The following is a 57,012-nucleotide window of genomic DNA, read 5'->3' as shown; positions in this document are numbered from 1 at the left end:
CGCGCCACCACACCGGGCGGCAGTTCGAAGCCGCCGCCGATGGCGGCATCAAAGCCCTGGGCGATCAGGTCGACCTGGCGGTTATCGAAGTGCCAGTCGGGCGATATGGCCGGGTATTTCGCCAGGAACGGCGCCAGCAACGGCGCCATGTAGGCGCGGCCAAAGCCGGTTCCCATGCTGACCTTGAGCACGCCGGCCGGCCGCCGGCGCTGGCCAGGTTGTCGACCGCGGCCTGAATAGCCACCAGACTAACCCGCACCTCATGCAAGAAACTCTCGCCGGCCTCGGTCAGGGCCAGGCTGCGCGTGCTGCGCTGGAACAGGCGCACGCCCAGCCCGGCTTCCAGGCGCGCCACATGACAGCAGGCGGCCGCATCATCAACATCGGCAGCACCAACGCCGACCGCATGCCGTTTGCCGGCGGCGGCCCGTATGCGATGAGCAAATCGGCGCTGGTCGGCCTGACCAAGGGCCTGGCGCGCGACCTCGGTCCGCGCGGCATCACCATCAACAATGTGCAGCCGGGCCCGGTCGATACCGACATGAATCCGGCCAGTGGCGATTTCGCCGAGACGCTGAAGGCCATGATGCCGATCGGCCGTTATGGCAAGGATGAGGAAATCGCCGGCTTTGTGGCCTATCTGGCGAGCCCGGAAGCGGCTTATATCACTGGCGCCAGCTTGAGCATTGACGGTGGATTTTCGGCCTGACATTAGAAAATATCAGGGGCCGGGGAGCGAAAGGCGATTCAGGATTGAACCGTCTTTTTTTTGCGGAAGTGCGTGATATTTCTGCCGCCCGGACCTCTTCTTGACCTTGGATTACGTGGTTTTCCCATGTGTATAATGATAATCTTATTATCATCTCAGCCGGCCTATTCCATGGAATCCAAAACTGCACGACTGACCATCCTGATCGATCCCGTGAAGAAGAAAGCGTTCGACGAGCTATGCCTTGCGCAAGACTTGACGCCATCGCAGGTGATACGGCAAATGATCCGCGAATACCTTGAGCTCCATCATGTCGATTACGCGACCAAAACCACCGTCAAGGCGCCTAAGCTCAATAAAAAGTAAGTCCGTAACCATGTCGTTCGATAGCCGGGCGCGGCAACATGCCACGTCCGTCTGATCTCCCCCGGAAAAACATCCATCAAGCTGCAACCGTCAACTTTACCCAGGTCGCTCGGGCGGTTTCGCACAACATCCTCCTCTTTTCAGCCTGCACCGGTCATATCCATGCAAAACAACACTGCTTTAATTCCGGGCAGATGAGTATGGTATGATGATTTATGATCATTACATGATAATGGTATGGTAATGAATAGAGACACGCAGGTCATCAAGTTCTTCAGGAAACGGATCCCGGCATTTGTCTGTGTCCCGGGATGCCATGACTGTTGCGGCCCGGTGCTGACTTCAACCGTGGAAATGGCCCGGCTGCCGCGCAAGACCGTACAGGAGCAGGAAGCTGCGCTGGAGGCGCTGAGCTGCCCGCATCTGGGCGCCGACGGCTGTCAGGTGTACGAAGAGCGGCCGCTGGTCTGCCGGCTGTTCGGCACCACCCCGAAGCTGGCTTGCCCGAATGGCAAGCGGCCTAGAGTGATGATCGATCCGCTGATAGAAGAACAGATTTTTAGCTTTTTCTCGCAGACGCGCCACGTGCTGGTTTGATACCCGGCTTTCTCCGATGCTATTGAAACGACCACATGCTTCTAGATAATATCTGCGACCTTGCGAAATTTTCCGCTGAAGGCCGTCCCTTCATTTATAAAAATTCGCATTCGATTTCCCTGTTGTTCGACGGCAGCGCAATACAGAGTGAGATGTACCTCAGTGCGCCGGATGAACTCCTGCTCGGGTACACCATTACCATGATGGGATTCCTGCTGTTCAACGACAACCCGAAGTCGATCGCGATGATTGGCCTGGGCGGCGGCTCCATGCTGAAATATTGTTATCGCCATCTGCCGCATGCCGCCATCGTCGTGGCCGAGAACAATCCGGACGTCATTGCCCTCAGAAAACATTTTCACATCCCGGAAGACAGCGACAGGATGCAGATCCGTTGCATGGACGGCGGCAAGCTGGTGCGCGACGCCGATGGCGACTATGACATCCTGTTGGTGGACGGCTTCGACCGCTCCGGCCAACCCCCTCAGTTATGTAGCCAGATGTTCTACGATGACTGCTACCAGGCATTGGCGCAGGAAGGTATGATGATAGTGAACTTGCTCGGTAATAATAAGGATACGGGCGTGTATCTCGACCGCATTCAATGCAGCTTTGACGGCGCAGTGGTGGCCATTGACGCGCGGGAATCCGGCAACCGCATCGTTTTCGCCTGCAAAGGACCGTTGCTCGACACAGCTGAACAGACCTTGAACAAGCGATTAAAAGATTTATCTCCGCGAAATGCCCTGATGCTGCGCCTGACAGCGCAAAACATCATGCAACAGCGCCGGAACGACAGACTTGCCGCAGCGCTCGCCTGAGCGCCTGCCAATTACGCCGAACGCTCCGCTCACCATTGCATGCCATGACCGCAACCAGCCCTTTCGAAGTATTGCTCAAACAAAGCGGCGGGCAGCCGTTCGTGTTTGACAACGACGACACCCGGACACTACATTTCGATCATAAATACGTGCAAAGCGCGATGTCGATTTCAGCGCCAGAAAAGCTGGTGCTGAGCTACACGCGGGCGATGATGGGTTTCCTGTTGTTTCAGACTGAACCCAGACACATCCTGCTGATCGGCCTGGGCGGAGGCTCGCTTGCCAAATACTGCTACCGCCATTTACCAGCCGCTCGCATCACCGTGCTGGAATTGAGCGCCGAGGTGATTGCGTTGCGCGACGAATTCATGATTCCCGCCGACGACGAGCGCTTCCAGGTCATCCATGCCGACGCCGCAGCCTACATGCAGACACCACAAGACAATCTCGCCGATATCATCATGCTGGACGGCTTTTCTGCCGATGGCCCGGCCGATGAACTCAGCACCAGTGATTTCTATGCCGCCTGCTTACGCGCGCTTGCTCCTGGCGGCATCCTGGTCTCCAATTTATGGGACCGCCCTGCCTTCCTGGTCGACGCCATCGCGCAAGCGCTGTCGGCATCCGACTGGCGCATATGGTGGTGCAGGACCAGTGATAGCCACAACTGCATCGCCTTCTTCGTCAGCGGAAACGTCACCGAGACTTTCCGGTCACGGATTCTCAGCCGGGCGAAAAAGCTGGACGCCCACTTTGGACTGCAGCTAGAGGAACTGGTGCCCTCGTTCCAGCTGGTCAGCGATCAGCCGGAAGAGCTCGGGTAAACGCCGCGCCATAAAAAATCCCCGACACTTGCGCATGGGGGAATTTTCGGGACAGAAGGCAGACAGTATTTACTGCGCCCAGATTTCCGCCAGACGCAACAGATTGGTGCTGCCCGGCTGGCCGAACGGCATGCCGGCGGTAATCGCGATCTGGTCGCCGACCTTGGCGAAACCTTCCTTGAACGCCGTCTGGCAAGCCGCGGTCACCATTTCGCTTTCATTATGGATCTGCTCGCTGATGGTGGAATGCACGCCCCACACCAGTGCCAGGCGGCGCGCTGTCGCCAGCTTGGGCGTGATGCTGAGAATCGGCGCCATCGGCCGTTCACGCGCGGCGCGCAAGCTGGTGTGGCCGGAACTGGTATAGGTGACGGTCACCTTGGCGCCAATGATGCGGGTGACATCGCGCAAGGCCGAGCAGATGGCGTCGCCGCGGTTCGGCAACGGCGTTTCGTGCTGCGCGTCCAGCATGTTCTGGTACAGCGGGTCGCGCTCGACTTCGGTGATGATGCGGTCCATGATCGCCACCGCCGGGATCGGGTAGGCGCCGCTGGCCGACTCGGCCGACAGCATCACGGCGTCGGCGCCGTCGTATATGGCGCTGGCGACGTCGGACGCTTCGGCACGGGTCGGCACCGGCGAAGTGATCATCGATTCCAGCATCTGGGTAGCGATCACGATCGGCTTGCCGTGCTGGCGACAGACGCGCAGGATGCGCTTTTGTACGCCCGGCACGCGCTCCGGCGGCAATTCCACGCCGAGATCGCCGCGCGCCACCATGATGGCGTCGGAGACCTGGACGATGGCGTCCAGCTGTTCCAGCGCCGCCGGTTTTTCCAGCTTGGACAAAATGCTGGCGCGGTCGCCGATCAGAGCGCGTGCTTCCAATACATCTTCCGGCCGCTGCACGAAAGACAACGCGATCCAGTCGACCCCCAGTTCCAATGCAAATTTCAGGTCGCGCTTGTCTTTTTCGGTCAGCGCCGGGATCGGCAATACGGCATCCGGGACGTTGACGCCTTTGCGGTCCGACAAGCTGCCGCTGTTGACCACCCGCGTGTGGATGGACTGGCCATCACAAGACAAGACTTCGAGCCGTACCTTGCCGTCATCCAGCAGCAAAGCCTGGCCGCTGGCGATCACTTCAAACAGTTCCGGATGCGGCAGACAGACGCGTTCGCTGCTACCCGGTGTCGGATCGCGGTCGAGGGTGAATTCCTGGCCCGCGTGCAATTCGATCTTGCCATCGGCGAACTGGCCGATGCGCAGCTTCGGGCCTTGCAGGTCGGCCAGGATGGCAATCGGCCGGCCGACAGTTTTTTCCACCGCACGCACGATGTCGTAGCGTTGCTGATGATCGGCATGGCTGCCGTGGCTGAAGTTGAAACGGAAGACGTCGGCGCCTGCTTCAAACAAGGCCTGGATGGTGCTCTGGTCCGCGCTGGCAGGACCGAGCGTGGCGACGATTTTTGCTTTACGTTGGCGGCGCATATTAAATTTTCTTTAAAGGAACAAGCAATGAATAGGGTCTCGAACAATTCCCACTACGTCATTCCCGCGCACGCGGGAATCCATGGGAGCGCCTAGCTGGGGGGCCTAGCTGGGAGTGCTTGGCCTTTCGTACGTAATTTGGATCCCCGCGTTCGCGGGGATGACGGCGGGTTAAGGCGATCACTTGATGAACAAAACGGTTGAACCGTTTTCTTAGAGAATCAGAATAGCTCTGAAATCATTGACGTTGGTGCGGGTCGGCCCGCTGACTACCAGGTCCCCCAGCGCGCTGAAGAAACCGTAGCCGTCGTTGTTGTCCAGCATGGCGCGCGGGCGCAGCCCCAGTTCCGCTGCCCTGCGCATCGAATCCGGCTGGTAGATGGCGCCGGCGTTGTCTTCCGAGCCGTCGATGCCATCGGTATCGCAGGCGATTGCGTGGATATCCGGGAAGCCGTCCAGCGCCGCCGCCAGGCTCAGCAGGAATTCCGCATTGCGGCCGCCGCGCCCTTTGCCACGCACCGTCACGGTGGTTTCACCGCCGGAAATCACTACGCATGGTTTGCTGAACGGTTGGCCGCGACGTGCGATCTGGCGCGCCAGCGCTGCATGCGCCAGGCCGATATCGCGCGCCTCGCCTTCCATTTCGTCGGACAGGATGTAGGGCGTCAGGCCGGCGGCAACCACCGTTTCTGCGGCCGCATCCAAGGCATCCTGCGCAGTCGCAATCACGTAATGCTGATTGCGTTCCAGGCGCGGATCGCCGGGTTTGGCGGTTTCGTCCTTACCGGACTCCAGATGCTTAAGAATGGCTTCAGGCGTTTCGATATGGTATTTGCGCAGCACCGCCAAAGCGTCGGCGCAAGTGGTCGGATCAGCCAGGGTCGGGCCGCTGGCGATGATGCCGGGATCGTCGCCCGGGATATCGGAAATCATCAGCGTCACGACCCGCGCCGGCGCGCAGGCCAGCGCCAGCCGGCCGCCCTTGATGGCCGACAGGTGCTTGCGCACGCAATTCATTTCAAAAATAGTGGCGCCGCTTCTGAGCAGCGCCTTGTTGATTGCTTGTTTCTGTTCCAGCGTAATGCCGGCCGCCGGCAACGCCAGCAAAGCCGAACCGCCGCCGGAAATCAGGCACAGCACCAGGTCGTCGGCAGTCAAACCCTTGACCATTTCCAGCATGCGCGCCGCAGCCTGGCGGCCGGCTTCGTCCGGCACCGGATGTGAAGCCTCCACCACCTCGATGCGCTTGCAGTCCGCCCCGTGGCCGTAACGCGTCACCACCAGACCCGTGATCTCGCCTTGCCAGTGATCTTCCACCGTCTTGGCCATGGCAGCCGCGCCTTTACCAGCGCCGATCACCAGTGTACGACCTTTGCCGGACGGCGCCGGGATCTTGGCCAGGTATGCCGGCAGGCATTTCGAGGCGCTGACGGCGTCGACCGCGGCCTGGTACATGTCGAGAAGGAGCTGGCGGGGCTTGATGCTGTTCGCGGTAGTCATGCTGTGTACCTTGGAGTGTCTCTAAACAGCCTTCTAGGCTGGGATTATTCTATATGACAAACTACTTGCAGGCCGGAACAGCGAAGCGTCATCCGACCTGCGTCTACTATATTACGCTTTGGCGATGTCGTGGTTGGACATGATTTCAATCGCACGGCACAGCGCCGAGTGATCGAGGCCGCTCAAGCCGTGCGCTGCGCAGGAATTCATCAGCTCTTGCGCCGTAGCTGTGTTCGGCAACGATATACCCAAAGCCTTCGCGCCTTGCAAGGCCAGGTTCAGATCCTTCTGGTGCAATTCAATGCGGAAGCCCGGATTGAAAGTACGCTTGACCATGCGTTCGCCATGCACTTCCAGGATACGCGAAGCAGCGAAACCGCCCATCAGCGCCTGACGTACGCGCGCCGGATCGGCGCCTGCCTTGGAAGCAAACAACAACGCTTCGGCCACCGCCTGGATGTTCAGCGCGACAATAATCTGGTTGGCCACCTTGGTAGTCTGGCCATCGCCGTTACCGCCGACCAGCGTGATGTTCTTGCCCATCAGTTCGAACAAAGGCTTGGCGTCGTTGAACGCGCCTTCGGAGCCGCCGACCATGATGGTCAGCGATGCCGCCTTGGCGCCGACTTCGCCGCCGGATACCGGCGCATCCAGGTATTCGCAACCCAGGGCGTTGATCTTCTTGGCGAAACCCTTGGTGGCGATCGGCGAGATCGAGCTCATGTCGATCACGATCTTGCCGGCCGTCAGGCCTTCTGCCACGCCTTTTTCCGCGAACAGTACTGCTTCGACGTGTGGGGTATCCGGCACCATGACGATGATGATGTCGGCGCGCTTGGCGACTTCGGCGCCGGACGTACAGACGGTGGCGCCGCCGTCGATCAGTGCCGCCGGTGGATTCTTCTGGTCATGCAGGTACAGCTTGTGGCCGCCGCGTTGCAGGTTTTCCGCCATGGGCGCGCCCATGATGCCGAGTCCGATAAAGCCAACTTTTGCCATGATATTTCTCCGTAATTTTATGTAAATTTATGCCGGGATTACAGGCCGTGCGCAGCGCGCCAGCCCAGACCGTCTACCGTGCCGGCCTTCGGCTTGTACTCGCAGCCGATCCAGCCGTCGTAGCCGATCTCTTCCAGGAACTTGAACAGATAGTGGTAATTGATTTCGCCTGTGCCCGGCTCGAAGCGGCCCGGGTTATCCGCCAGCTGCACATGCTTGATTTGCGCCAGGTTGGCCTTGATGGTGTTGGCCAGCTCGCCTTCCATTCTTTGCATGTGATAGATGTCGTATTGCACAAACAGGTTGCTCGAACCGGTGGCCTTGATCAGTTCCAGCGCCTGATGCGTGCCGGTCAGGAAGAAGCCAGGAATATCGAAGCTGTTGATCGGTTCGATCAACAGACGGATACCCGCAGCCTGCAGCTTGTCGGCGGTAAATTTCAGGTTGCTGACCACGGTTGCCTGCGCCAGCTCGCTGCTGACGCCGACCGGCACAATGCCGACCAGGCAATTCAGCTGCTTGACGTTCAACACCTTGGCGTAACGGATCGCATCGTCGACGCCCTGCTGGAATTCGCTGACGCGGTCCGGATGGCAAGCGATGCCGCGCTCGCCTGCTTCCCAGTTGCCTGCCGGCAGATTGTGCAAGACCAGTTCCAGGCCGTTGGTGCTCAGCTTGTCAGCCAGCTGGTCGGCGCGGAATGCATACGGGAACAGGAATTCGACTCCTTTGAACCCGGCCTTGGCTGCAGCATCGAAGCGGTCCAGGAACGGCAGCTCGGTGAACAGCATGGTCAGGTTGGCGGCTAATTTTGTCATGTCGTCTCTCCTGAATTCAGTCCAGCAAGGAAACCGCAGTTGGTGCATCCGCGCGGTTCTTGGCGAGTTCTTCGAACTCGTTGATGTTGTCGATTTCGGTACCCATGGAAACGTTGGTGACACGCTCCAGGATGATTTCCACCACCACCGGCACGCGGAACTCCTTCATCCAGCGCTTGGCTTGGGCGAAGGCGTCCTGGATGGCATTCGGATCGGTGACGCGGATCGCCTTGCAACCGAGGCCTTCGACGACTGCGACATGGTCGACGCCGTAGCCGTTGAGTTCCGGCGCGTTGATATTTTCAAACGCCAACTGCACGCAATAATCCATCTCGAAACCGCGCTGCGCCTGACGGATCAGGCCGAGGTAAGAGTTGTTCACCACCACATGCAGGTAAGGCAGGTTGAATTGCGCGCCTACCGCCAATTCTTCGATCATGAACTGGAAGTCGTAGTCGCCCGAAATCGCCACCACTTCGCGCTTCGGATCGGCGACGCACACGCCCAGCGCGGCAGAAATGGTCCAGCCCAAAGGACCGGCCTGGCCACAGTTGATCCAGTGCCGTGCGTGGTACACGTGCAAGAATTGCGCTGCAGCGATCTGCGACAAGCCGATGGTGCTGACGTAGCAGGTGTCGCGGCCGAAGGCTTTGTTCATTTCTTCGTACACGCGTTGCGGCTTGACCGGCACGTTTTCAAAGTGAGTGCGGCGCTGCATGGTGCGCTTGCGCTCCTGGCACTCGGCCAGCCATGCTGAACGGTCTGGCAATTTGCCGGCCGCTTTCAATTCCTTGGCGACTTCGACGAACAGCGTCAACGCCGCTTTCGCGTCCGAGACGATGCCGTAATCCGGACCGAACACGCGGCCGATCTGGGTCGGCTCGATATCAACGTGAACGAACTTGCGGCCCTTGGTGAATACTTCGACCGAACCGGTGTGACGATTGGCCCAACGATTGCCGATGCCAAGCACAAAGTCGGAAGCCAGCATGGTGGCGTTGCCGTAGCGGTGGCTGGTTTGCAAACCGACCATGCCTGCCATTTGCGGATGATCGTCAGGGATCGCGCCCCATGCCATCAAAGTCGGGATCACCGGCACGCCGGTCAATTCGGCAAACTCGACCGCAAGATCGGCTGCGTCAGCATTGATCACGCCACCGCCGATGGTCAGCAATGGGCGCTCTGCTTCATTCAGCATGGTCAGCGCTTTTTCGATCTGCTTGCGCGAAGCGGCCGGCTTGTAGACTGGCAGCGGTTCGTAGGTGTCCGGATCGAATTCGATCTCGGCCATTTGCACGTCGAACGGCATATCGATCAGCACCGGGCCTGGACGGCCGGAGCGCATGATGTGGAAAGCTTGCTGGAATACGCGCGGCAGCAAAGCCGATTCACGCACGGTGACCGCCCATTTGGTTACCGGCTTGGCGATCGATTCAATATCGACGGCCTGGAAGTCTTCCTTGTACAAACGAGCGCGCGGCGCCTGGCCGGTAATGCACAGGATCGGAATCGAATCGGCCTGGGCCGAGTACAAACCGGTGATCATGTCGGTGCCGGCCGGGCCGGAAGTGCCGATACAGATACCGATATTGCCTGGGTTGGCGCGGGTGTAACCCTCTGCCATGTGCGATGCGCCTTCAACGTGGCGCGCCAAGACGTGCTCAATCCCGCCGTGGCGTTTCATTGCCGAGTAGAACGGGTTAATTGCGGCACCCGGCACGCCAAAGGCCTGCACACAGTCCTCTTTCGCCAATACGTGCATTACTGCGTCAACTGCCTTCATCTTTGCCATGTTGTCTCCGGATTACAGAATGTGAAAATCATTGCCACTGCCTGCGGCCAGCTCCGGATTTATGCCGTTTCAAGAGGCGGATGGAGACTGCCGAGTGGATGAAGCACATCCTATAACCAAACATATTGTTTGATAAGAACACAAACAATCGCTTTATTCGATACGTCAAGTATGGAATACTAAGAAAAAACAGTAATATAGATAAATAAGATCAGTCACCAAGCCAGGAGAGACATGGACAAACTAAAACAGATCGAAGCCTTCGTCAGCGTCGTGGAAAAAGGCAGCCTGGCCAGCGCAGCGCTGGAGCAAAACATCACCCCTGTGATGCTGGGGCGGCGCATCGATGCGCTGGAAAAGCGGCTGGGCACCAAGCTGATGCACCGTACCACCCGTCACCTGACCCTGACCGAGCAAGGCACGGTATTCCTCGATCATTGCCGCAAGCTGTTGATCGAACTGGATATCGCCGAAAAGATCATCTCTGAAGGTCGCCACAAGGCCACCGGCCATCTGGTGGTGTCGGCGCCGGCCGCCTTCGGCCGCAAGCACGTGGCGCCGCATGCGCCGGCCTTTATCGCCACCAATCCGGAAGTGCAGATCTCGTTCAATTTGACCGACCGCGTGGTCGACCTGGTGCGCGAGGGTTATGACATCAGCATCCGCATCGGCGGCGCCATCGATCCGAATTTCGTCGCGGTCAAGCTGGCCAGCAACCGCCGCGTGGTGTGCGGCACGCCGGCATATTTTCATCGCAACGGCATTCCCAAGACATTGGAAGACATCGCCGGTCACAACTGCCTGTCCTTCAACCTGCAAGGCGGGCAGCAGCGCGGCTGGTATTTCCAGCAAGGCGGCAAGCCGGTGATCATCAAGACCGCCGGCAACCTCGATTGCAACGACGGCGAACTGCTGCACCGCTGGGTGAGCGAAGGCCTGGGGCTGGGCTGGCGTTCCACCTGGGAAATCGAATCGCAACTGGCCTCGGGCGAGTTGCTGACAGTGCTGGATGAATTTGCCTTGCCGCACTACGACATCATGGCGGTCTATCCGCAGCAGCGGCATTTGCCGGCCAAAGTTCGGTTCTTTATCGACCGTTTGAAATCGATCTACGCGCAGCCCGACTATTGGAGCAAGGGTTAAAGGCAGATGTGTCAATCGGAAACATTTGTAATGATGTGCAAGATTCAGGGCACTTGCGCCTGTGCGGCCCGGTCTGACGGTCAACCAAGCGACTCATAAAATCGTTTTAGTGTGGTGCAGCGCACATATACGCGCCGGTACGAAGTACTACACTGGACACATCAACCCGAATTCTTTACCTATCAACGAGGCACGTCATGACTATCCGCAGATCAACTCAACAAGCCATGCTGGCCACCGTCATCGGCGGCTCACTGCTGCTCGGCGGCTGCGCTGCGCCATACGGCGGACAAGGTTATGGCAACCAGGGCAATCAGGGTTACAACAATCAGGGCTACGCCAGTCCTCCGCCGCAAACCTACCCCGGCTACCAGCAACCTGGCTATCAGCAAAACAATAACCGCAACTACGGCGTGATCGATGCCATCGATGTCGTCAACACACCGAGCCAAGGCATAGGCGGCGCAGTGGTCGGCGGCGTGCTGGGCGGCGTGGTCGGCCATCAGGTCGGTCACGGCAACGGCAACACCCTGGCCACCATCGCCGGCGTGGTTGGCGGTGCGGTGGTCGGCAATCAGCTGGAAGCGCGCAACAGCCCGGGCTCGACTTCCTACAACGTGCGCGTGCGCATGAATGACAATGGCTACCAGACCATCAGCGTCAGCAACCCTGGTGATCTGCGGGTAGGCGACCGGGTGCGCGTGGATAACGGCCAGATTTCCCGTTATTGAACCGTTGATCTGATTAATCCGATTGCTTATTGACCAGGCGGATGCAAGTTTTACACTGCAGTCGTCAGCCTGCCTTCAGCATCTCGCTGAAGGCAGCAATATCAATATAAGGAGGCATCATGAAAATGCTCATCAAACCGTTATCGCTGGCTTTTTTTATCGCCGCGAATGCTTTTGCGCTGCATGTCAACGCTGCTGAAGAAAACGTCCAGTTCAGAGACCCTCCACGCTGGGGTGTGCCGGACCGGACGCCGCAGCAACACTTTGCAACGATGAAGAAAGAAAACACCAATGCCTACGCGCAAGCCATGAACGATTGCCGCGCAATGCGTGGCCGCGAAGCCATGGACTGCAAGCGCGAGGCGCGTGCCAATTTTGACCGGGACATGCAACGCGCCCGTGAGATGACAATGGGCGGCCGTCACTAAGCCGCACCAATCTGTAACAGCCAAAGGCCGCACACGCGGCTTTTTTTATTGCTTGCGGCCGACTGGCGCGACGCCCCGTGCACCCCCGCCGATGCAAAAACCCCGATTTTACATTCTATAAAACAATAGTTAAATATTGTCATTTATTCTATTTCGCGTTGCATTCACGTTAAATATAAAACAATAATGCCAATAAAATAATGAATGATTATTTTGTTATGTAATTTTCGGTATTTGCCGAATCTTGCTGGATGAGAATCCCGAAGCCGGAATTCTCATCCAGCAGTTTTTAACCTAAATGGAGAAAATATGGCTATTCAACAATTATCTGCAAAAGAAATCGACCAGGTCAGCGGCGGCTGCTGCCTGTTCTTCGGCGCATTCCTGTCCTGCTTCCGCAGTTTCTTCAAGAGCTGCGCACCAGTCAAGCCAGGCTGCGGCAAGACCCCGGTGACGCCGACCAAGCCAGGCACAACGCCAAGCACGCCAGTTTCTCCAGCCTAAAAACAGTTCGATTTTCCGACACAAAAAACACGGCAACCGGTTGCCGTGTTTTTTGTCATTTTAAAGACACCATGACTCTATTCCGCGAGCAAGCAGTGGCCGCTCAACAAACCAAATGGCTGGGCGAGATCGTCCTGATACGGCCGCTGTCGTTCACTTTCCTGAGCGCCGGCGCAGCCTTGTTGGCACTGTTGATTTGCGCCTTCCTGGTCTGGGGCAGCTACACCAGGCACAGTACCGTCAGCGGCCAGTTGTTGCCGAGCAGCGGCCTGATCAAAGTGTATGCGCCGCAAAGCGGCATCGTCATCGAACAGCATGTCAAGGAAGGCCAGCCGCTCAAGGCCGGCGACGTCTTGTACGTCTTGTCAAGCGAGCGCCAGAGCAGCACCCAGGGCGCGACCCAGGCCGCCATCAGCAGCCAGGTCGAACAGCGTCAGGCCAGCTTGCGCGATGAATGGCAAAAGACCCGCATGCTGCAACAGGATGAGCGCGTCGGCCTGGGTAACAAGATTGCCGCTCTCGGCAATGAAGTCGCCAAGCTGGACAAGCAGATCGCCGGGCAGCAAGACCGTGTCAAGCTGGCAGAGGACACTCTGCGGCGCTACCAGGGCCTGCTGCAGCAAGACTACATTTCGCATGAACAATTCCAGCAAAAGCAGGAAGACCTGCTCGACCAGAAGAACCGCCAGCAAGCCCTGGAGCGCGACCGTATCAGCGTCGGCCGCGAACTGTCGGCGCAGCAAAGCGAACTGGGCGGCCTGTCGCTGAAGCAGCAGAACCAGCTGGCGCAAATCGACCGCACCCTTGCCAGCACCGGCCAGGAACTGACGGAAAGCGAAGCCAAGCGCCGCATCGTCGTCACTGCGCCGCAAGACGGCATCGCCACCGCCGTGATCGCCGATGCCGGCCAGGCGGTCGATGGCAACCGGCCCCTGGTCAGCATCGTGCCGGCCGGCGCCACCTTGCTGGCCGAACTGTATGCGCCCAGCCGCGCCATCGGTTTCGTGCGGCCCGGCGACCAGGTGCTGATCCGTTACCAGGCCTATCCCTACCAAAAGTTCGGCCACCAGAAAGGCGTGGTCGAATCGGTGGCCCGCACCGCATTGCCAAACAATGAACTGAACGCCATCGGCGTTCCGGCCGGCGCCAACGGCAGCGAGCCGATGTACCGGATCACCGTGCGCCTGGCCTCGCAGCAGGTGCTGGCCTACGGCCGCCAACAGCCGCTACAGGCCGGCATGCTGCTCGACGCCGATGTCCGGCAAGAAAAGCTGCGCCTCTATGAATGGGTGCTGGAACCTCTCTACAGCCTGACCGGCAAACTCTGACCATGTTAAAACGACTTGCCTTCGGCTTCACCCCTACCCTGCCGCTGTTGCTGCAAACCGAGGCCACCGAATGCGGCCTGGCCTGCCTCGGCATGGTGGCCGGCTATCACGGCTACCGCACCGATCTGGCGACCTTGCGGCGCCGTTTCCCGGTTTCGCTCAAGGGTTCCACCTTGCGCGACCTGATCGCCATCGCCGAACAGCTGCAACTGGCATCGCGGCCGCTCAAATTGGAGATGAGCGATCTCGGCCAGCTCAAGCTGCCGTGCATCCTGCACTGGAATTTGAACCACTTCGTGGTGCTGCAAGAAGCCGGCCTGCGCTCCGTCACCATCTATGACCCAGCCTTCGGCATCCGCAAGCTGTCAATGGACGAAGCCGCCAAGGCATTCACCGGCGTGGCCCTGGAGCTGTGGCCCAATCCGGGCTTCAAGCCGGCATCCGTTATACAGAACGTGAAGCTGCGCAGCCTGCTGGGCCGCATCACCGGCCTGTATCGTTCGTTCAGCCAGATCCTGCTGCTGTCGCTGGCGCTGGAGGTGTTTGCGGTAGTCAGCCCGTTCTTCCTGCAATGGGTGATCGACAATGTGCTGGTCTCCGCCGACCGCGATCTGCTGACCACGCTGGCGCTCGGCTTCGGCTTGTTGATGCTGATGCAGCAAGGCGTCGCCGTGGCGCGCAGCTGGGTGCTGATGTACATGAGCACCACCCTCAACGTGCAATGGCAGGCTAATGTATTTACCCATCTGCTGCGCTTGCCGGTGGCGTATTTCGAGAAGCGCCATCTGGGCGACGTGGTGTCGCGCTTCGGTGCGGTCGGTATCATCCAGCACACCCTCACCACCTCTTTCCTGGAAGCGATCCTGGATGGCGTGATGACCATCGTCACGCTGGCGCTGATGTTCATCTACAGCCCGACCCTGGCATGGATTGCGATCGGCGCCATGCTGCTGTATGGCCTCGGGCGCTGGGCCTGGTTTGCGCCGTTGCGGCACGCCACCGAAGAAGAAATCATCCATGCCGCCAAGCAGCAGACGCATTTTCTCGAAACCATCCGCGGGGTCAAGACCATCAAGCTGTTCCAGCGCCAGGACGAGCGCCGCTCGAGCTGGCTGAGCCTGCTGGTGGACCAGATCAACGCCGACCTGCGCACGCAGAAGCTGAGCCTGTTATATAAATCGCTCAACGGCGTGTTGTTCGGCATCGAGAATATCCTGATCATCTGGCTTGGCTCGCGGCTGGTCATGGATGGCAATTTCACGGTCGGCGTGTTGATGGCTTTCAATGCCTACAAGGGCCAGTTCGATGGCCGCGTCAGTTCGCTGATCGACAAATTCGTCGAGCTCAAGATGCTGCAATTGCAGGGAGAACGGCTGGCCGACATCGTGCTGCAGGCGCCGGAAACCACGCATGGCCGCGGCATTGGCGAGGACACTACGGCGCTGTCGCCATCGCTGGAAGTGCGCGGTTTGCGCTTCCGCTATGCCGAGCAGGAGCCTTACGTACTGGACGATGTGTCATTCCGCATCGAAGCCGGTGAATCGGTGGCCATCGTCGGTCCTTCCGGCGGCGGCAAAACCACCCTGGTCAATGTCTTGCTCGGGATACTGACGCCTAGCCAGGGTGACGTGCTGATCGGCGGCCAGCCGGTGCAACAGGTCGGCCTCGATACCTTGCGCCGCATGGTCGGCACCGTGCTGCAGGACGATGTGCTGTTCGCCGGTTCGCTGGCCGACAACATCAGCTTCTTCGATCCGCACGCCGACCAGGCCTGGATCAAAGAATGCGCGCGGCTGGCCGCCATCGAGCAGGATATCGCCGCCATGCCGATGGGTTACAACACGCTGGTCGGCGACATGGGCACCATCCTCTCGGGTGGTCAGAAACAACGGATATTGCTGGCGCGCGCGCTGTACAAGCGGCCGCAGATCCTGTTCCTCGACGAGGCCACCAGCCATCTCGATATCGAACGCGAGCAACTGGTCAACGACGCCATCAAGACCATGTACATCACGCGCGTGATCGTGGCCCACCGGCCAGAAACCATCAACAGCGCCGATCGCGCCATCCTGCTGGCAGGCGGCAAGATCATCGCCCCAGAGACGCTGCAAGTGCAAGAAACGGCTGCGGCATGACCACTCGATTACCTGCCTTGATACTGGCGCTGGCCGGGATGGCGGCGACGCCGCTGCACGCGGAATCGATATGGTCCGACCCGCTACGCACCATGCATGAAGTGTCAGCGACGCCGGCCAAAACCGGATACGCCGCCGGCTGCAGCTTCGATGCGCAACTACCTAGCCCGCTAAGCTTGCTGGATGCCGTCGAACGGGCGCTGTGCCGCAATCCGCAAACCCGCCAGGCATGGGCCAATGTCAAAGTGCAAGCCGCCACCGTCGGCGTCAGCCGCGCCGCCTACCTGCCAACGCTGACCAGCAGCGGCAGCTGGAGCAAAGCCGATAACCGTTATACCTATCCCGATTTCCCCGACAATAATTCCTCGCTCAAGACCCACAGCAGCAGCGCCAACCTGAGTCTGAACTGGGTGCTGTACGACTTCGGCCTGCGCGCCGCCAACCTGGAAAATGCGCGGCAATTGCTGAACGCCGCCAACGCTGCCCAAGACGATATGCTGCAAACGATATTCCTCAGCACTGTGCAAAGTTTCTACGAAGCCCAGGCCGCACAAGCCATGCTGGCGGCCACCGCTGAAGCCGAGCAAGCCGCAGAACAAAGCTTCAAGGCCAGCGCCGCCAAATACCTGGCCGGCGCAGGCGCGCTGGCCGACAAGCTGCAAGCGCAAACCGCCTATGCCCAGGCCAGCCTGAAGCGCGCGCAAGCCGCCGGCGATCTGCAGAATGCGCTCGGCAGCCTGGCTATCGCCATGGGTTGGCGTCCCAATACGCCGCTGATGCTGGCGCCGCTGGCCGACGCCGCCGATGCGCCGCTGATGCAGCAAGCGGTCGGCCAGTTGATCGCCGACGCCGTGCGCAGCCATCCGAAGATCCTGGCGGCGCAGGCGCAATGGAAGGCGGCGCAAGCGCAAGCCGACGCCGCCAACGCCGACGGCCGGCCGACACTATCGCTGTTCGCTACCGGCGACCGCAGCGATACGCCGATCACCCAGGTATCATCCAAGCAAACCATCAGTAGCCGCAGCATCGGCCTGCAAGTCAGCATTCCGCTGTTCGACGGCTTCAGCCGCAACTACAAGACGCGCGGCGCCCGGGCCCAGGCCGAGAGCAAGGAAGCCGAGCTCGCCAATATCGAGCAGCAAGTCACGCTGGAAGTATGGAAAAGCCACCAGGCCTTGCGCACCGAAGCCGAAAACCTGAACAGCACCGACATCCTGCTACGCAGCGCCCGCCAGTCCTTCGACGTGGCGCAGGGGCGCTACAAGGCCGGCGTCGGCACTATCCTGGAATTGCTGAGGGCGCAAAGCGACCTGGCAAGCGCACAGCAACAGCGTATTTTGTCGCTGACCAGCTGGCAGACTGCGAGATTGCGTCTTGCCGCCAGTTTGGGGCGTTTGCGAATTGACGGTATTTAATGGATTGGATTTGCACGCAACGAAAAAAGCCCGCTTGCGCGGGCTTTTTCTGTTTTGGCGTCCCCAGGGGGATTCGCCTACATGCCGCAGGCCGCGGAATCGCTTGCAAGCGATTCCCTTCTCATCCCCCGCGTAAGCCGCGCAGGCGGCTTACTTGTGGTCACCAAAACAAAAAAGCCCGCTTGCGCGGGCTTTTTCTGTTTTGGCGTCCCCAGGGGGATTCGAACCCCCGTACTCACCGTGAAAGGGTGATGTCCTAGGCCTCTAGACGATGGGGACAGTAATCTGTCCGTACTGGCCGTTGCTGCTTATTGCTGCTTGTTGCTACTGATAAAAACAATAAAGGCCGCATCGGGCGGCCTTCTTGATTGTATCGAATACACTCGGTACCGAAAATCTGCGACCAGTTCCTGCTTCGCTTACCTGTCGATACCAGAAGAATTCTGGCGTCCCCAGGGGGATTCGAACCCCCGTACTCACCGTGAAAGGGTGATGTCCTAGGCCTCTAGACGATGGGGACAATATCTGTCCGTACTACGTTTGCTGCCTTGTTACTGCAACTGCATTCATACTAATTCTGCTACCAGATTTGCTGGTGGAGGTAAGCGGGATCGAACCGCTGACCTCTTGCATGCCATGCAAGCGCTCTCCCAGCTGAGCTATACCCCCGTTTGCAGAAGCGAGATTATAGCAAAGTTATTTAGACCTTGTAAATCCCGATTTGCAGATTTATTGCAGATTTACACCAGATAAGGCTGCAAACGCGCAATCACGGCTTCCCGGCCAAACAATTCCAGCACCGCGTCGATCGCCGGCGTTTGCAGCTGGCCGGTAACCATCAGGCGCAAAGGCATGGCGAACTGCGGCATCTTCAAGGTATGCGCGGCCAGCACTTCCTTGATCATCGGCGCCAGGCTTTCCTTATTCCATTCGACCGTGGCGCAACGTTGCGCGAAATCGGCCAGCGCCGGTTTGACCGCATCGGTGAAATGTTGCGTCAGCAAGGCGGCATCCGGCGTCGGCTTGCGATAGAACAGCATGGCGGCAACGCCGATTTCGTTGACGGTATGGGCGCGCTCTTTCAGCAAGCCGATGACTTTCGCCAGATCCGGCGCGCCGTTGAAATCGGCGCCGTCCTGTTCCATCAAAGGCTTGACCATGGTCGCCAGGCGTTCGTTGTCGGCCAGCTTGATGTAGTGGTTATTGATCCACGCCAGTTTTTCCGGATTGAATTGCGCCGGCGATTTCGACAAATGGTCCAGGTTGAACCACTCGCAGAACTGCGCCATGCTGAAAACTTCTTCGTCGCCATGGCTCCAGCCGAGGCGCGCCAGATAGTTCAGCATCGCTTCCGGAAGATAACCTTGCGCCGGATAATCCATCACGCTGACCGCGCCGTGGCGCTTCGACAGTTTTTCGCCGTCGGCGCCGAGGATCATCGGCACGTGGCCGTACAGCGGCAGACTAGCGCCCAAGGCTTTCAGGATATTGATCTGGCGCGGTGTGTTGTTGACGTGATCATCGCCACGGATGACGTGGGTGATCTGCATGTCCCAGTCGTCCACCACAACGCAGAAATTATAGGTCGGCGTGCCGTCCGGGCGAGCGATCACCAGGTCATCCATTTCCTTGTTGGAGATGGTGATGTTGCCCTTGACTACGTCATCCCAGCTGACATCGCCATCCAGCGGATTCTTGAAACGCACCACCGGCTTGCGGTCGGCGGGAACCGGCGGCAAAGTCTTGCCACCTTCCGGACGCCAGGTGCCATCGTAGCGCGGCTTGTCGCCGGCGGCGCGCATGCGTTCACGCATCGCTTCCACTTCTTCCGGCGACGAATAGCAGTGATACGCCGTGCCATCCTTGAGCATCTGCGCGATCACTTCGCGATAGCGGTCCATGCGGCGCATCTGGTAGAACGGACCCTCGTCGTGCTCCAGGCCCAGCCACTGCATGCCGTCGATAATCGCTTGCACGGCTTCCGGCGTCGAACGCTCCAGATCGGTATCTTCGATGCGCAACACGAAAGTGCCGCCGAAATGGCGTGCAAAAGCCCAGGAAAACAATGCTGTACGGGCTCCGCCCAGATGCAGGTAGCCGGTCGGGCTGGGCGCAAAGCGGGTACGCACCTTGCCGGTCGGAGTAGTTGGAGTTGAAGCTGAAGTGCTAGCAGTCATGATAAATAAAAACGGCCTTGGCATGCCAAAGCCGTTATCAAGGAAAAACTCATTTTACCGCGTTGCAGCAGCGGATGGAACCGCCAGGACTCACTTGACTGTCACGTTGATGGTTTTGCTCAGCTCCGGCCCGTAGGACTGGTGTACGCCGTTGGCGAACTGCATGGTCAGCTTGTATTTGCCCGGTGGCAGCGTGACGCTGGTCTCGGTCTGTCCCTTGCCAAAATGCAAATGCTTGTCATCGATCGGAATCGACTGCCCTGCCGGAATACTGTCTTCGTTGATCAGCAAATGGTGATGGCCGGTATTCGGCATCATGTCGCCGGCCGGCTTGACTTCCATACCGCTGACGCCGAACTTGACGGTGAACGGGCTGCTGACGACAGCGCCGTCGGCCGGTTCGATGAATGAGACGGAGGCCGCATGCGCCATTTGTGGCAACAGGCTGGCGCTCAGCAGGGTGGCGGAAAACAGCAGGGAAAAAATACGTGATTTCATTGTCTTGTCCTTTATGTGGAGGAGAGATAATTGCACGCCTCGCCTGACCGGAGGCGCCGGCGCTAGCGGCCGAACAATTTACCGAGTGCAATAACCGGGTGTAATAATACTGCGATGCCGCCGGCTTCGCTTTCAGGAAGGAATTACCATGCAAGTTGCCCACGGCAATCTATTGACCAACCTGCCGCCAGACGGTTCAGCGGAAGTGTTCGAACTGCTGCATGAACGGGACGGCCTGAAAATCGAAAGGATTATTTCCACCGGCCACGCCAGCCCGCCGGGCTTCTGGTACGACAATCCGCAAGAGGAATGGGTCCTGCTGCTCAGCGGCAGCGCCGGCCTGACGCTGGCAGGCACGGCGGAACAACATGTGATGCAAGCAGGCGCCTGGCTGCACATCCCGGCCCGTTGCCGCCACCGCATTGAATGGACCGATACCGCCCAGCCTACCATCTGGCTGGCGGTACATCATGCGGTTGCGGACGGGGTTTAGTCGTTCTTTTAGTCGTTCTTGATCACGATGGTCGGGAACTTGCTGCTCATGTCCTTGGCTTTTTCCGCCACTTTGATCGCCACCTTGCGCGCGATCTCTTTATAGATATGCGCCACCGGGCCGTCCGGTTCCGCCACCACGGTCGGCGTGCCGGAATCGGTCTGCTGGCGGATCGACATGGTCAGAGGCAAGGCGCCAAGGAAATCGACGCCATATTCGCCGCACATCTTGGCGCCGCCGCCTTCGCCGAAAATCGCTTCGGCATGGCCGCAATTGGAGCAGATGTGGGTGCTCATGTTTTCGACGATGCCGAGAATCGGAATGCCGACTTTCTCAAACATCTTCAAGCCTTTGCGGGCATCCAGCAAGGCAATGTCTTGCGGCGTGGTGACGATCACGGCGCCGGTTACCGGTACTTTTTGCGACAAGGTCAACTGGATATCGCCGGTGCCAGGCGGCATATCGACAATCAGGTAATCCAGGTCGCGCCAGTTGGTCTGGTCCAGCAACTGCTGCAAAGCCTGGGTCACGATCGGGCCGCGCCACACCATCGGCTCGTCCGGATCGACCATGAAACCGATGCTCGATACCTGCAGGCCGTGGTTTTCCAGCGGCTCCATGGTCTTGCCGTCCTTGGTTTCCGGACGGCCGCTGATGCCCATCATCATCGGTTGCGACGGCCCGTAGATATCCGCATCCAGGATACCGACCTGCGCGCCTTCCGCCGCCAGCGCCAGCGCCAGGTTGACCGCCGTGGTCGACTTGCCGACGCCGCCCTTGCCGGACGCCACCGCGATGATGTTCTTGATGTTGGACATCAGCTTGATGCCGCGCTGTACTGCGTGGGACTGGATTTTCGAATAGACGTTGGGGCTGACCTGGCCGACGCCGGCCAGCGCGCCGACGGCGGCGGCGGCGGCATCGCGGATCAGCGCAAACTGGCTCTTGGCCGGATAGTCCAGCTCGACATCGAACGCCACATTGGCGCCATCCAGCTGGATATTGCGGGCCGACTTGCTGCTGACCAGGTCTTTACCGGTATTCGGGTCGATGACGCTGGATAACGCTGCCTTGACCGCTTCAATCGTGATGCTCATTACTTTTCCTCTATGCAGTTCTGTATAAGATGCGCCAAGTCTAAACCAAATCGCCGGCTTTCCGCTGAAGCCAGGCGGCGGAAGGGTTTGCGCTCGCCCCTAAATGCAGGTAATCCATCGGTACTAAAGCGAAAACCAGCCTGGCACTGCTAAAATCACTGTTTTATTCCAACCAGCAGCGCTTGACGTTGCAAATTCATTACCAAATGAGCATTACTTTGACTTCAACTCCACGCCAGTTATTCGTTACTACCGCCCTGCCTTACGCCAATGCAGCGTTTCATATCGGCCACATCATGGAATACATCCAGGCTGACATCTGGGTACGGTTCCAGCGAATGCAGGGCCATGAAGTCAATTTCGTCGGCGCTGACGACGCTCACGGCGCACCGATCATGATCGCCGCCGAGAAAGCCGGCATCACGCCGCAGGAATTCGTGGCGCAGATCGCGGCCGGCCGCAAGCAATACCTGGACGGCTTCCACATCGCCTTCGACAACTGGCATTCGACCGACGGCCCGGAAAACCATGAACTGTCGCGCGACATCTATCGCAAGCTGAAAGCGGCGGGCTTCATCTCGACCAAGACCATCGAACAGTTCTACGATCCGGTCAAGAACATGTTCCTGCCGGACCGTTACATCAAGGGCGAATGCCCGAAGTGCGGCGCCAAGGACCAGTACGGCGATTCCTGCGAAGTGTGCAGCTCGGTGTATGCCCCTACCGACCTCAAGAATCCGTACTCGACCCTGACCGGCGCGACGCCGGTGATGAAATCGTCGGAACACTTTTTCTTCCGCCTGTCGGACCCGCAATGCGTGGAATTCCTGCGCGGCTGGGCCTTGGGCAATGTCGACGGTAAGCCACGACTGCAATCGGAAGTCGCCAACAAGGCCAAGGAATGGCTGGAAAGCGACGGCGGCATGGGCGACTGGGATATCAGCCGCGACGCACCCTACTTCGGCATCGAAATTCCGGATGAGCCGGGCAAGTATTTCTACGTCTGGCTGGATGCGCCGGTCGGCTACCTGGCTTCGCTGAAAAATTATTTCGGCAAGACCGGGCGCGACTACGACGCCTTCATGGCCGATCCGAAGACCGAGCAGTATCACTTCATCGGCAAGGACATCACCTATTTCCACACGCTGTTCTGGCCGGCCATGCTGCACTTCTCCGGCCTCAAGGTGCCGAACAATGTGTTCGTGCACGGCTTCCTGACGGTCTCCGGCGAAAAAATGTCGAAGTCGCGCGGCACCGGCATCTCGCCGCTGCGCTACCTGGACTTGGGCATGAATCCGGAATGGATGCGTTACTACATCGCCGCCAAACTGAGCGCCAAGGTGGAAGATCTGGATTTCAACCCGGACGATTTCGTGGCGCGCGTGAATTCCGATTTGATCGGCAAGTATATCAATATCGCCAGCCGCGCCGCCGGCTTCATCGCCAAGAAATTCGACGGCAAGCTGAGCACCGCCTGGGCCACCGACAGCGATCCGTTCCTGGCCAAGCTGCGTGCGGTAGCGACCGACATCCAGGCGCTGTACGACGGCCGCGAATACGGCAAGGCCTTGCGCGCGGTGATGGAACAAGCCGACGTCATCAACGCCTACGTCGACGCCAACAAGCCATGGGAACTGGCCAAGGATCCGAGCAAGGAAGCGCTGCTGCATGAAGTCTGCAGCCGTTTGCTGGAAGCGTTCCGCATCCTGACCTTGTACCTGAAACCGGTGTTGCCGGCGCTGGCGACGCAAGTCGAAACGTTCCTGCAAATCCAGCCGCTGGTGTGGGGCGATGTCGCCAAGCCGCTGGCCGACGGCCATGTCATCAATGCTTATTCTCACTTGATGACACGGGTTGAACCGAAGATGCTGGATGCCTTGTTTGATGCCCCGGAGCCAGCTGCTGCTGCAACACTGGCTGCAGATGCCGCCGCCAGCGACATCGAACCGTTGGCTGCCGAAATCAAGATCGACGATTTCGTCAAAGTCGATTTGCGCATCGCCAAGATCGTCAACTGCGAACACGTGGACGGTTCCGACAAGCTGCTGCGCTTGACGCTGGATGTCGGCGAAGGCCGTTTGCGCAATGTATTTTCCGGTATTAAATCTTCCTACCAGCCGGAAGAACTGGTTGGCAAGCTGACGGTGATGGTGGCCAACCTGGCGCCGCGCAAGATGAAGTTCGGCATCTCGGAAGGCATGGTATTGGCTGCTTCGGCCGCCGATGGCAAAACCAATCCGGGCATCTATGTGCTGACGCCATGGCCGGGCGCCGAGCCAGGCATGCGGGTCAGCTAAGACGGCGATATGAACCTGCAAGTGCGCGAAGCCAGCGCCGGCGATGCCACACTGATCGCCGATCTGACCCGCGCCTGCTGGGCCGAGCGGGTCGCCGTCAGTTCCAGAGGCCATCGCGAACACGCCGAGCAGGTGCAGCAAGACCTGCAACGCGGCGGCGGTTTCATTCTGCTGTTGGATGAAACGCCGGTCGGCTCGTTGCGCTGGCTGCCGTCAGATACTGAAACCGATGTCTGGGAAATCCTGCGCATGGGCGTGCTGCCGGCCCATCGCGGCCAAGGTTTATCGCAGCATCTGATGGAAGCGCTTATCCATCGCGCCCATGGCGCTGATATCAACGAATTGAGACTCGCGGTGCGGGCGGATCAAACCAAGGTGGCCGACCTGTATGCTGTGTTTGAATTCGAACTGGCGCCGGAGTTGGAATACGCCCACACCAACCCTCACGAAGAGCCGCCGGTCATGATGCGGCGCTGGCTCAAGCGTTAATACGCGGTTAGTGTCCGTAGACCTGCGACACCGAAGTCCCTGTCACCAAACCGCTGGTGATATCCATGTGGACATTAAAGAAAGCCTGGCTGGCGTCGCTCTGGATATAGCGCCAGTCCCACACTTCCTCGTTCTTGCGCGTAAACTGCACCACGGTGCGCGGCTTGCCCAGCATCTGCCGCACTTCTTCCTTGCGCATGCCGACCTTGATCCGGGCGAAATTCTCTTCCGTCAGCACCTGCCTGTAATCACTCAGCTTGCCATCCTTGCCGATCATGAAAAACCAGGTGCGGGCGCCGGCCGGCCCTTTGGGATATTCCAGGGTACGCTCGCCGCTTTCGTTTTCCCAAACCGTGTCCGGCTGGCCCATGGCGTTGCGCACGTCGGCCTCGGACGACACGCCGCGGTTAAGTTTCTCCAAGCCCGCCTCCTGTATGAATTTACCGTTCTGGTCACAAGCCGCTACCAGAAACGGCGCGATCAATAGCAAAATGTTACGCGCCCAAGATTTCATGCAGTCTCCCGTATCCGATAATTGCCCCAGTATATCGCCATTTAACGACGATATAGTTGCTATTTAGATACCCAACAATCCCAGGCCTCGCCGTCGACAAACCGTTAGGCCCGCCCGAAATAGCATAAAATAGCGCCTAATCCTGGCCACACTTAAAGCAAAGCAACCATGAAATTCTCCAAGCAAATCTACGGCTACCAATCCGATATCACCAAATTGGTTGAAGAACTGAAGGAAAAGAATCCGAAACTGGAAGAACAGCAACTCGCCGGCCGCGCCCTGCTGTGGGACAAGACCCCGATCGACCTGGACAGCCAGCACCGCACCCAGGAATCGCGCGTCGACCAGCAACCTTACGTGTATCAGAATAATCACTAACTCGGTCACGAGCAGGTAAAGATCAGATGAGCCAGAATTCGTCGGATGCCGCCGAACTGACCTTGGAAGGCCGACCCGATTCGACGCCGAACGTGATCGACGGCGTCGCCTTCGCGCGCCTGTACGGCGAGCCGCTGTTCCGCATGCCGACCGATCTGTACATTCCGCCGGATGCGCTGGAAGTGTTCCTGGAAGCCTTCGAAGGGCCGCTCGATCTGTTGCTGTACCTGATCCGCAAGCAGAATTTCAATATCCTCGATATCCCGATGGCGCAGGTGACCCTGCAATACCTGGAATACGTCGACCAGATCCGCATCACCAACCTGGAGCTGGCGGCAGAATACCTGTTGATGGCGGCGATGCTGATCGAGATCAAATCGCGCATGCTGCTGCCGGTCCGCAAGACCGATAACGAAGAAGCCGAAGATCCGCGCGCCGAGCTGGTGCGGCGCCTGCTGGAGTACGAGCAGATGAAGCTGGCGGCGCGCGAGATCGACGCCCTGCCGCAACTCGGGCGCGACTACGTCCGCACCCAGATCTACATCGAACAGAACACCGTTGTGCGCTGGCCGGACGTCAACCTGGGCGACCTGCAAGCCGCCTGGGCCGACGTCATCAAGCGCGCCAAGCTGACCGCCCACCACACCATCAGCCGTGAAGAACTGTCGGTGCGCGAGCACATGACCGGGATTTTGCGGCGTCTGCAATCGTCGCGCTTCGTCGAATTTGCCGAACTGTTCGATCCGTCCCGCGGCGTGCCGGTGCTGGTGGTGAACTTCATCGCCATGCTGGAGCTGGCCAAAGAAACCCTGATCGAAATTACCCAGGCCGAACCGTTCGCGCCTATTTACGTGCGACTAGCCTACTCACCGACTTACGCGCCGGCATAGCTGCCGCTTGCGTTGCTACCCTGGCTGTGTTTTCACGCCAGCAATACAGCAGATACAGCGCGTACCGACAAAAAATAACCCACCTTAGATTTATCTATGAAAATCATTTCCTCGATTGAAGAACTACGTGACCAACTACGTGGCCAGCTGCGCACCGCATTCGTGCCGACCATGGGCAATCTGCATGAAGGGCATCTATCGCTGATGCGCCTGGCAAAGAAACACGGCGATCCGATCGTCGCCTCGATCTTCGTCAACCGCCTGCAGTTCGGCCCCAACGAGGATTTCGACAAATACCCGCGCACCTTCGCCGCCGATGTTGAAAAGCTGGAAAAGGAAGGCGTCTACGTCCTCTTCGCACCAACTGAAAAAGACCTGTATCCGGAGCCGCAAGAATTCCGCGTGCAGCCGCCCGATGATCTTGGCAATACCCTGGAAGGCGAATTCCGTCCCGGCTTTTTTACCGGCGTCACCACTGTCGTGCTGAAGCTGTTTTCCTGTGTCCAGCCGCGTGTGGCGGTGTTCGGCAAGAAGGATTACCAGCAGTTGATGATCGTCCGTAACATGGCCAAGCAATTCGCCCTGCCGACGGAAATCATCGCCGCCGAAACCTGGCGCGCCGACGACGGCCTGGCGCTGTCGTCACGCAATATGTACCTGTCGACAGAAGAACGCGCCGAAGCGCCGACCTTGTTCAAGACGCTCAACCAGGTCGCAGAAGAAGTACGCAGCGGCCATCTGGATATTTCGGAGCTGGAAAAACAGGCGATGGCGCAGCTCGGCGGCCGCGGCTGGCAGCCGGACTACATCTCGATCCGCAAGCGCAGCAATCTGCAAGCGCCGGCAGCCGGCGATCTGGCGCAAGGCGAAAAGCTGGTGGTGCTGGCCGCCGCCAAGCTCGGTACCACGCGCCTGATCGATAATCTGGAAATATAGGAAGCGCCGCGCCAGTGCGTAATCTCTTCTACCGCGAAGCATCGACACTGGCGGCGGCAGCCGTTCTCGGCGTGGGGAGTTTAATGACGCCGTTCGCCGCTGCCGCCCCCATCTCGGTGCAAGACGACGCGCAGCACACTGTCACCCTGCCACAGCCTGCGCATCGCATCGTCAGCCTGGCGCCGCATGCAACCGAATTGCTGTTTGCAGCGGGCGCCGGCAGCTACCTGGTCGGCGTCAGCGACTACAGCGACTATCCGCCGGCGGCGCAAAAAATTCCGTCAGTCGGCGGCAGCAGCGCCCTGGATATCGAACGCATCGTCTCCCTCAAACCCGATCTGGTGGTGGCCTGGAGCAGCGGCAACTCGGCCAGCCAGCTGGCCCGGCTGCGCGCGCTCGGCATTCCGGTATTTGAAAGCGAACCACGCAAGCTGGAAGCGATTGCCTCGTCGCTGCTGCGGCTCGGGCAACTCGCTGGCACGGAAGATAGCGGTGCAGCGGCGGCCAAGGCTTTCAACAGCCGACTGGCGCAACTGACCACAACTTATCAGCAACGGCCGCCGGTGCGGGTGTTTTACCAGATCTGGCAAAAGCCGTTGATGACGCTCAATGGCAGCCACATGGTTTCTAGCGTGATCCGCTTGTGCGGCGGTGAAAACGTGTTCGGCACGCTGCCGCAACTGGCGCCAACCGTCAGCACCGAAGCGGTGTTGACGGCCAATCCGGAGGTGATCTTTGCTGCCGATGGCGGCAGCGCCCCCGACACCGGCTGGCGACGTTTTCCCAAGCTGGCCGCAGTGGCAGGCAATAATCTCTTTACGCTGACTCCGAACTGGATGAGTCGTCCCGGACCGCGGATACTGGACGGCGCCGCCGAGCTATGCCAGAAACTGGATCTGGCACGCAGCCATCGCCGGTAATTTTTACCGAACGCGCCTTAACTTTGTGGAACGCCTGATGACAACCGTGCTGGAACTGGATCAGATCGTGTCTTTTACCGCGGACAGCAACCTGCCTTCAGCTCAAGCTGATACTGAAGATGTCTCCGCAACCGGCATGAACAGACGCCGCCTGCCGTTTTCCACCACTTCAAACGGGCAACCGAATGCCGCCTGCAACAGCTTGGGCTGCAGCACTTTGTCAACGCTGCCTTGCCAGGTCTGGCCATCGCCCAGCAACAGCACATGGCTGGCGTAGCGCGCTACCAGGTTGATGTCGTGGCAGGCGGCGATCACCGCCTTGTTCCCCGGTAAACGACTTAACAGCTCCATCACTACAATCTGCGCCGCCGCATCCTGATGCGCTGTCGGTTCGTCCAGCATCAGCAACAACGGATCCTGCGTCAGCAAGGTCGCCAGCGCCACGCGCTGCCGCTCGCCGCCCGATAACCGCAATACATCGTGCTCACTGAATCCAGCCATCTTGACTTGCTGCAAGGCCTGCAAGGCCTGCGCCCGGTCATCCTCGCGATCCCAGCCGAAGCCAAACTGATACGGATGGCGGCCAGCGATCACTGCCGATAATACGCTGCTGGAAAATGCATCGGCCTGCTGCTGCGCCAGCAAGCCGCGCAGACGCGCCAGTTGCTGCGGCTTGATGTCCTGGATATCGTTATCCCGGATTAACACGCGGCCGCCGGCGGGCCGGTTCAGTCCTGCCAGCGTATGCAATAATGTAGTTTTACCGATGCCGTTGCGGCCCAGTACGCACCAGAACTGTCCAGGCATGACATGCCAATCCAGCCGCTCGCACAACATCCTGTGATCGACGCTGACACTCAACTGTTCAGCGGAAAGCAGCGGCGCTGTGAATTCGCTCATCAATTGGGTCATAATGCGGCCCCTCATGCGCGGTTGCGTGATAGCAGCCATAAAAATACTGGCACGCCAACCAAAGCGGTGATCACGCCCACCGGCAACTGCGTCGGCGCTACGACCGTACGTGCAGCGAGATCGGCCAGCGCCAGCGCCGCGCCGCCGGCCAGCACACTGGCAGGCAACAAGATACGCTGGTCATTACCAACCAACAGACGGATAGCATGCGGTACCACCAGCCCGATAAAACCGATCGTACCGGCCACGGTGACTGCCGCGGCGGTGGCCAGCGAGGCTGCGGCCAGGGTCATCCAGCGCAGCCGCAACACCGGCACGCCGAGCAGTTGTGCGAAACCTTCGCCGCGCGCCAGCAGGTTCAGCTGCTGCGCATTAACAATACTCCAAATCAGGATCAACGCCAGCAGCACGGCAGCGGGCAACAGCAGACGGCCATCTTCCAGATCGCCCATCAGCCAGAACAGCATGCCGCGCAGTTGCGCATCCGGCGCCAGGGTCAGCACCAACGTCACGATGGCGCCGAAGCCGGCGGCGATCATGACGCCTGTCAAAATCAAACGGTGGCCGCTATGCTGGGCCACGCTGGGTAGCTGGCGCAAGGCCTGGCGCGCCAGGCTGAACAGCAGCGATACCGCCAGCCCCGCTCCCAGCGCCGCGCCCAAGGCAGCGGCGATATCGCCCGTAAAACCGAAATGACTTGCCACCAACAAGGCCGATAAAGCGCCGGCGGCAGAGCCGCCGGACAAACCGAGCACGTAGGGATCAGCCAGCGGATTGCGCAGCAACACCTGCATCAACGCCCCGGCCAGCGCCAGCAAGCCGCCGACAATAAATGCAGTCAATGCACGCGGTAAACGCAAAGACAGGTAGATTTGATCCGCTACCAAAGGCCGGCCACAACCGCTGCTGCCGCAGACAACCGCAAGCGACAGCGCCAATACCGCGACTGCCGTCAGGCAGCAGAGGATAAGAATGGCGCGGCGCAAGGTGGTGATGCTGGTCAATGGCGTGGTCGATCCGTTGGTAGGCTGGTCACATCTAACTATCAGTTTACTGCTGCCAATTTACACCAACGAACAGTCCGCGTGATGGCTGGTTATAGCCATAGGCGGTTTGATAATCGCGGTTGAACAGGTTTTCGATGCGGCCGAACAGTGAAATCTGCTTGGTCAGCTGGTAACGCGCATTGGCGTTGGTCAGCCAGTACGGCGCCAGTTGCGGATTGCCAGGGATATCGGACCGGCTGTCGGTGTATTGCACATCCGTGCCGATACGCCAGGCGCCGAAGCTCTTGGAGGCGCCGACGGAACCAAGGGTCTTGGCGCGTCGCACCAGGGTTTGACCGGTCGACTCGTCTTTCGGGTTCTGCAAGGTCAGGCTGGCGCGCCAGTCGATTTCCGCCAAGGTAGCGCTGGCGCTCAGCTCCAGCCCCTGGTTTTTTGCACGTGCAATATTGATCGCGCGGAAAGTCACGGGGTCGTAGCCGAACTGGTCGCGGGTACGGGTATCGAACAAGGTGGCGCGCAACAAGGCGCCGCCGGCCGCGTATTGCACGCCCAGCTCGTAGGACTTCGAACGCTCCGCCTTGAGGTTGGTGTTGCCATACAGCGGGTCATACAATTGCACCGGCGTCGGCGCGTTGAAAGCGGTCGAAGCGTTGGCGATCAGCTTGACGCTGTCGGTCAGCGCATAGCCGTAGCCGAGGTAACCGGTATTGTCCGAGCCGGAACCGCCGACCTGGTCATGCCGCAGATTGAGTTGCAATTGATTGGCGCCAATCTTGCCGAGCACGCCGGCATACAGGCTGGAGCTCGAACGTGAATAGCTGTTGCTGGAATTGCCGTAGCTGCTGTTGGCGTCGACATCCGCCTTTTCGCGGCCGGCGTCAACCCCGGCGGTAGCTGTCCACATTGGCGACAAGCGCAATTCATTGGCCCATTGCAGCAGGTTTTGCGTGCTCTTGTAGCCGTTGCTGCTGTTGCCGAACAGGGTCAGGTCGTCGAGATTGTCGCGGTTGACGTTTTGCGACAAGGTCAACGTCGAAGTCCAGTCCTGGGTGAAGCTGTTCTTGGAGAACAGCGAGATCGTCTGGCTCTTGGAATGGCCGCGGTTCTGGTCGGTAGGCGTGCCGTAGGCATCGTCGAAGGTGTACTTGGCGTCGTTGGCATAAATGCGCGCGCCGATTTCGTTGCCTTTGCTCCATTCTTGCGATACCGAACCAGAGATGCTGGTATTGCCGTCGCCGTTGCGGTCGGGATTGACGTTCGGGCTTTGTGCCGGATTCTGTGCCGAAAAGCCGTCGGTCTTGAAGCGCGTCAACGCCAAGGCATAGCGCGTATCGCCGCTCTTGCCGCTCACGCCCACGTCGCCTTGATAAGTGCCGCGCGATCCGGCCTCGACCGACGCATTGAACGCCGGCGCGCCATTGCCGCGCTTGGTAAAGATCTGCACCACGCCGCCGATGGCGCCGGAACCATAGATCGCCGAGACGTTGCCACGGACGATTTCGATATGATCGATCTGGTCTGGCAAGATATTTTCAAGAGCAGGCAAACCATAGGATGCCTGGCGGCGGATCGGCACGCCATCGATCATGATCAGGGTTTCCGAGGTATTGGCGCCGCGCATGAACAGCGATGCCTGCTGGCCCGGGCCACCGACGCGGGTGATCTGGATGCCGGCTTCGCGTTCCAGCAAGGCCGGCAAGTCAGGCGCTTGCGAATTGCGAATGTCTTCGGCGCTGATCACGGTAGTGTGCGGCAAGGCGTCGGTTTGCGGTTGCTCGACGCGGGCGGCGGTAACGACTACCGGCACCAGGTTCTGGTCTTGGGTGGATTGCGCAAAAGCAGAGTTGAAGCTGCAAGAAAGAATCGCCGAAGCCAGCGCGAGCGGCTTCAAGGTCGCGCCGGAGCGACGTGAGAAAGATAAGGTCATGTACAGGTAAGATAAGAGTCCCCGGCCTGCTTCCCCGCAAGCCCGGTTGCAACAGTCGTAACGAACCGGCGCACAGGCGCCCGCTCCTTACTCCCCCTGATCTGGCCGGTATCCGGGCTAACAAGCCGGAGCGCATAACCTTCCCATGCCAGCCTGCTGCACAGTGGTTCGAGATGCGCTCTGTCGCTCGGCATCATCCGTGATGGATGGAGACCGGCGACGCTTGTTTTACCGTTGCGGGGGCAGCACACGTTGGCCGGCAGTTTAATGCCAGCGCCGTGTTTCCCGTTTAACTGCGGACATGGACATGTCCGCGTGCACCAAAACCTCGCCATTGTAAGGCCGGCGCCGGTTGGCGGCAATTGCCGCAGTGTAAAGTGTGGTTAATGTGTAGTTAACACGTTCGCGCTGCCCCGGTACAAGGCGGCCACCATGTCCGACTGCGTCACCATCCCGACCAGCCGGTTTTCATCGTCCACGATCGGAATGTGGTGAATACCGGAATCGGATAAAGGCTGCACCAGTTCGACGATATGTGTCGAAAACAGTGCGCTTTTTACTGCGGCAGTCATGATCTGGCCGACAACTTCTGCCTTGTCCGAATGGGTGCCGGTGGTACGTCGCAGGAATTGTTTGAGCCTCTGGTCGAAGCCGGCGTATACCTGCAAATCCACCTGCCGCATGAAATCGGTCTGTGTGACGATGCCGATCAGGCGTCGCGCCGAATTGATCACCGGCAGTGCTTTGATCCGATGCTTCAGCAAAAGGGCCCAGGCATCCTCCAGCGAAGTGCCGTATTCAACGCTGACGATATCGCGCGACATGATGTCGGCGCAGGTAATCGCGCCAAAGCGGCGCTGATAGGCGTGCATTTCGGTTTGCAGGATCAGGCTTGCCAGATCGTCGCGGCTGACGTCGAGCACTTGGTTGTATTGTAGCAACACATGATCCAGATCGGCCCGGGTGAAGCCAACCCGGGCGCCGCTGGGCTGGTCCCTGGTGTGATGCAGCTTGGCGGGATCCAGGTGAGCGCTATGCGGATAGCGGCGCTTGGTGGCATTGTTGAACAGCAGCGCCACCAACAGCAGCAAGAACGAATTCAGCAGCACAGGAGTCAATACAAAATGAAAACCAAGGCCGGTAATCGCCGGCCCGCCCAACACCGCAGTCAATGCCACTGCTCCGCTCGGCGGATGCAGGCAGCGCAAGGCAAACATGGCGCCAATCGCGCCAGAAACTGCAATCGCCGGCGCAAATACGGGATCGTGAATCCAGCGCCCGCAGGCAACGCCGATCACAGCCGCCACCAGATTGCCGCCGATGATAGACCACGGTTGCGCCAGCGGGCTGGCCGGCACGCCAAACAGCAATACGGCCGAAGCGCCCATCGGTGCAATCAGCAAAGGCAACGGCGCGCCCGGACCCAGCACCCAGTGGCTCACCAGCCCCGTCAGCAGAATCCCCAGCAAGGCGCCGCAACAGGCGCGCAAGCGCTCGGTGGCGTTGACCGCGACCGGGCCGGGAACGAATCCACGCAACCACAACTGGAACACACTCATCTTCTGTTGCTTTCGATTTTCTTTATGGTGGCTTAGCCGCCGTAAGCGTAGGTAAATTTGTTATTCACAATCCGTCCCATCACGCGCGAGCGCTGGTCCAGCCCTACATGATCCTTGGGATTCATGTTGACCACGCCTTGCGGAATGATCAGGTCGTGGGTGTTTTCCAACGCTGCGCGCAGCGCAGCGCGGAATTGCTTGCTGCCGGGCGGCCCGGATTTCAACGCCTGCGGAACGGCATTTGCGATCAGCATATAGGCGCCCCAGGCATCGGCGGCAAACTGGGTCATGGTATCGACGCCATACGCGGCTTCATAGCGGCGGGTGAAATCCAGCGCGGTCTTCCTGACCGGATTGGCAAGCGGCAGCTGCTTGGCCACCACGGCCGGGCCGGTCGGGAAGAAAGTGCCTTCGACATCCTTGCCGCCAACCTTCAGGAAATCCGCGGTGGCGATGCCGTGGGTCTGGTAAATCCGTCCCTTGTAGCCGCGCTCGACCAAGGTCTTTTGCGGCAGCACCGCCGGCGTCGCCGAGCCGGCGATCAACACCGCGTCCGGCTGCGCCGACATGATCTTGAGTATCTGTCCGGTCAAGCTGGTGTCGTTGCGGTTATAGCGTTCGCTTGCGACTATCTTGATTTTGCGCAGCTCGGCCAGGTGTGAAAATTCACGCCACCAGCTGTCGCCATAGGCGTCCGCAAAGCCGATGAAGCCGACCGTCTTGATACCGTTGTCGGCCATGTGCCGGGTCAGGATGGTGGCCATGTGCGAGTCATTTTGCGGCAGCTTGAATACCCACGCGCGTTTGGCGTCTTGCGGTTCGACGATCGATGCAGATGCCGCCAACGCCACCATCGGCGTGCCAGCCTCGGCTACCACGTCGATCAAGGCCAGCGCCGCCGGCGTGGTGTTGGGGCCGACGATCAGGTCGACTTTTTCTTCGCTGATCAGCTTGCGCACATTGCGCACGGCATTGGTAGGATCGGAGGCGTCGTCCAGGATGATGTACTCGACCTTTTGCCCGGCGATTTCTTTCGGCCACAGAAGGATGGCATTTTTAGTTGGCGCGCCGATGGCCGCTGCCGGTCCGGTCATGGCAATATCCACGCCGATCTTGATTTGCGCCAGCGCCGGACTGCTGAAAGCGGCGACCAGGATGGCAAAGGGAACGAAACTACGGCGCATGATTTTATTCATCGGATAGCGATCCTGATAGCGGTGACAATGGAATGCGGGTGCGTTTCCAGATAGACAGGATTCTACTGGAATGTATTCGGGGGCACCCTCCCGCCTACCCCTTGCTTGCGCTATAGCGTCCGATCATAAGCATTAAAATCAAGTCAATCATTGACGTAAAGCAAGAACCGCCATGTTTGCGCTAGCATCAAGCTGCATTGAAACAAGTCTTGATTTTTTCAATAATTCATATGATGATATGGTCACATTATGATAAAAATATGTACGCGGAAGAGACAATATGTTCAATAAACTGAATGCCAACCGGACTTCCCTGAGCGATACCGTCGCCCAGGAATTGCTAAAAAAAATACAAACCGGCGAATTCGGCCCCGGCGCCAAGCTGCCGACCGAACCGGTGCTTTCCGAACAATTCGGCGTCAGCCGCACCGTAGTGCGCGAAGCCATTTCCCGATTAAAGAACGAGGGTGCGGTCGAACCGCGCCAGGGCAGCGGCGTCTACGTCAGCGAACAAGGCCATTTGCGCCCATTACGGATCCAGTTCGACCAGGCTTCATCGGCCGATGCGGTTCTGCAAATTGTCGAGCTGCGGCGCGCCATCGACGCCGAAGTGGCAGCGCTGGCAGCCACCCGCCGCACCCCGCGCCAGCTGAAAGCCATCGAGACCGCCCTGAAAGGCATCGAAGCCGACGTCAACGCCGGCGGCGACGGCGTGCTGGCCGACGTGATGTTCCATCGCAGCATTGCTGAAGCAACCGGCAATCCGTTCCTGCTGCAAACCCTGGCCTTCCTCAGCCAGTATCTGGAAGCCGCAACCGCAGTCACCCGCAGCAACGAAGCGCGGCGCGACGATTTCATGCGGCAGGTCTATGAAGAGCATGCCGCGATTGCCGCCGCCATCGGCGCCGGCGATGCGCTGGCGGCGCGCAATGCGGCGCAAAATCATATGTTCAATGCGGCGCGGCGCCTTGCTCAAGGTGCGGCTGACGCCAAGGCTTCACAAAAAGTAAAAACCAAAAGCGCTTCAAAAACCCGCTAAACAGGATCACAACATGACTATCAACGTAGGTGTAATCGGCCTTGGCGCCATGGGCTTGGGCGTTGCCCGTTCTTTGCTGCGCGCCGGCTTGCGCACATATGCATGCGACGTGCGCCCCGAAGTGTTGCAGCAATTTGCAAGCGAAGGCGGCATCGCTTGCAGCACGCCAGCCGAACTCGGCGCGCAATGCGAGGTGGTAGTTACCGTGGTGGTCAACGCCGCGCAAACCGAGCAGGTGCTGTTCGGCGAGCAAGGCGCCGTGGCTGCGATGCGCCCGGGCAGCCTGGTGATTGCCAGCGCCACCGTGGCGCCGGAATATGCGGTCAAGCTGGGTGAACGGCTGGCGGCGCAGCAGTTGTATCTGCTTGACGCGCCACTCTCCGGCGGCGCGGCGCGTGCAGCTTCCGGCGAAATGACCATGATGACTTCCGGACCGGCCGCCGCTTACGCCAAGGGCGAAGCAGTGCTGGCCGCGATCGCCGGCAAGGTGTACCGGCTGGGCGATACGCATGGCGTCGGCTCCAAGGTCAAAATCATCAACCAGCTGCTGGCCGGCGTGCACATTGCCGCCGCCGCTGAGGCCATGGCGCTGGGGCTGCGTGAAGGCGTCGACGCCGATGCCTTGTATGAGGTCATCACCAACAGCGCCGGTAATTCCTGGATGTTCGAAAACCGCGTGCCGCATATCCTGAAAGCCGACTACACGCCGCTGTCGGCGGTCGATATTTTCGTCAAGGATCTAGGACTGGTGCTGGATACCGCACGCGCCAGCAAATTCCCTTTACCGCTTTCCGCTGCCGCACATCAGATGTTCATGATGGCCTCGACTGCCGGCCATGGCGCAGAGGATGACTCTGCGGTGATCAAGATTTTCCCGGGCATCCAGTTGCCGGCGGCGCAGGAGTAAAGCGTGCCGACACAACAAACCGCTCCCCTGCTCGGCTGCATCGCCGATGACTTTACCGGCGCCACCGACCTGGCCAACATGCTGGTGCGCGAAGGCATGCGCACCGTACAGACCATCGGCGTGCCGGACACCGCGCCGCAAGATGTCGACGCCATCGTGGTGGCGCTGAAATCGCGCACGGTTCCCGCCGATGAAGCGATAGCGGATTCACTGGCCGCGCTAAGCTGGCTGCAACGGCAAGGCTGCCGCCAGTTTTTCTTCAAATACTGTTCCACCTTCGACTCCACCGCGAAGGGCAATATCGGCCCCGTTACCGACGCCTTGCTGCAAGCGCTGGGCAGCGATTTCACGATTGCCTGCCCGGTGTTTCCGGAAACCGGGCGCACTTTGTATCGCGGCCATTTGTTTATCCAGGACCAGCTGCTGAGTGAATCGGGAATGCAGAATCATCCGCTGACGCCGATGACCGATCCCAACCTGGTGCGCGTATTGCAAGCGCAAACCCCATCAAAAGTCGGATTGATCGGCTACCCGGTGGTTATGCAAGGAAGCGACAAGATTCATGCGGAGATTGCCGCATTGCGCCAACAAGGCGTACGGGTGGCGATCGTCGATGCCTTGGAAAATAAGGATCTGTACGCCATCGGCGCTGCTTGTGCAGACTTGCAGCTGGTCACCGGTGGCTCGGGCATAGCGTTGGGCCTGCCAGGCAATTTCGTCCGCGCCGGTTTGCTGAATCCGCACAATGGCAAAGCCGCCGAACTGCCTGCCGTAGACGGCTTGTCTATCGTACTGGCCGGCAGCGCATCAATGGCGACCAATGCCCAGGTCAGCGCCTGGCTGGAAAAACGGCCGGCGTTTCGCATCGATCCGCTGGCGCTGGCGCGCGGCGAGCCGGTGGTGGCGCAAGCCCTGGCATTCGCCGGCCAGCATCTGCAACAGCAACCTGCCTTGATCTACGCCACCACCACGCCGGAACAAGTGAAACAAGTACAGGCCGAACTAGGCGTCGAGCGCGCCGGTTTGCTGATCGAGCAGGCGCTGGCCGAGATCGCCGCGGCATTGCTCACGCAAGGCGTACGGCGTTTCGTGATTGCCGGCGGCGAAACTTCCGGCGCGGTGGTCAAGGCGCTCGGCGTGCACGCGTTGCGAATAGGCGCGCAAATCGATCCGGGCGTGCCGGCTACGGCGTCTACTGGCGCGACGCCATTGGCGCTGGCGCTGAAGTCCGGCAATTTCGGGAGTGCGGTTTTTTTTGAAAAGGCGCTGCGGCATCTGGGCGATACACGTCTATGAACACATCACTGAAAGAGCAGGCGCTGCGCGAGGAAATCTGCGAAACCGGCGCCAGCCTGTATCAACGCGGTTACACGGTCGGCGCCGCCGGCAATATCAGCGCCAGGCTGGACGATGGCTGGCTGATCACGCCGACCGATGCCTGTCTCGGCAGGATGACGCCGGCGCAGATCGCCAAGGTTGACCTGAGCGGCAAATGGGTCAGCGGCGACAAACCATCGAAGACGCTGGCCTTGCACCGCGCAGTCTACGACAACAACCCGCAGACGCAGGCGGTGGTGCATACCCATTCGACCAATCTGGTGGCGTTGACCTTGGCCGGCGTCTGGCATGACCAGGATGTGCTGCCGCCGATCACGCCATATCAGGTGATGAAGGTCGGGCGGATTCCGCTGATTCCGTATTGCCATCCCGGCGATCCGCAAGTGGCGGACCAGGTCAGGCTGCTGGCCACTTCGGTGCGCGGCGTGTTGCTGGAGCGGCTTGGCCCTGTGGTGTGGCATGAAAGCGTTTCACAAGCGGCGTTCGCGCTGGAAGAACTGGAAGAAACCGCAAAGCTGTGGATGATGTTGAAGGACAAACCGGAGCCGCTCAGCGCCGCGGCACTGGACGAGTTGTATCAGGTATTTGGCGCACGCTGGTAAGTTTCAAACTCGATTTCAAGCTCAAACAATAGAAACATCCGGAATTCATAAAATCTTAATGGGTGGAGACAAGATGTCCGCAACAATCACACAGGCCAGCGCGAGCCTGCCGGCCGAACAAGCCGAAAATCTGTACAAGAAAGTATTCTGGCGCTTCGTGCCATTCATCATGCTGTGTTACGTGGTGGCCTATCTGGACCGCGTCAATGTCGGCTTCGCCAAGCTACAGATGTCGCAGGACCTGGGCTTCAGCGAAACCATTTTCGGCCTCGGCGCCGGCATATTCTTCCTCGGCTATTTTCTGTTCGAGCTGCCCAGCAACCTGATCATGAACCGGGTCGGCGCCAAACTGTGGATCGCCCGCATCATGATTACCTGGGGCTTGCTGTCGGCCTGCTTTGCCTGGGTGCAGACGCCTACCCAATTCTACGTCTTGCGCTTCCTGCTGGGCGTGGCGGAAGCCGGCTTTTATCCCGGCATCATCCTTTATCTGACCTATTGGTTTCCTTCGCACCGGCGGGCCAAGGTGGTCGCCACCTTCATGGCGGCGATTCCGGTTTCCGGCATTTTCGGCAATCCCTTGTCGGGCTGGATCATGCAGACTTTCCACGGTTCCAGCGGCTGGCATGGCTGGCAATGGATGTTCATGATCGAAGCGGTGCCGGCGATCCTGGTCGGGATTGCGGTGTTTTTCGTGATGGACAATAGCATCCGCAAAGCCAAGTGGCTGACCGAAGCGGAGAAAGATTTCCTGGAGTCGGAAATCCGCGCCGACCAGAAGGACAAGCACAGCCCGAAAACGACTGCCGCCGTGTTCAAGGATATCCGCATCTGGCATATGTGCCTGATCTACTTCTGCATCGTCATGGGCCAGTACGGCCTGACATTCTGGCTGCCGACCCTGGTCAAGGCTTCCGGCGTTGTCGGCGATTTCAAGATCGGCCTGATCAGCGCGATTCCGTTCATCTGCGCAGTGTTCGCCATGATCCTGATCGGCCGCCGCTCCGACCGCCTGCGTGAACGGCGCTGGCACCTGATCGTGCCTGCCCTGCTAGGCGCGGTCGGCTTCATCGTCTCGGCGATCGCCGCCGACAATACCGTGATTGCCATCACCTTCCTGTCGCTGGCGGCGATGGGCGTGCTGACCTGCTCACCGCTGTTCTGGTCCCTGCCGACGGCTTTCCTGTCTGGCACCGGCGCTGCGGCGGGGATTGCAGTGATCAACTCGGTCGGCAACCTGGCCGGTTTCGTCAGTCCGTTCCTGGTCGGTTGGCTGAAGGACAACACACATAACAACCAGACCGGCATGTTCATGCTGGCCGCGATGCTGGTGATCGGCGCCATTGCGATCTTGAAGACGCCGCCTAAAATGGTGAATCGCTGACAGCTTGTTTTTCAAGATGGTTTCAAGATTTTTACGGGAGTTTGCCATGCCGCGTTTTGCCGCCAACCTGACCATGATGTATAACGAGCATGCCTTTCTCGACCGCTTTTCGGCTGCAGCCAAAGACGGTTTCAAGGGCGTGGAATTTCTGTTCCCGTACGAGCATGCCGCCGCCGAGCTCCATGCGCGGTTGCAGGACAACGGCTTGACGCAAGCCTTGTTCAACGCGCCGCCAGGCGACTGGGCCGGCGGCGAGCGCGGCATGGCATCCTTGCCGGGACGCGAAGACGAATTCAAACGCAGCGTCGCCACCGGCCTGGAATACGCGCAAGTCCTCGGCAACCGCAAGTTGCACGTCATGGCAGGCCTGATCCAGCCGCAGCAGGATCGCGCCCGCCACCGCGCGGTGTATCTGGAAAACCTGGCGTACGCCGCCGCGCAAGCTGCGGTCCATGGCGTCGCCATCGTGATCGAGCCTATCAATACCCGCGACATTCCCGGCTTCTTCTTGAATCGCCAGGACGAGGCACAAGCGATTTGCGCCGAAGTCGGCTGCGACAACCTGCAAGTGCAGTTTGACTTGTATCACTGTCAGATCGTCGAGGGTGACCTGGCGGTCAAGCTCAAGCGCGACATGCTGCGTCCGCAAGCCGGCATCGGCCATATCCAGATTGCCGGCGTGCCGGATCGGCATGAACCGGATATCGGCGAGATCAATTATCCCTACCTGTTCGAGCTGATCGATACGCTCGGCTACCAGGGCTGGGTCGGCTGCGAATACCGGCCGCGCGCCGGTACTTCCGCAGGGCTGGGCTGGCTCAAACCCTGGCTTTAAGATTTTTCAAAAGGAATCCCTATGCAAGTACTCATCACCGGCGGCGCCGGATTTCTGGGCCAGCGCCTGGCGCGTAGCCTGCTTAAACAAGGTACTTTGCCGGACCGTAGCGGTCAGTTGCAAACCATTAGCAAGATCGTCCTGGTGGACGTGGTCGCCGCCAGCGGTTTCGACGATGCGCGGATTGAACAGGTCACCGGCGACATCACCGATAGCGCCTTACTGGAACGGGTGATCACCACCCAGACTGCGGCGATCTTCCATCTGGCGGCGATTGTCAGCGGCCAGGCGGAAGCGGATTTCGATCTCGGCATGCGCATCAACCTGGATGCCTCGCGCCTGCTGCTGGAACGCTGCCGCGCCTGCGGCCACGTACCGCGTGTGATTTTCACCAGTTCGGTGGCGGTATTCGGCGGCGTGCTGCCGGCCGTGGTGCAGGATCACACGGCAGTCAATCCCCAATCTTCCTATGGCGCGCAAAAGGCGATTGCCGAGCTGCTGCTAAACGATTTCAGCCGCAAGGGTTTTGTCGACGGCCGCGTACTGCGCCTGCCGACCATCAGCGTGCGTCCCGGCAAGCCTAATCTGGCCGCCTCCTCCTTCGCCAGCGGCATTATCCGCGAACCGCTCAACGACCAGCCTGCCATATGCCCGGTCGGGCCGGACGTGCGGCTGTGGCTGCTGTCGCCGCGCAAGGTGATCGCCTGCCTGATCCATGGTTATGCCTTGCCTGCGGATATTCTGGGTAAAAGCCGGACCATCAATTTGCCGGGAATCTCGGTCACCGTGGCGGAAATGGTCGCGGCGCTGGAGCGCGTCGCGGGCAAGGAAGTCGCCGCACGGATTGAATGGGCGCATGATCCGGCCATCGACCGGATTATCTCAAGCTGGCCGGGGGCCTGGGACGCCAGCCGCGCCATCGACCTGGGCTTCGTCGGCGAAAGCAGTTTCGATGAAGTGGTGCGGGCCTATATCGAGGATGACTTACCGGCGGCATAAGCCTATGACGGCCACTCGGAGAGGGCCAGTCGGCCGCACCATGTTTTTTTGACATGGTCCAATTCGGCCCGGTCTGGTGATCCTTGTGATTCATACGGCAGCGGTACGGTAAGATTGTCACTTTATGACTTTTGCCTAGCCGACATGAAGACCAGCTCCTTCCAGCACCTAGTCCGTTTGCTTCGGGGCGCGTTGTTGCTGTTTTGCTTGCTGCTGGCAAACGGCGCCCCAGCCCAGGCTGCCGCCACTGCAGCCAGCACGCCGGCAGCCCCCGCCGCCGCGCCATCGCCGCTGGACTCGCTATCCAAGGTATTGCAAAGCAACCCCGCCACCGGCAGCCTGGTGGCGACGCTGATCCAGGCGGAAAAGCAGAACAGCGAAGCCTCGCCGAGCCAAAAGGGTTTCATGGGGCTGATTTCCAACAGTCTCGACGCTTTCCAGGCACACCTGCATCAAGTGGTCACCCCGGAAAAATACTGGGCCACCCAGTTTTCCCTTGCCTGGCAAGACCTGACGACCATCCTCCAGCGCCAGGAGCATGAAACCGGCTGGCAGGTGTTGACCAGCTTCCTCGGAATGATCGCGCTGTTCGGCGTAGTCGCTTTCATCATTTTTTACACCAGCAAGCGGCTGCATCAGTATTTCAAGGTCGACACGGCATTGCCGGCCGACCCCAGCTTCAAAGAGTTGCTACTATATATCTGGCGTCACATTGCACCGTTTTTACTGGCGCTGGTGGTTGAAATCATTGTGGTGATCATCTTGAAATCGGCGCATGGACCGTCGCTGGGACGGACACTGGCGACTATCCTGCTGTACACGCTGGTCGGCGCACGGCTGTTCCAGGCAGTATGCGCGATCATCATGATGTTATCGCACGGCGGCCACCGCATGGTGGCCGTGCATATCATGTTCAACCGCGGCTGGCGCCTGTTATATGTGATCGGCTGCGCCGGCTGGCTGGGCGATGCGCTCAACAATCCGCAAGTGAACCAGATCATCGGCGTGCACCTGTCCGATGTCGTCTCTACCCTGTCCAGCCTGGTGGCCGCCATATTGGGCGGAGTGTTCGCGTTGCTGTTCAGGCGTCCGGTGGCGCATATCATCCGCAACCGGCCGCTGGCGGTGCGGCGCGACCATCCGGCGCGCATGGAAACGCTGGAAGTGATCGCGGCGCTCTGGTATGTGCCGATCCTGCTGCTGAGCTTCAGCGTCAGCATCGCTACGTTGCTTGACCTGGCCAGCAGCAATTCCGCCCTCAATCACGCCTTGAGCAGCGCCGCGCTACTGGTCGCGATGTTCTTTTTCAGCGCGCTGCTGCAGCGTACCCGCAGCCGCAAGCTAGCCTCCTCCCCCTTGCGCCGGCAATCGCCATATATCCTGCGCTTGAGTAACGTCGGCTTCAGCCTGGTGCAGCTAGTCTTGTGGATCGGCTTCTTTGAATTGCTGACCAGGATCTGGGAACATTCTCTGCTGGATTTTGCCAACGCCACCCTGATCGGCCAGATGATCATGGCCGCCCTCGGCAAGATCGGCGTTACCCTGGTAGTGGCATGGCTGGTGTGGATCCTGCTCGACACCTTCATCCAGGAAGCAATCACTCCCAGCCGCAACAGCCGCTATGCGCGCAAGAATCCCAGCACGCGCATGCGCACCATCCTGCCCTTGCTGCGCAATGCGCTGATGCTACTGATCCTGACTATCACCGTCATTACCACGCTGGCCAACCTCGGCATCAACGTGACGCCGCTGCTGGCCTCGGCCGGGGTGGTCGGACTGGCGTTCGGCTTCGGCTCGCAATCGCTGGTGAAGGATCTGATCACCGGCGTCTTCATCCTGGTGGAAGATTCGATGTCGGTCGGCGACTGGGTCGATGTCGGCAACGGTCATGCCGGCACGGTTGAAAGCCTGACGATACGCACAGTGAAGCTACGCGATAGCAACGGTTCGGTGCACAGCGTGCCGTTTTCGCAAATCACGGCAATCAAGAACGATTCCCGCGAATATACCTACGCCTCGCTGAAGCTGAACATCACGCACAATTCGGATGTTGACCAGGCGCTGCGGCTGATGCGCGAAACCGGCGCTGAAATGCTGGAGGACCGCCGCCTGCGCCGCCTGCTGTTGCAGCCCATCGAGATCTACGGCGTCAACGGTTTCGATTTGAACGGGGTGGCGCTGTTGGCCGGCATCCGCACCAAGCCGCAAACCCAGAGCGAAGTGATGCGCGGCTTTAATCTGCGCATCAAAAAGAAGGTGGACGACGATCCGAACGTGCAATTCGCCACCGAGTGGGCCAACTTCCCGCTGACCGCGGTGGAACCGTCTGCAGCGCCGGATAGCGCCGCAACGGAGCTACCTGCGACACCAGCGGCGCCCGCAGCCAGCGCGAAGCCATAAGCGAAGTTATTTGATACGGCAGCTCAGCAGCCAGTAATATTCCAGGCGCAAGATGCGCAGTTCACGCGTGATCGGCGCCAGTTTCTTGCGCAAGCCGCTGTCGGTCGGGAAATTTTTCATGACTTCGTAGCGCTCGCCGTTGGGCAAGGTACGGAACTGGTAGGTGTTGCCATGGACATCGGTACGGGCGATCGGCGTGCTTTGCTCTTCGACGTAGCCGTTGTCGATCATCACCAGCAAGATGTCCTTGCCGAGCTTTTCACGCAGCTGGGCGATGAAACGGACCTGGTCCTGGCGCCCCACGTGCGACCACCAGAAACCCAGGAAACAGGCGCTGAACTGGCGCTCCGCCTGGAAGGTATTGATGTCTTGCAGCGCGAATGTCGCTATATCGGCCGGCAGCTTCTTCGACTCCGCCACGGCGATCATTTCCGGATTGACATCGGTCGCCAGCACCGACTTTGCGGTGGCGGCGATCTGTTCGGTCCAGAAGCCGGTGCCACAGGCCAGTTCCAGCACGTCGTGGCCTTCCATCAATTCCTGCACTCGCACCTGCAAGGTCAGCAACTCGTCCTGGCGCTCCGGGCGTTGGTATATCTCTTCGTAAGTCGCAGCACGTTTGGCGTAGTAAGCCACCATATCAGTATTAATCATTTTTCCGGTCCGTTTCGCTGCTCGTTTTTCTGCTCATTTTGCAATTCATTGTCTGGCGCATTCTTCACTTCCTCAACTTCTGTTTTTTTTAATTCAATCTTCTCAATATCCGGCGGCATGGCATCTACGCAGGCTACCCGATAGCGTTCCGACAGCGCGTCATACAGCGGCGGCGCAAAGAAGCGCGAGATGCGGCTGGCGATCAGTGCGGTCGCCATCAGCGAGATCACCAGTGCATGGCCGTTGATCATTTCCATGACGATCACAAAGGCGGTGATCGGCGATTGCGTGACCGCCGCCAGATAACCCACCATCGCCAGCGCGATCAGCATCGGCAACGAGGTGTTGTTAAATACCTGGTGCAGCAAATTGCCGAAACCGGCGCCGATCGACAGCGACGGTGCGAAGATCCCGCCGGGAATGCCTGGCAGATACGACGACACCATCGACGCCATTTTCAAAAACGGGTAAAACACGGACAGATGCTGATGTCCTTCCAGCACGCCCTTGGCCTCCACATAGCCGCTGCCGAAAGTGGCGCCGCCGGCGATGACGCCGATCACCGCTACCACCAGCCCGCACAGCGCGCCAAAGGCAATCGGCCGATTGCTGCGCAGATCCTGCAGTTTGGCAGGAATCCAGCGCTTGGTATTCAGCAGCAGCCAGCAAAACATGCCGCCCGCCAGGCCGGTCAGTATCCCTGTCACCAATACCGCCAGCGCCAGCATGTCGGTCAGCGCGCTGTCGATCTGGATGGTGCCGAAGTAGGTATAGTTACCGTTCAATCCCAGCGCCACCGCACCGGCAAAAATGATCACGGTAATCACCACGCCGCTGGCGCGATGTTCAAAGCTGCGCGTCAGTTCTTCAATGGCAAACACGATCCCGGCCAACGGCGTGTTGAAAGCCGCCGACAAGCCGGCTGCCGCACCGGCCAGTATCAAGCGCCGTTCGAGAGCCGCGCTGGCGCGTGGATACAAGCGCCGCAAATTGAACATCAAGGCCGCGCCGACCTGCACCGTAGGGCCTTCGCGGCCGATGGTGAAGCCGCCCAGGATGCCGATGAAGGACACGCCGATCTTCCCGAACAACAGCTTGAGCGACAAGAGCGACTGGCCGCGCCTGGTGGTATCTTCTTCCAGCGTTGCGATCACTTGCGGAATCCCGCTGCCCTCGGCGCCGGGGAAATAACGCCGCGTGGCCCAGACGCACAAGGCGCCGACCGCCGGCGTAATGAACAGCGGTAGCCAGAAATGCGACTGCTGCATGGAGCGGAACATGCTGAAGCCGACATCCATCAGCCACGCATACAGCACCGCGATCAAGCCTACCAGTACCGCACCCATCCATAAAATGCCATATTTACGCCAAGCGCGCCGCACCTGACGCAGCGTCTGATCGGAAAAACTGGGGGGCAACGGATTCATTGGATTTGGGCGCAAAGACATGATTATAAATTATCCCTGCGTGTTTCCCGCTAACATGCTGTTGGCATATCAACGGAATCAGCGTAAAACAGGGATAAAGTCTGCAGTTACGTATTGCCAAAAACCAATTTAGATAACTCTCAGGTGTGGCCATCGAAGATGGGATTTGGCTAGATACGATAACTTTTCAACCAAACCTTGATGTTTTTGACATCATCAAATGCCAGCAACTCGTTTTTGAGCGCATTGATATGTTGTTGCATCTCTCTGATATCGTTTTTCAGGTAGCGCATCGCCAAGGCGGGAGACAAGGCTTCTTTCGGCCCGACATGGAAGTGCGTCCTGAAATCAGCCTCGACGCCGGCAATTTCCTCCCGCAGTTCTGCCGCCTGCTCGGTGAGTACCTTGTTGTAGTGCTTCAGGCGCGCTTCGCTGAGAGAGTTGATCTTGGCCTGGTCGATTTGCTCGATTTCCAGTTGCAACTCCAGCAATCCAAGCAGGTCTTTCTTGTCGTAGGCGATATTCACCCTCTGCATCAAGACGGTCTTGCGCACTCGTTCCAAGGCATCCTGCTCGCGATCGGGATGCAAGGCGCTGGCCAGTTTCCGGTAGACTTCCCGAATCGACTGGCTGACATTCTTTTGCTCTTCCTCCAGCGCGGCTTCTTTGGCAGTGGCCTTCGCCGACTTCTTGCGCTTGGCGGTGCGCTCGCCGGCATACGCAGCATTTGCCTCTGGCGCAGGCTCCCGCTCAGGCAAGAATTGCGACGCATCCTCCTCGGCCGCAGCGTCGAAGTCGCTGTGACTGTGCATGTTATAAATCGGCTTCAAATCTTCAGCTTCCCCGCCGGCAATCAGCGCGGCGCTGACAGTGCAGATCACGTGGCTGATTTTTTCCTGGTCGCTCTTGCTCAAGCCCTTGGCGGAATAGACCCTGTCAAGGGTGCGCACCAGTTTCACCCGCAGCCCGTTGTAGCTGCGAATCAAAGGTTGAAACTGGCTGACATACTGTTTCTGGTGCTGCAGGATCATGTCCTGCCATGCCGCCAGTTGCTGGCGCTCAGTCTCTATTTTCTTGATCAGGTCATTGAATATTTTCTGGCCTGGCGACAAACTGGCTTGCCCATCCTGTTCGACGACGTTGAGCGCCTTGGTGTCTGTTTTTTTCATTGATTGCTGATTGCTTGGTAATTATCGTTTGGTCGTTTGATTTTTCAGATGAAAAAAATGGGGTAACGCGTGATTATAAATTGCCCTTGCCGGCAGCATCCAATGCGATACCGGCAGGCCGCAGCAGAAACCGCCCAAGGAGCGTATCATCTTGTCTTCGCAATAAGTAATTCGCCTGTGCCACTGTCCCGCTGTCTTTATCATGTCATGCGCTGGTCGATTTCAGTACCCCCCGTTCCACCAACCGGCGACTCCGCCGATAAACAACAATATGGCTATCCATTCCGCCTCTGCGCATTCGAGCGACCAGGTTTTACCTTTCCGTGAATCATTACTTGCCATGCTCGGCATCGCCTTCGTGGTGATGCTGGTCGCGCTCGATTCGACCGTGGTCGGCACCGCGCTGCCGACCATCGTCGCCGAACTGAAAGGTTTTGAGCTGTATGCCTGGGTCGCGACTTCCTATCTGTTGACCTCGGTGATCACGGTGCCGATTTTCGGGCGGCTGGGCGACTTCTACGGCCGCAAGCCATTCGTACTTGTCTCCATCATCCTGTTCACCGGCGCCTCCATCCTGTGCGGCATGGCCGACAGCATGCTGTGGCTGGTGATCGCCCGCGGCTTGCAGGGTATCGGTGGCGGCATGCTGGTCGGCACCGCGTTCGCCTGTATCCCCGATCTGTTTCCGGGGGCACATGTGCGTCTGCGCTGGCAGGTTCTGATGAGCACCGCTTTCGGTATCGCCACTGCGGTCGGGCCGTCCCTCGGCGGCTTCCTGACGCAGTACTGGGGCTGGCGCTGGGTGTTTTATGTCAACCTGCCGGTCGGCGTGCTGTCGCTGTTCTTCGTCTACAAATATTTGCCGCATCTGCGCCACACCCATCCAGACGCCAAGATCCGTCTCGACTGGCCGGGCGCTCTGCTGATTACAGCTTCGCTCGGATGCCTGCAGCTGTTCGTCGAGATGCTGCCGAAGCACGGCCTGTCGCTGGGCATGCTGGGCCTGCTGGCGGCCAGCATCGTCAGCTTTGTCGCGCTGTGGAAATGGGAGCATCACACGCCGCAGCCGATCCTGCCGTTCGATCTGCTGCTCGATCCCAAATTGTCGGTCTTGTTCCTGCTCTCGGTGCTGAGCGGCTTCTCCATGTTTTCGCTGATGTTTTACGCGCCGCTGCTGTACCAGGGCGGCTTCGGCCTGTCGCCGCAGGAAGCCGGGCTGCTGATCACGCCGCTGGTGGCTTGCATCATGATCGGCAGCATTTCCAACGGCCGCATCATTACCAGACTCAAGAACCCGAATGTGATGCTGTATATCGGCTTCACGCTGCTGGCGCTGTCCTGTCTTGGCGTGGTGATTTCGAACCGCTGGACTTCGCACAGCGTGATCGCCGGCTTCATGCTGATCGGCGGCCTTGGGCTGGGTTTCATCTTGCCAAACCTGACCATCTTCATCCAACAGGAAGCCGGCCGCGAGCATCTCGGCATCGCTACCGCGCTGATGCAATCCTTGCGCATGATCGGCAGCATGCTGGGCACCGCCATCATCGGCACCCTGATCAATCATTTATATGCGGGCAGCGTGCGGCAAGCGCTGGCGGAACAGAAAGCCGACAACTGGTTTTCCAGTTTTTCCGACCCCCAAATCCTGATCAGCCACGAGACCCAGACCATCGTTCTGGCGCAGCTGGCAAGCGCCGGCCATCAGGGCCAGCTGTTGCTGGAAGCGGCGCGCGAGGCGCTGATCGGCTCCATCCATATGGGTGTCGGGCTGGCCGTGGTGGTCACTGGAATTGCCTTGTGGCTGGTCAGCAAAGTGCCGCCGATTACCCTGCGCATCAAACCGGAACCCGGTGTAGTCGCCGAATAGGCAATCATCATCTTCGTCAAATAATGCAGCCCGGGTGTGGCCAGCCCGGCCTGCAATTCCTCTTCTACAGTACCTCACAAAGCGTTACATCTCACACGTTCTGGAAGCACCTGTATCAGCCTTCCGATGGCATTCTGAAGTCCTGGCAACTCACTCTGCAAGGACGGACAAAATGAAGAAGCTCATTACCACACTGGTGCTCGGCACCATCCTCAGCACCATGCTGAGCGGCTGTATCGTGGCGCCTATCGGCCCCGGTTATTACCACCCGCATTACTACCATCCGTACGATCGCTATTAAGTCGTAAGCAAAGGTAAGCGCACTTGGGCAATGCAAGTGCAACGCTATAATTGCCGAGCAGAAATTTCACAGATTAACAAGATACGAATTTTTGCTCGGATACGTTGCCATACAAAAATATATACGGAGCTCTTATGAAATTAATCCACAAACTCGTACTTTCCCTGCTGCTTGTTCCAGCAGTGCTGCCGCTTGCCGCGCAAGCTGACGAACCCGGCCATCACGGCGCGTATTTGCACGCACTGGCCGATTTGCATGCGGCGCGCTGGCTGATCGACCATCGTCCTGGCGACAACTGGGTAATGGGCCGCAGCGAGCAGATCGCCTTGTCGGAAATCGATGCCGCCACGCGTGAAATCACGCAGCTGGGCGTGGATGTCGGCAAGGATGTGTATCACGAAGAGCGCCCGGATGCGCGTCTGGATCGCCGCGGCCGCCTGCACGATGCCGTGGAAGCGCTGGAACGCGCCCGCAACGACGTTGCGCAACGTGAAGACGACCCGCGCGTCTTCGGTTTGCAGCAGCACGCCATGCATCGGATCGAGGCCGCCAAGCATGCTACCGAAGATGCGATACGTGATGCAGGTTATTAAATTTGAACAAAGCGTGAAATAAAAAGGGGCAACGGTCGACGTTGCCCCTTTTGGTTTTATGCGATTGGATTACAGCTCGTACATATCCTTCTCGCCGCTCATCACCTGCTCGATCAGCTTGCGGTTCATGGTCGGCGCCAGCAATTCGATGAAGGTATACACATAGCTGCGCAGATAAGCCCCCTGCTTGACTGCGGCGCGCGATATGTTGGTGCCGAACAGGTGCCCGACCGATATCGAACGCAAGCCGTTGTCCCGTTCTGCATCGAACGCCATGCCGGCGATGATGCCCACGCCCATGCCCAGTTCGACATAGGTCTTGATCACATCGGCATCGATCGCTTCCAGCAGCACGTCCGGCTTCAGGTTGCGCAATGAGAAAGCGTGGTCGATCTTGGTGCGGCCAGTGAACGCGCTATCGTAGGTGATCAACGGGAAAGCAGCGATTTCTTCCAGCGTGATCGCTTTCGATTGCAACAAAGGATGATCGGGTGGCACCACCACCACATGCTCCCATTGATAGCAGGGCAAGGTCACCAGGCCATCGGCATTGACGATGGCTTCGGTCGCCAGCGCCAGGTCGGCCTGGTCGTTGCGCACCATGTCGGCTACCTGTTTTGGATTGCCTTGGAGCAATGACAACCGTACCTTGGGAAATTTCTGGGTGAAAGCTTGCACTACTTTCGGCAAGGCATAGCGTGCCTGCGTATGCGTCGTGGCAATCGTGAAGCTGCCGCTGTCGTGCGCGGCGTATTCGTTGCCGATGCGTTTGAGTCCGTCGATTTCCTGCATGATCAGCTCGACCGATTTCAATACCGCCCGCCCCGGCTCAGTCAGGCCGCGTATGCGCTTGCCATGCCGTGTAAAAATATCAACACCCAGTTCTTCTTCCAACTCGATAATCGCCTTGGAAACGCCCGGCTGCGAGGTATACAGCGCCTTGGCCGCCTCGGTCAGGTTGTAATTTTGGCGCACCGCCTCACGGACGAAGCGGAACTGATGGAGATTCATAGGTTTCCTTAATTTTTCTTTATATAAGAATCTGTCCAGCGCAGCCGGATACCATTGCTAAAAACACATTCCGGCCTGGCAACTACCCATCCCAAACTACCCGACTTCACACTTGAAGCCCCCTACAACAGCAAGCGCGTTTGCCGTATTTGCATATATCAAATACGCATATAAGCAAATAAATAGTCTGTAGTTGGAGATATATGCGAAGTTTATTACGATTCTAGGTGTTTCGTACGAGGTGATATGACTGTTTCTTATGTAGTGAGCGGTTTTGCCGTCGGATTGTTGGTGGGATTGACTGGTGTCGGCGGCGGCTCGCTGATGACGCCTCTATTGACCTTGCTGTTCGGTATCCATCCAAGTGTGGCTGTAGGCACTGACCTGGCGTTTGCGTCGGTGACCAAGGTCGCCGGTACGGTTGCGCACCGCTCCAAGGGAACCGTACGCTGGGACATCGTCAAATTGCTGTCGCTGGGCGCATTGCCGGCTGCCATCGCCACTGCACTGGTTCTTAAATATTTAGGCGGCATCAGCGCAGAAATCGGCCAGATCATCCGTTACTCGATCGCGATTTCAGTATTGCTGACCGTGGTTGCCCTGCTGTTCAAGGGTAAGCTCCAGCTGTGGCTCAACGCGCATCCGGAAAAACAGTTACAAGGAAAAAACCTGACTATCGCTACCGTGGTTGCCGGACTCGTACTCGGCGCGCTGGTCACCATGTCGTCGATCGGCGCCGGCGCAGTGGGCGCCACCATCCTGGTGCTGTTGTATCCGCGCCTGTCGCCGGCTGAAGTGGCGGGAACCGATATTGCCTACGCAGTGCCTCTGACCGCCATTGCTGCGCTCGGCCACTGGTGGCTGGGATCGATCGACTGGAGTCTGCTGGGCTCGTTGCTGCTGGGCTCGGTGCCGGGGATTACGCTGGGTTCGCTGGCTGCGCGCGCGGTGCCGGAAAAATTCCTGCGCGGCTTGCTGGCGGTAACGCTGACCAGTGTGGCGGTAAAACTGATTTACTAAATTTACCAAAGGAGTTGTATCAGCAGCTCCCGTACCTGTTTTTGCAACATATAGGACTTACGCAAAACTGCCCCGGCAAGGCACGACGACGACAGTATGGCGTACGGCTAGGAGGAGTAACACCGCAGGGGCAGTTTTGCGTAAGTCATAGCGTGGCGCTGTTAGCCACAACCCATAAGGAAGACGAAGATGTATCGCTACGATCAATACGATCACCAGATAGTCAAGGAACGGGTCGCCCAGTACCGCGACCAGGTACGCCGCCGTTTGGCGGATGAACTGACCGAAGAAGAATTCCTGCCGCTGCGCCTGCAAAACGGCCTGTACATGCAGCGCCACGCCTACATGCTGCGCATCGCCGTGCCTTACGGCATGCTGTCGTCGGCGCAAGTGCGCATGTTCGGCCATATCGCCCGCACCTATGATCGCGGCTATGGCCACTTCACCACGCGCCAGAATATCCAGTTCAACTGGATCGACCTGGAACAGTCGCCGGACATCCTGGCGGAACTGGCGACGGTGGAAATGCACGCGATCCAGACTTCCGGCAACTGCATTCGCAACACCACTTCAGACGAACTGGCCGGCGTCGCCGCCGACGAGGTGATCGATCCACGTCCTTACGCGGAAATCATCCGCGAATGGAGTACTTTCCATCCCGAGTTCGCTTACCTGCCGCGCAAGTTCAAGATCGCCATCAGCGGTTCGGAACAAGACCGCGCCGCTACCGCTGTGCATGACATCGGCTTGCATGTGGTGAAGAATGCAGAAGGTGAAACCGGTTTCCGTTTCCTGGTTGGCGGCGGCATGGGCCGTACGCCTATCATCGGTAGCGTAATCCGCGAATTCCTGCCTTGGCAGCACGCCTTGACGTACCTGGAAGCGGTCCTGCGCGTGTACAACCAGCACGGCCGCCGCGACAACAAGTACAAGGCTCGCATCAAGATCCTGGTGAAAGCATTGGGTGCGGAAGAATTCGGCCGTCAGGTCGAAGCCGAATGGGCGGAGATAAAGGATGGTCCGGCGACATTGACCGTGGAAGAATTGCAGCGGATTGCGCAGTACTTCGTGCCGCCGCCTTACGCAACCCTGCCTGCCAGCGATGCCGGATTCGAAGCACATAAAGCGGAAAACAAGGCGTTCGCCAACTGGCTCCTGCGCAATGTCAAAGCACACAAAGTCAGCGGTTATGCCGCAGTCATCTTGTCGGTCAAGAAAACCGGCGTGCCGCCTGGCGATATCACTGCCGCGCAACTGGATTTTGTCGCCGATCTGGCTGACCAGTACAGCTTCGGCGAAGTGCGCATCACCCACGAGCAAAACCTGGTGCTGGCCGACGTCAAGCTGAGCGACTTGCTCACAGTGTGGCAAGCGGTCAAGGCGCAAGGCCTGGCGACGCCGAATATCGGCTTGCTGACCGATATCATCTGCTGCCCCGGCGGCGATTTCTGCTCGCTGGCGAACGCCAAGTCGATCCCGATCGCCCAAGCCATCGCTGAAAAATTCGACAACCTGGATTTCCAGCACGACATCGGCGAGATCGAATTGAATATCTCAGGCTGCATCAACGCCTGCGGCCACCATCACGTCGGCAATATCGGCATTCTGGGCGTCGACAAGGACGGTTCCGAGTGGTACCAGGTATCCATCGGCGGCGCGCAAGGCAACAACACCAGCATCGGCAAGATCATCGGTCCGTCGTTCTCGTCGCAACAAATGCCAGTCGTCATCGAACGCCTGCTGGATGTCTATGTGCAGCAACGCAACGAGGATGAACTGTTCATCGATACTGTGCAGCGTCTCGGCATCGCGCCGTTCAAGGAATATGTTTACGCCAGCCCGATCCCGACGGGTCACACCCATGGGGAGGATGCCTGTGTCTAACATTGATAACGTTGAAATCATTAAAAACCGCGCAGTCGTCAGCGACGACTGGAGCGTACTGCGCCTGAACGAAGGCGAAACTCCCGAAAGCGTTGGCATCCCGGCCGGCAAAGTGATTGTGCCGTTCAGCGTCTGGCAAGCCCAGCGCGCACTGCTGCAAGATCGGGCGCCTTTGGGCGTCTGGCTCGCCAGCGATGCGCAAGCCGACGTGCTGAAAGGCGATTTGGCGCATTTCGCCGTGATTGCGGTCGATTTTCCTAAATTTACCGATGGCCGCGGTTATTCGATCGCTTACACCTTGCGCACACGCCTTGGCTATGGCGGCGAACTGCGCGCCATCGGCGATGTATTGCGCGACCAGTTGTTCTACATGCAGCGGGTCGGTTTCGATGCCTTTGCCGTACGCGCCGACAAAAACATCCACGACGCCCTCAAGGGCCTGACCGATTTCTCGGAAAAATACCAGACGTCTTGGGATGAAAAAACACCGTTGTTCCGTCGCGTGAACCGTCAAGCAGTCAGCCAGGATTGATCATGAGCAACCCGACTTTATCGCTTCCCGAGCTGGTTGCCGCTACCAAGGCAACGCTGGAAAAAATCGCCGCGGAATATACGCCGGCGGTATTCGCCTCCAGCCTGGCGGCCGAAGACATGGTGCTGACCGACTTGATCCTGCGTAACCAATTGCAGGACCGGATCACCATCTTCACCCTGGAAACCGGCCGTCTGCATGCCGAAACGCTGGGTATGCTGGATCGCATCAAGGAAACCTACGATTACGAGGTTACGCCATACCGGCCGCAGCAGGAAGCCGTCGCCGCCTATGTCGAGCAGAACGGCTTGAACGCGTTTTACGACAGCATCGAGATGCGCAAGGAATGCTGCCGCATCCGTAAGATCGAACCGCTCAACCGCGCCCTGGCTGGTAACAAGGCCTGGATCACTGGCCAACGCCGCGCGCAGTCGCAAACGCGCGCCGAGCTGCATGTGCAGGAACAGGATGAAGCGCACGGCATGAGCAAGTTCAATCCGCTGGCCGACTGGTCGGAGGAAGATGTCTGGCAATACATCCGCGGCAACAACGTGCCGTACAATCCACTGCATGATAAGGGCTATCCCTCGATCGGCTGCGAACCCTGCACCCGCGCCATCCAGCCAGGCGAAGACGTACGCGCCGGCCGCTGGTGGTGGGAAAACCCGGACTCGAAAGAATGCGGTTTGCACGTGGTGGACGGTAAATTGATACGCATCAAATCCGTCGCTCAGCAAAACGCTTGAATTATTGCTTCACTAAGAGACAAGAACCGCTATGAACACAGTTGTCGAAAAATTTTTCCTGGACAAAGCCGCCAACCGCCATCTCGACTGGCTGGAATCGGAAGCCATCCACATCATGCGCGAAGTGGCTGCGGAATGCAGCAACCCGGCCCTGCTGTTCTCCGGCGGGAAAGATTCGGTGGTGATGCTGCGCCTCGCGGAAAAGGCTTTCCGTCCCGGCAAATTTCCTTTCCCGCTGGTGCATATCGATACTGGTCACAACTTTGAAGAAGTGATCACTTTCCGCGACAAGCGCGTGGCGGAACTGGGCGAACGCCTGATCGTCGGTTCGGTCGAGGATTCGATCAAGCGCGGCACGGTGCGCCTGCGCAATCCAAAGACAGATTCGCGCAATGCCGCGCAAGCGGTGACCTTGCTGGAAACCATTGCCGAACACAAGTTCGACGCCTGCATCGGCGGCGCCCGCCGTGACGAAGAAAAAGCCCGCGCCAAGGAGCGGATTTTTTCCTTCCGCGACGAATTCGGCCAATGGAATCCGAAAGCCCAGCGTCCGGAACTCTGGGACCTGTACAACACCCGCGTTCATCCCGGTGAAAACATGCGTGTGTTCCCGATCTCCAATTGGACCGAGCTCGACGTCTGGCAATACATCGCCCGCGAAAAACTGGAACTGCCGCCGATCTACTTCGCTCATCAACGCCAAGTGATTCCGCGCAACGGCCTGCTGGTGCCGCTGACCCACCTGACGCCGGCCAAAGAAGGCGAAGTCGTGGAAACACGCGAAGTGCGCTTCCGTACCGTCGGCGACATCTCCTGCACCTGCCCGGTGGCTTCCGATGCCACCACCGTTGAAGCGATCATCGCCGAAACCGCAGTGACGCAAATCACCGAACGCGGCGCTACCCGGATGGATGACCAGACCTCGGAAGCCTCGATGGAAAAACGTAAAAAAGAAGGATATTTCTGATGAACGCCGTTGTTAAGACCTTGAACGCCGACACTGGCAGTGCACCGCTGGAACGCGGTTTGCTGCGCTTCATTACCGCCGGTTCGGTAGATGACGGCAAGAGCACCCTGATCGGCCGCCTGCTGTTCGACAGCAAGGGCATTTTCGCCGACCAGCTGGACGCCATGTCGCGCGCCAAGCACAAGCGCACCGTCGGCGACACGATCGACCTGTCGCTGCTGACAGACGGCCTGGAAGCCGAGCGCGAACAGGGCATCACCATCGACGTCGCCTACCGTTATTTCGCCACGCCGAAACGCAAGTTCATCATTGCCGATACGCCTGGCCACGAACAATACACGCGCAACATGGTGACCGGCGCCTCGACTGCGGATGCCGTCATTATCCTGATCGACGTTTCCAAGGTCAAACTTGGCGATGACGGCAGCGTCGAACTGCTGACCCAG

54 protein-coding genes, 3 tRNA genes, 1 pseudogene and 1 riboswitch (2 of these 59 cut by a window edge) are annotated in these 57,012 nt (G+C 59.0%); of the genes and pseudogenes, 36 read left to right on the top strand and 22 right to left on the bottom strand.

Going from position 1 to position 57,012, the window contains the following annotated elements:
• Positions 1-191: the 5' end (the start) of a substrate binding domain-containing protein gene (locus ABI171_RS18345; RefSeq protein ID WP_348093971.1), read on the bottom strand. 457 nt of this gene lie to the left of the window's left edge; 191 of the gene's 648 nt are visible here — the first part of the coding sequence; it begins with the start codon at positions 189-191; its stop codon lies beyond the left edge, outside the window.
• Positions 192-346: 155 nt separating this feature from the next.
• Here ABI171_RS18345 and ABI171_RS18340 point away from each other — a divergent pair.
• The 5 genes and pseudogenes from ABI171_RS18340 to ABI171_RS18320 all read left to right on the top strand — a co-directional run.
• A pseudogene (locus ABI171_RS18340) lies at positions 347-709 on the top strand (SDR family oxidoreductase); the annotation flags it as partial.
• A 171-nt stretch (positions 710-880) separates the two neighbouring features.
• Complete coding sequence (locus tag ABI171_RS18335) at positions 881-1,075, top strand: ribbon-helix-helix protein, CopG family (protein ID WP_348093970.1); 195 nt, start codon at positions 881-883, stop codon at positions 1,073-1,075.
• 243 nt (positions 1,076-1,318) lie between these two features.
• Complete coding sequence (locus tag ABI171_RS18330) at positions 1,319-1,672, top strand: YkgJ family cysteine cluster protein (protein ID WP_348093969.1); 354 nt, start codon at positions 1,319-1,321, stop codon at positions 1,670-1,672.
• A 152-nt stretch (positions 1,673-1,824) separates the two neighbouring features.
• A complete protein-coding gene (locus ABI171_RS18325; RefSeq protein ID WP_348093968.1) occupies positions 1,825-2,493 on the top strand; it encodes a hypothetical protein in 669 nt (222 codons plus the stop codon).
• A gap of 44 nt (positions 2,494-2,537) precedes the next feature.
• Positions 2,538-3,317: a fused MFS/spermidine synthase gene (locus ABI171_RS18320; protein WP_348093967.1), complete on the top strand. Its 780-nt coding sequence runs from the start codon at positions 2,538-2,540 to the stop codon at positions 3,315-3,317.
• A gap of 69 nt (positions 3,318-3,386) precedes the next feature.
• Here ABI171_RS18320 and pyk read toward each other — a convergent pair whose 3' ends face one another.
• The 5 genes from pyk to gcl all read right to left on the bottom strand — a co-directional run bounded on the left by pyk (position 3,387) and on the right by gcl (position 9,917).
• Positions 3,387-4,808 carry a pyruvate kinase gene (gene pyk, locus ABI171_RS18315; protein ID WP_348093966.1) on the bottom strand — a complete coding sequence of 474 codons (1,422 nt, stop codon included), beginning with the start codon at positions 4,806-4,808 and terminating at the stop codon, positions 3,387-3,389.
• 213 nt (positions 4,809-5,021) lie between these two features.
• Complete coding sequence (locus tag ABI171_RS18310) at positions 5,022-6,308, bottom strand: glycerate kinase (protein ID WP_348093965.1); 1,287 nt, start codon at positions 6,306-6,308, stop codon at positions 5,022-5,024.
• A 111-nt stretch (positions 6,309-6,419) separates the two neighbouring features.
• Positions 6,420-7,307, bottom strand: a complete 888-nt coding sequence (locus ABI171_RS18305) for a 2-hydroxy-3-oxopropionate reductase (protein ID WP_348093964.1) — start codon at positions 7,305-7,307, stop codon at positions 6,420-6,422.
• A gap of 38 nt (positions 7,308-7,345) precedes the next feature.
• Positions 7,346-8,125 (bottom strand): hydroxypyruvate isomerase, encoded by a 780-nt coding sequence (gene hyi, locus ABI171_RS18300; protein ID WP_348093963.1) that lies wholly within the window; start codon positions 8,123-8,125, stop codon positions 7,346-7,348.
• A gap of 16 nt (positions 8,126-8,141) precedes the next feature.
• On the bottom strand, positions 8,142-9,917 hold the full coding sequence (gene gcl / locus ABI171_RS18295) for a glyoxylate carboligase (protein ID WP_348093962.1): 1,776 nt from the start codon (positions 9,915-9,917) through the stop codon (positions 8,142-8,144).
• Positions 9,918-10,151: 234 nt separating this feature from the next.
• Between gcl and ABI171_RS18290 the strand changes: the two genes are divergently transcribed.
• From ABI171_RS18290 to ABI171_RS18260, 7 genes are all read left to right on the top strand, one after another.
• The gene (locus tag ABI171_RS18290) at positions 10,152-11,060 is read left to right on the top strand and encodes a LysR family transcriptional regulator (protein WP_348093961.1); all 909 of its coding nucleotides are present in this window, start codon (positions 10,152-10,154) and stop codon (positions 11,058-11,060) included.
• Between the two features lie 197 nt (positions 11,061-11,257).
• Positions 11,258-11,791 (top strand): glycine zipper 2TM domain-containing protein, encoded by a 534-nt coding sequence (locus tag ABI171_RS18285; protein ID WP_348093960.1) that lies wholly within the window; start codon positions 11,258-11,260, stop codon positions 11,789-11,791.
• Positions 11,792-11,910: 119 nt separating this feature from the next.
• Positions 11,911-12,219, top strand: a complete 309-nt coding sequence (locus ABI171_RS18280; protein ID WP_348093959.1) for a hypothetical protein — start codon at positions 11,911-11,913, stop codon at positions 12,217-12,219.
• A 309-nt stretch (positions 12,220-12,528) separates the two neighbouring features.
• The gene (locus tag ABI171_RS18275) at positions 12,529-12,723 is read left to right on the top strand and encodes a hypothetical protein (protein WP_348093958.1); all 195 of its coding nucleotides are present in this window, start codon (positions 12,529-12,531) and stop codon (positions 12,721-12,723) included.
• Positions 12,724-12,794: 71 nt separating this feature from the next.
• The gene (locus ABI171_RS18270) at positions 12,795-14,051 is read left to right on the top strand and encodes an HlyD family efflux transporter periplasmic adaptor subunit (RefSeq protein ID WP_348093957.1); all 1,257 of its coding nucleotides are present in this window, start codon (positions 12,795-12,797) and stop codon (positions 14,049-14,051) included.
• Positions 14,048-16,186 carry a peptidase domain-containing ABC transporter gene (locus ABI171_RS18265; RefSeq protein ID WP_348093978.1) on the top strand — a complete coding sequence of 713 codons (2,139 nt, stop codon included), beginning with the start codon at positions 14,048-14,050 and terminating at the stop codon, positions 16,184-16,186. Before ABI171_RS18270 ends, ABI171_RS18265 begins: the two co-directional genes overlap by 4 nt.
• Positions 16,183-17,601 (top strand): TolC family protein, encoded by a 1,419-nt coding sequence (locus ABI171_RS18260; RefSeq protein WP_348093956.1) that lies wholly within the window; start codon positions 16,183-16,185, stop codon positions 17,599-17,601. The genes ABI171_RS18265 and ABI171_RS18260 overlap by 4 nt, the downstream gene beginning before the upstream one ends.
• Positions 17,602-17,804: 203 nt before the next feature.
• Here the strand turns inward: ABI171_RS18260 and ABI171_RS18255 are convergent.
• From ABI171_RS18255 to ABI171_RS18235, 5 genes are all read right to left on the bottom strand, one after another.
• Positions 17,805-17,880: transfer RNA gene (locus tag ABI171_RS18255), tRNA-Glu, on the bottom strand.
• A 165-nt stretch (positions 17,881-18,045) separates the two neighbouring features.
• Positions 18,046-18,121: transfer RNA gene (locus ABI171_RS18250), tRNA-Glu, on the bottom strand.
• A 73-nt stretch (positions 18,122-18,194) separates the two neighbouring features.
• A tRNA-Ala gene (locus tag ABI171_RS18245) sits at positions 18,195-18,270 on the bottom strand.
• Between the two features lie 71 nt (positions 18,271-18,341).
• A complete protein-coding gene (gene gltX, locus ABI171_RS18240) occupies positions 18,342-19,778 on the bottom strand; it encodes a glutamate--tRNA ligase (protein ID WP_348093955.1) in 1,437 nt (478 codons plus the stop codon).
• A gap of 90 nt (positions 19,779-19,868) precedes the next feature.
• A complete protein-coding gene (locus ABI171_RS18235; RefSeq protein WP_348093954.1) occupies positions 19,869-20,276 on the bottom strand; it encodes a DUF4399 domain-containing protein in 408 nt (135 codons plus the stop codon).
• Positions 20,277-20,424: 148 nt separating this feature from the next.
• Between ABI171_RS18235 and ABI171_RS18230 the strand changes: the two genes are divergently transcribed.
• Complete coding sequence (locus ABI171_RS18230; protein ID WP_348093953.1) at positions 20,425-20,769, top strand: cupin domain-containing protein; 345 nt, start codon at positions 20,425-20,427, stop codon at positions 20,767-20,769.
• A gap of 8 nt (positions 20,770-20,777) precedes the next feature.
• Here ABI171_RS18230 and apbC read toward each other — a convergent pair whose 3' ends face one another.
• Positions 20,778-21,866: an iron-sulfur cluster carrier protein ApbC gene (apbC, locus tag ABI171_RS18225; RefSeq protein WP_348093952.1), complete on the bottom strand. Its 1,089-nt coding sequence runs from the start codon at positions 21,864-21,866 to the stop codon at positions 20,778-20,780.
• Positions 21,867-22,072: 206 nt separating this feature from the next.
• Here apbC and metG point away from each other — a divergent pair, with 206 nt between their 5' ends.
• Complete coding sequence (metG, locus tag ABI171_RS18220) at positions 22,073-24,163, top strand: methionine--tRNA ligase (protein ID WP_348093951.1); 2,091 nt, start codon at positions 22,073-22,075, stop codon at positions 24,161-24,163.
• A gap of 9 nt (positions 24,164-24,172) precedes the next feature.
• Positions 24,173-24,652, top strand: a complete 480-nt coding sequence (locus tag ABI171_RS18215) for a GNAT family N-acetyltransferase (RefSeq protein WP_348093950.1) — start codon at positions 24,173-24,175, stop codon at positions 24,650-24,652.
• 7 nt (positions 24,653-24,659) lie between these two features.
• Here the strand turns inward: ABI171_RS18215 and bamE are convergent, their stop codons facing one another.
• Complete coding sequence (gene bamE / locus ABI171_RS18210) at positions 24,660-25,166, bottom strand: outer membrane protein assembly factor BamE (protein WP_348093949.1); 507 nt, start codon at positions 25,164-25,166, stop codon at positions 24,660-24,662.
• Between the two features lie 168 nt (positions 25,167-25,334).
• Here bamE and ABI171_RS18205 point away from each other — a divergent pair, with 168 nt between their 5' ends.
• The 4 genes from ABI171_RS18205 to ABI171_RS18190 all read left to right on the top strand — a co-directional run bounded on the left by ABI171_RS18205 (position 25,335) and on the right by ABI171_RS18190 (position 28,290).
• Complete coding sequence (locus ABI171_RS18205) at positions 25,335-25,544, top strand: DUF3460 family protein (protein WP_348093948.1); 210 nt, start codon at positions 25,335-25,337, stop codon at positions 25,542-25,544.
• 26 nt (positions 25,545-25,570) lie between these two features.
• Complete coding sequence (locus tag ABI171_RS18200) at positions 25,571-26,434, top strand: ScpA family protein (protein ID WP_348093947.1); 864 nt, start codon at positions 25,571-25,573, stop codon at positions 26,432-26,434.
• A gap of 96 nt (positions 26,435-26,530) precedes the next feature.
• Entirely contained in the window at positions 26,531-27,370 is an 840-nt protein-coding gene (gene panC, locus ABI171_RS18195; RefSeq protein WP_348093946.1) for a pantoate--beta-alanine ligase, read from the top strand.
• 83 nt (positions 27,371-27,453) lie between these two features.
• Entirely contained in the window at positions 27,454-28,290 is an 837-nt protein-coding gene (locus ABI171_RS18190; RefSeq protein WP_348093977.1) for a cobalamin-binding protein, read from the top strand.
• Positions 28,291-28,392: 102 nt separating this feature from the next.
• Here the strand turns inward: ABI171_RS18190 and ABI171_RS18185 are convergent, their stop codons facing one another.
• The 5 genes from ABI171_RS18185 to ABI171_RS18165 form a co-directional block, all read right to left on the bottom strand.
• Positions 28,393-29,202, bottom strand: coding sequence for an ABC transporter ATP-binding protein (locus tag ABI171_RS18185; RefSeq protein WP_348099338.1), 810 nt, complete (start codon positions 29,200-29,202; stop codon positions 28,393-28,395).
• Between the two features lie 11 nt (positions 29,203-29,213).
• Entirely contained in the window at positions 29,214-30,206 is a 993-nt protein-coding gene (locus ABI171_RS18180; protein ID WP_348093944.1) for an iron ABC transporter permease, read from the bottom strand.
• A gap of 46 nt (positions 30,207-30,252) precedes the next feature.
• Positions 30,253-32,136 (bottom strand): TonB-dependent receptor, encoded by a 1,884-nt coding sequence (locus ABI171_RS18175; RefSeq protein WP_348093943.1) that lies wholly within the window; start codon positions 32,134-32,136, stop codon positions 30,253-30,255.
• 85 nt (positions 32,137-32,221) lie between these two features.
• Positions 32,222-32,476: riboswitch (cobalamin riboswitch) on the bottom strand.
• 43 nt (positions 32,477-32,519) lie between these two features.
• The gene (locus tag ABI171_RS18170; RefSeq protein WP_348093942.1) at positions 32,520-33,695 is read right to left on the bottom strand and encodes an HPP family protein; all 1,176 of its coding nucleotides are present in this window, start codon (positions 33,693-33,695) and stop codon (positions 32,520-32,522) included.
• A gap of 32 nt (positions 33,696-33,727) precedes the next feature.
• A complete protein-coding gene (locus tag ABI171_RS18165; protein WP_348093941.1) occupies positions 33,728-34,891 on the bottom strand; it encodes an ABC transporter substrate-binding protein in 1,164 nt (387 codons plus the stop codon).
• Positions 34,892-35,171: 280 nt separating this feature from the next.
• On the opposite strand from ABI171_RS18165, the gene ABI171_RS18160 reads away from it, so the two are divergent.
• The 8 genes from ABI171_RS18160 (at position 35,172) to ABI171_RS18125 (ending at position 44,395) form a co-directional block, all read left to right on the top strand.
• Complete coding sequence (locus ABI171_RS18160; protein ID WP_348093940.1) at positions 35,172-35,930, top strand: FadR/GntR family transcriptional regulator; 759 nt, start codon at positions 35,172-35,174, stop codon at positions 35,928-35,930.
• Between the two features lie 13 nt (positions 35,931-35,943).
• Positions 35,944-36,837, top strand: coding sequence for an L-threonate dehydrogenase (ltnD, locus tag ABI171_RS18155; RefSeq protein ID WP_348093939.1), 894 nt, complete (start codon positions 35,944-35,946; stop codon positions 36,835-36,837).
• A gap of 3 nt (positions 36,838-36,840) precedes the next feature.
• On the top strand, positions 36,841-38,133 hold the full coding sequence (otnK, locus tag ABI171_RS18150) for a 3-oxo-tetronate kinase (protein WP_348093938.1): 1,293 nt from the start codon (positions 36,841-36,843) through the stop codon (positions 38,131-38,133).
• On the top strand, positions 38,130-38,777 hold the full coding sequence (locus ABI171_RS18145) for an aldolase (RefSeq protein ID WP_348093937.1): 648 nt from the start codon (positions 38,130-38,132) through the stop codon (positions 38,775-38,777). Before otnK ends, ABI171_RS18145 begins: the two co-directional genes overlap by 4 nt.
• Positions 38,778-38,850: 73 nt before the next feature.
• Positions 38,851-40,161, top strand: coding sequence for an MFS transporter (locus ABI171_RS18140; protein WP_348093936.1), 1,311 nt, complete (start codon positions 38,851-38,853; stop codon positions 40,159-40,161).
• Between the two features lie 46 nt (positions 40,162-40,207).
• Entirely contained in the window at positions 40,208-40,996 is a 789-nt protein-coding gene (otnI, locus tag ABI171_RS18135) for a 2-oxo-tetronate isomerase (RefSeq protein ID WP_348093935.1), read from the top strand.
• A 21-nt stretch (positions 40,997-41,017) separates the two neighbouring features.
• A complete protein-coding gene (denD, locus tag ABI171_RS18130; protein ID WP_348093934.1) occupies positions 41,018-41,995 on the top strand; it encodes a D-erythronate dehydrogenase in 978 nt (325 codons plus the stop codon).
• Positions 41,996-42,139: 144 nt separating this feature from the next.
• Complete coding sequence (locus tag ABI171_RS18125) at positions 42,140-44,395, top strand: mechanosensitive ion channel family protein (RefSeq protein WP_348093933.1); 2,256 nt, start codon at positions 42,140-42,142, stop codon at positions 44,393-44,395.
• A gap of 6 nt (positions 44,396-44,401) precedes the next feature.
• Here the strand turns inward: ABI171_RS18125 and ABI171_RS18120 are convergent, their stop codons facing one another.
• From ABI171_RS18120 to ABI171_RS18110, 3 genes are all read right to left on the bottom strand, one after another.
• Positions 44,402-45,049: a methyltransferase domain-containing protein gene (locus ABI171_RS18120; RefSeq protein ID WP_348093932.1), complete on the bottom strand. Its 648-nt coding sequence runs from the start codon at positions 45,047-45,049 to the stop codon at positions 44,402-44,404.
• A complete protein-coding gene (locus ABI171_RS18115) occupies positions 45,046-46,476 on the bottom strand; it encodes a chloride channel protein (protein WP_348093931.1) in 1,431 nt (476 codons plus the stop codon). Before ABI171_RS18115 ends, ABI171_RS18120 begins: the two co-directional genes overlap by 4 nt.
• A 170-nt stretch (positions 46,477-46,646) precedes the next feature.
• On the bottom strand, positions 46,647-47,645 hold the full coding sequence (locus tag ABI171_RS18110; protein ID WP_348093930.1) for a molecular chaperone DnaJ: 999 nt from the start codon (positions 47,643-47,645) through the stop codon (positions 46,647-46,649).
• Between the two features lie 271 nt (positions 47,646-47,916).
• Here ABI171_RS18110 and ABI171_RS18105 point away from each other — a divergent pair, with 271 nt between their 5' ends.
• The 3 genes from ABI171_RS18105 (at position 47,917) to ABI171_RS18095 (ending at position 50,406) form a co-directional block, all read left to right on the top strand.
• Positions 47,917-49,512, top strand: a complete 1,596-nt coding sequence (locus ABI171_RS18105; RefSeq protein ID WP_348093929.1) for an MDR family MFS transporter — start codon at positions 47,917-47,919, stop codon at positions 49,510-49,512.
• Between the two features lie 172 nt (positions 49,513-49,684).
• The gene (locus tag ABI171_RS18100) at positions 49,685-49,813 is read left to right on the top strand and encodes a hypothetical protein (protein ID WP_301280474.1); all 129 of its coding nucleotides are present in this window, start codon (positions 49,685-49,687) and stop codon (positions 49,811-49,813) included.
• Between the two features lie 134 nt (positions 49,814-49,947).
• Positions 49,948-50,406: a hypothetical protein gene (locus tag ABI171_RS18095; protein WP_348093928.1), complete on the top strand. Its 459-nt coding sequence runs from the start codon at positions 49,948-49,950 to the stop codon at positions 50,404-50,406.
• Between the two features lie 69 nt (positions 50,407-50,475).
• Here the strand turns inward: ABI171_RS18095 and ABI171_RS18090 are convergent, their stop codons facing one another.
• Entirely contained in the window at positions 50,476-51,417 is a 942-nt protein-coding gene (locus ABI171_RS18090) for a CysB family HTH-type transcriptional regulator (protein WP_348093927.1), read from the bottom strand.
• 246 nt (positions 51,418-51,663) lie between these two features.
• Here ABI171_RS18090 and ABI171_RS18085 point away from each other — a divergent pair, with 246 nt between their 5' ends.
• From ABI171_RS18085 to ABI171_RS18060, 6 genes are all read left to right on the top strand, one after another.
• The gene (locus ABI171_RS18085; protein WP_348093926.1) at positions 51,664-52,437 is read left to right on the top strand and encodes a sulfite exporter TauE/SafE family protein; all 774 of its coding nucleotides are present in this window, start codon (positions 51,664-51,666) and stop codon (positions 52,435-52,437) included.
• Positions 52,438-52,626: 189 nt separating this feature from the next.
• Positions 52,627-54,321 (top strand): nitrite/sulfite reductase, encoded by a 1,695-nt coding sequence (locus ABI171_RS18080; protein WP_348093925.1) that lies wholly within the window; start codon positions 52,627-52,629, stop codon positions 54,319-54,321.
• Positions 54,314-54,853 (top strand): DUF934 domain-containing protein, encoded by a 540-nt coding sequence (locus ABI171_RS18075; protein ID WP_348093924.1) that lies wholly within the window; start codon positions 54,314-54,316, stop codon positions 54,851-54,853. Before ABI171_RS18080 ends, ABI171_RS18075 begins: the two co-directional genes overlap by 8 nt.
• A gap of 2 nt (positions 54,854-54,855) precedes the next feature.
• Complete coding sequence (locus ABI171_RS18070; protein ID WP_348093923.1) at positions 54,856-55,599, top strand: phosphoadenylyl-sulfate reductase; 744 nt, start codon at positions 54,856-54,858, stop codon at positions 55,597-55,599.
• Between the two features lie 31 nt (positions 55,600-55,630).
• Positions 55,631-56,566 (top strand): sulfate adenylyltransferase subunit CysD, encoded by a 936-nt coding sequence (gene cysD / locus ABI171_RS18065; RefSeq protein ID WP_348093922.1) that lies wholly within the window; start codon positions 55,631-55,633, stop codon positions 56,564-56,566.
• A protein-coding gene (locus ABI171_RS18060; protein ID WP_348093921.1) for a GTP-binding protein crosses the window boundary here: on the top strand, positions 56,566-57,012 show its start. 882 nt of this gene lie beyond the right edge of the window; the window shows 447 of its 1,329 coding nt (coding positions 1-447); its start codon is at positions 56,566-56,568; the stop codon falls past the right edge of the window. The genes cysD and ABI171_RS18060 overlap by 1 nt, the downstream gene beginning before the upstream one ends.

It is taken from the genome of Collimonas sp., from assembly GCF_039923675.1.
Lineage (GTDB): Bacteria > Pseudomonadota > Gammaproteobacteria > Burkholderiales > Burkholderiaceae_D > Collimonas.
Note: the sequence above shows the minus strand (reverse complement) of the source record. Positions and strands in the feature narration are given on the sequence as shown.

Coding starts and splice junctions, on each gene's coding strand:
- ABI171_RS18335 (WP_348093970.1), top strand. CDS start 881: ATGGAATCCAAAACTGCACGACTGACCATCCTGATCGATCCCGTGAAG.
- ABI171_RS18330 (WP_348093969.1), top strand. CDS start 1,319: ATGAATAGAGACACGCAGGTCATCAAGTTCTTCAGGAAACGGATCCCG.
- ABI171_RS18325 (WP_348093968.1), top strand. CDS start 1,825: ATGTACCTCAGTGCGCCGGATGAACTCCTGCTCGGGTACACCATTACC.
- ABI171_RS18320 (WP_348093967.1), top strand. CDS start 2,538: ATGACCGCAACCAGCCCTTTCGAAGTATTGCTCAAACAAAGCGGCGGG.
- pyk (WP_348093966.1), bottom strand. CDS start 4,808: ATGCGCCGCCAACGTAAAGCAAAAATCGTCGCCACGCTCGGTCCTGCC.
- ABI171_RS18310 (WP_348093965.1), bottom strand. CDS start 6,308: ATGACTACCGCGAACAGCATCAAGCCCCGCCAGCTCCTTCTCGACATG.
- ABI171_RS18305 (WP_348093964.1), bottom strand. CDS start 7,307: ATGGCAAAAGTTGGCTTTATCGGACTCGGCATCATGGGCGCGCCCATG.
- hyi (WP_348093963.1), bottom strand. CDS start 8,125: ATGACAAAATTAGCCGCCAACCTGACCATGCTGTTCACCGAGCTGCCG.
- gcl (WP_348093962.1), bottom strand. CDS start 9,917: ATGGCAAAGATGAAGGCAGTTGACGCAGTAATGCACGTATTGGCGAAA.
- ABI171_RS18290 (WP_348093961.1), top strand. CDS start 10,152: ATGGACAAACTAAAACAGATCGAAGCCTTCGTCAGCGTCGTGGAAAAA.
- ABI171_RS18285 (WP_348093960.1), top strand. CDS start 11,258: ATGACTATCCGCAGATCAACTCAACAAGCCATGCTGGCCACCGTCATC.
- ABI171_RS18280 (WP_348093959.1), top strand. CDS start 11,911: ATGAAAATGCTCATCAAACCGTTATCGCTGGCTTTTTTTATCGCCGCG.
- ABI171_RS18275 (WP_348093958.1), top strand. CDS start 12,529: ATGGCTATTCAACAATTATCTGCAAAAGAAATCGACCAGGTCAGCGGC.
- ABI171_RS18270 (WP_348093957.1), top strand. CDS start 12,795: ATGACTCTATTCCGCGAGCAAGCAGTGGCCGCTCAACAAACCAAATGG.
- ABI171_RS18260 (WP_348093956.1), top strand. CDS start 16,183: ATGACCACTCGATTACCTGCCTTGATACTGGCGCTGGCCGGGATGGCG.
- gltX (WP_348093955.1), bottom strand. CDS start 19,778: ATGACTGCTAGCACTTCAGCTTCAACTCCAACTACTCCGACCGGCAAG.
- ABI171_RS18235 (WP_348093954.1), bottom strand. CDS start 20,276: ATGAAATCACGTATTTTTTCCCTGCTGTTTTCCGCCACCCTGCTGAGC.
- ABI171_RS18230 (WP_348093953.1), top strand. CDS start 20,425: ATGCAAGTTGCCCACGGCAATCTATTGACCAACCTGCCGCCAGACGGT.
- apbC (WP_348093952.1), bottom strand. CDS start 21,866: ATGAGCATCACGATTGAAGCGGTCAAGGCAGCGTTATCCAGCGTCATC.
- metG (WP_348093951.1), top strand. CDS start 22,073: ATGAGCATTACTTTGACTTCAACTCCACGCCAGTTATTCGTTACTACC.
- ABI171_RS18215 (WP_348093950.1), top strand. CDS start 24,173: ATGAACCTGCAAGTGCGCGAAGCCAGCGCCGGCGATGCCACACTGATC.
- bamE (WP_348093949.1), bottom strand. CDS start 25,166: ATGAAATCTTGGGCGCGTAACATTTTGCTATTGATCGCGCCGTTTCTG.
- ABI171_RS18205 (WP_348093948.1), top strand. CDS start 25,335: ATGAAATTCTCCAAGCAAATCTACGGCTACCAATCCGATATCACCAAA.
- ABI171_RS18200 (WP_348093947.1), top strand. CDS start 25,571: ATGAGCCAGAATTCGTCGGATGCCGCCGAACTGACCTTGGAAGGCCGA.
- panC (WP_348093946.1), top strand. CDS start 26,531: ATGAAAATCATTTCCTCGATTGAAGAACTACGTGACCAACTACGTGGC.
- ABI171_RS18190 (WP_348093977.1), top strand. CDS start 27,454: ATGACGCCGTTCGCCGCTGCCGCCCCCATCTCGGTGCAAGACGACGCG.
- ABI171_RS18185 (WP_348099338.1), bottom strand. CDS start 29,202: ATGACCCAATTGATGAGCGAATTCACAGCGCCGCTGCTTTCCGCTGAA.
- ABI171_RS18175 (WP_348093943.1), bottom strand. CDS start 32,136: ATGACCTTATCTTTCTCACGTCGCTCCGGCGCGACCTTGAAGCCGCTC.
- ABI171_RS18170 (WP_348093942.1), bottom strand. CDS start 33,695: ATGAGTGTGTTCCAGTTGTGGTTGCGTGGATTCGTTCCCGGCCCGGTC.
- ABI171_RS18165 (WP_348093941.1), bottom strand. CDS start 34,891: ATGAATAAAATCATGCGCCGTAGTTTCGTTCCCTTTGCCATCCTGGTC.
- ABI171_RS18160 (WP_348093940.1), top strand. CDS start 35,172: ATGTTCAATAAACTGAATGCCAACCGGACTTCCCTGAGCGATACCGTC.
- ltnD (WP_348093939.1), top strand. CDS start 35,944: ATGACTATCAACGTAGGTGTAATCGGCCTTGGCGCCATGGGCTTGGGC.
- ABI171_RS18145 (WP_348093937.1), top strand. CDS start 38,130: ATGAACACATCACTGAAAGAGCAGGCGCTGCGCGAGGAAATCTGCGAA.
- ABI171_RS18140 (WP_348093936.1), top strand. CDS start 38,851: ATGTCCGCAACAATCACACAGGCCAGCGCGAGCCTGCCGGCCGAACAA.
- otnI (WP_348093935.1), top strand. CDS start 40,208: ATGCCGCGTTTTGCCGCCAACCTGACCATGATGTATAACGAGCATGCC.
- denD (WP_348093934.1), top strand. CDS start 41,018: ATGCAAGTACTCATCACCGGCGGCGCCGGATTTCTGGGCCAGCGCCTG.
- ABI171_RS18125 (WP_348093933.1), top strand. CDS start 42,140: ATGAAGACCAGCTCCTTCCAGCACCTAGTCCGTTTGCTTCGGGGCGCG.
- ABI171_RS18120 (WP_348093932.1), bottom strand. CDS start 45,049: ATGATTAATACTGATATGGTGGCTTACTACGCCAAACGTGCTGCGACT.
- ABI171_RS18115 (WP_348093931.1), bottom strand. CDS start 46,476: ATGAATCCGTTGCCCCCCAGTTTTTCCGATCAGACGCTGCGTCAGGTG.
- ABI171_RS18110 (WP_348093930.1), bottom strand. CDS start 47,645: ATGAAAAAAACAGACACCAAGGCGCTCAACGTCGTCGAACAGGATGGG.
- ABI171_RS18105 (WP_348093929.1), top strand. CDS start 47,917: ATGGCTATCCATTCCGCCTCTGCGCATTCGAGCGACCAGGTTTTACCT.
- ABI171_RS18100 (WP_301280474.1), top strand. CDS start 49,685: ATGAAGAAGCTCATTACCACACTGGTGCTCGGCACCATCCTCAGCACC.
- ABI171_RS18095 (WP_348093928.1), top strand. CDS start 49,948: ATGAAATTAATCCACAAACTCGTACTTTCCCTGCTGCTTGTTCCAGCA.
- ABI171_RS18090 (WP_348093927.1), bottom strand. CDS start 51,417: ATGAATCTCCATCAGTTCCGCTTCGTCCGTGAGGCGGTGCGCCAAAAT.
- ABI171_RS18085 (WP_348093926.1), top strand. CDS start 51,664: ATGACTGTTTCTTATGTAGTGAGCGGTTTTGCCGTCGGATTGTTGGTG.
- ABI171_RS18080 (WP_348093925.1), top strand. CDS start 52,627: ATGTATCGCTACGATCAATACGATCACCAGATAGTCAAGGAACGGGTC.
- ABI171_RS18070 (WP_348093923.1), top strand. CDS start 54,856: ATGAGCAACCCGACTTTATCGCTTCCCGAGCTGGTTGCCGCTACCAAG.
- cysD (WP_348093922.1), top strand. CDS start 55,631: ATGAACACAGTTGTCGAAAAATTTTTCCTGGACAAAGCCGCCAACCGC.